Source organism: Kitasatospora sp. NPDC088134, assembly GCF_044741705.1.
Classification (GTDB): domain Bacteria; phylum Actinomycetota; class Actinomycetes; order Streptomycetales; family Streptomycetaceae; genus Kitasatospora.
On sequence record NZ_JBIUTD010000038.1, the window covers coordinates 1 to 54737 of the forward strand.

Here is a 54737-nt window from a genome sequence, read left to right on the forward strand (position 1 = left end):
ACACGGACCCGGTCGCCACGAGATCCTGGAATCGAGTCCGTGCCGCAGCGATCAAATCCGGACAGTTGGGGGGAATCCCCTATCGAACGCCCTCTGAGAGGCTCCGCCACCCCCTCCGGCAGCGTACCGACCCCATTCTGCCTGCTGGGAGGGCTGTTCCGGTAGGACCGGACGCACATCCGATCGCCCTTGTCGGGGTGGCCCGCCGGGGCGCAGACTCGTCCGCATTCCCCCTTGGACGAGTCGACAGGAGCCGTGTGTCCACACACGTTGATCATGAACTGGCTTTGCGGGCACGGGTGTTGCTGGCGGGCAGCGAGGCGCCCGGCCCGTGGGAGACCTATCGGGCGCACCGGCTGCTGGCCCGGGTCGCCCCGGCGGTGCACCTGCCGCGCCTGGCGCTGGCCGCGGTCGAGATGACCGTCCACCCGCCGGTGGCGCCCCATCGGGATCTCCAACTCGGCCTGATGGCAGAGGCGTTGGCGGCGTTCGCGGCGATCGACCCGGCGGACCCGTTCCGCCCCCGGGCGCTGGCGGTGTTCCGGGAGAAGTACCGCGAACGGGCCGAGCTGCTCGGGATCGACCCGGAGGTCCCGTTCCCCTGACCGCCCGCCGGACGGTCCGTCAGAGCGCGGCGTCGCGGGCCAGCAGGGCGGCCTGCACCCGGTTGCCGCAGTCCAGTTTGGCGAGGATGCGGCTGACGTAGGTCTTCACCGTGGCCTCGCTCATGTGCAGGCGGGCGCCGGTGTCGGCGTTCGACAGGCCCTCCCCCAGCAGGTCCACCACCTCGCGTTCGCGCGCGGTGAGCACCGCCAGCCGTCGCCTGGCCTGCTCGCCGCGCGCGGCGGCGGTTCCGTCGGCGAGGCTGTCGACGATGTGCCGGGTGGCGGCCGGGGAGAGGAAGGCGTGTCCGGTGGCGGCGGCCCGGACCGCCTGGATCAGTTCGGCGGGGGCGGTGTCCTTGAGCAGGAACCCGGCGCCGCCCGCGCCGATCGCGCGCAGCACGTTCTCCCGCTCGCCGAAGGTGGTCAGCACGATCGCCCGGGTGCCGGGCGCCGCGCGGGGCAGTTCGGCGAGCGCGCCCAGCCCGTCCAGCACCGGCATCCGGATGTCCAGCAGCAGCACGTCGGCGGCGAGTTCGCGGGCCAGCCGGAGCGCCTGCGCGCCGTCCGCGGCCTCGCCGACCACCTCGATGTCCTCGGCGGAGCCGAGGATCATCCGGATGCCGGCCCGGATCAGCGGCTCGTCGTCGGCCACCAGCACACGGATCACCGCACGGACTCCCTCTCGCGCTCCGCCCGGCCCGGCGGCCGGGGCGGCTACACCTTCCCACGGAAGTGCTGCTTCTCCACCAGCGCGCCGTCCTTGAAGCAGAACCGGACCACGTCCTGGCCGCCGGCCGAGTCGCCGTCGAGGTCGCCGGCGAACCAGCGGCAGTGCGCGCCCTCCGGGACCGGCGGGCCGACCTTGCGGAAGTCGTGGGTGAGGAAGTCGCTGCCGGACGGCAGCCGGTCGTTGACGCTCTGCTCGGACTGGCCGACCTGGAACGCGTCGTACAGCCCGGTGTCCACGGTGGCCTCGCGCAGCGAGTTGACGAACAGGATCACCCCGACCACGCCGACCAGCGCGACCACCCCCAGCACCCCGAACGCGCCCAGCGCGCAGCCCACCAGCGGGCTCCGGCGGCGCTTCTCCGGGCCGACCAACTGGCCTGCCAGCGCGGCGAGTTCCTCGTCCTCCAGCTCGGCGGAGAGCATCGCGGCCGCACCGTCGGGGGCGTACGGCAGCAGGCCGGCCAGCCGGAAGCCGCCGTCCGGCGCGGGCCCCGCGTGCACGATCCCGCCGAGCAGCCGGGCCCGTTCGCGCAGCCCCGTCAGGCCCTGGCCGCCGGAGACCGCCGCCGCCGCGTCCCCGCCGGGACCGTTGGCCACCTCCACCACCAGGGTGTCCGGCTCGTAGCGGACCGTCAGCGCGATCCGCCCGCCGGGGGCGTGCTTGTGGGCGTTGGTCAGGCCCTCCTGGGCGATCCGGTACGCGGCGTGGCCGGTCGGCGCGGACACCTCGCGCGGCGTGCCCTCCCGGCGCAGCTCGACCTCGGTGCCGGCCGTCCGGGACGCCTCGGCCAGCGCGCCGATCGCGTCCACCCCGCCGGGCACGGTGGCGCTGTCGTCCTTCAACAGGCCGACCACCTCGCGCAGTTCGCGCATCGCCCCGGTCGCGGCCTGCCGCAGCACACCGACCGCCTCGCGCTGGCGCTCGCCCAGGGTGCGGTCCACCTCCAGCGCGCCGGTGTGCACGGCGATCAGGGCCAGCTGGTGGCCGAGGCTGTCGTGCATGTCCTGGGCGATCCGGTGGCGCTCGCGCAGCCGGGCCTGGTGGGCGATCATCACCCGTTCCCGGACCAGCTGCTCGTTGCGCTGGCGCAGGCTGTCCAGCAGTTGGGTGCGCTGCGCCCGGTACCGGCCGAAGACCGCGGGCAGCACGCCGACCAGCAGGAACCCGACCGTGCAGACGCCGATCAGGCCGATCACCGGGAAGGGCTCGTACCCGTGCTGGAGCACGGCGGTGCCGATCATGCCGAGGAAGCCGAGGCCGAACACCAGCGGCGCCTGCCAGGGGCGGGTGATCCGGCGGCCCGCCGAGTGACCGGCGGCGGCCAGCACCGGCAGGAAGCCGGAGGCGCCGCCGGAGGCGATCGAGGCGAGCACCAGCACCGGGCCGGGCAGCCCGCGCCGCAGCGCGAACAGCAGCACGGCCGCCGCCGTCACCGGGACGGGCGGCCAGCCGACGCTGTCGCCCAGCTGGAACAGCCAGGCCAGGGCGCCGACCAGCAGCCCGACCAGCACCTCACGGACCACCGGCCGCCACGTCCACGGCCCCGGGAACGCCTTCCCCACCCACGTGCGCATCACCCTGCGACCCTAGCGAGTGCCCGCCCCGCCCCGCTGTCGCCGAAAGCCGCACCCCGCCCGCGACCATCGTCGTACCCCGGAGCGGCGCGCTCTCAGCCTGCCAGCCGGGCGATCAGCAGCGCCACGTCGTCGGCCCGGTGGTCGCGGTGGCGGGCCTGGCCGAGCAGGGTGTCGGCGAGCGGTTCGAGGGTGTCGGCGGCGGCGTGCGCGAGGGTGCTGCGCAGCCGGTCGATGCCCTCGGTGAGCGGGGCGGCGGCGGACTCGACCAGCCCGTCGGTGTACAGCACCAGGGTGGCGCCGGGCGGCAGCACGGTCGCGGTGACGGGGAAGTCCAGGTCCGGGTCGATGCCGAGCAGCGGGCCGCCGGCCAGGTCGAGCAGGGTGGTGCGGCCGCCCGGGTCGCGCAGCAGCGGCGGGAGGTGCCCGGCCCGGACGCCGTGCAGCAGGCGGGTCGCGGGGTCGAGGCGGAGCAGGCAGCAGGAGGCGAGCAGCCCGGCGTCCAGGTCGGCCAGCAACCGGTTGGTGCGCCGGGCGACGTCCGCCAGGGGTTCCCCGCCGCTGGCGAACGCCCTCACCGCGCTGCGGAGTTGGCCCATCAGCGCGGCGGCCTTGACGCTGTGGCCCTCGACGTCGCCGATGACCAGGACGACGCCCGCGCGGCCGGGCAGCACGTCGTACCAGTCGCCGCCGATCTCCATGCCGCGGGTGCCGGGGAGGTAGCGGGCGGCGGTCTCCAGCCCGGGGACGGTCGGCAGCCGGTGCGGCAGCAGGGCCTGCTGCAGGCCGCGGGCGACGGCGGACTCGGCGTCGTAGAGCCGGGCCCGTTCCAGGGCCTGGGCGATCAGGCCGCCGAGGGCGCCGAGCACCGAGCGGTCCTCGACGGTGAAGGAGCGGGGCCGGTCGAAGCCCAGGATCAGGCTGCCGACGGGGTGGCCGGAGGCGATCAGCGGGAGGAACGCCCAGGCCCGCATCTCGTCGCGGGCGATGCCCGGGTAGGCGGCGGCCAGTTCCCGCTCGGACTCGAAGAAGACCGGCGCGCCGGTGGTGAACACCTCGGTGCCGGGCAGCCGGGTGCGGATCGGGGTGCCCTCGAAGGGTTCGAGGAAACCCGGCGGGTAACCGCTTTCCGTCACCAGGTGCATCCGCCCGTCGCGGGCCAGGTAGAGGGCGGTCTCCTGGCCGCCGAACCCGGGCAGGATCTGCTCGACGACGGCCGCGGCGACGTCCTGGACGGTGACCGCCTCGGCCAGCGCGGCAGCCAGCTGCAGCAGGTGGTAGACGGTGCCGACGGAGGCGGTGGTGGCCGGCGGGGCCTCCGGCAGGGTGGTGTCGGTGCTGGGCGCGGCGGCCACGATCCGGCCGGTCAGGCCGTGCCCGTCCGGGTAGAGCGAGAACGCCAGCCAGTGGCCGGGCGGGCGGCGGGCCAGGAACGCGGTGGGCTGCTGGGAGAGCATCGCGGAGCGGTAGCGGTCCTCGTAGGCCGGGTCGGCCAGCCAGGGCAGCACCTCCCAGGGGCGGCGCCCGAGCAGTTCGGCGCGGGTGGCGTGCAGCAGCAGCTCGGCGCTCCGGTTGACGTGGCCGACCCGCCCGTCGGGGTCGAGCGCGAACACCCCGTCGCGGAGTCGTTCGACCGCGGCGGTGGCGGCCGCGGCCGCGGTGGCGTCGACCACCGCGACCACCAGCCGTCCCGCCCCCGCCACCGGGTGCCCGTGCAGTTCGAGCGGACGCAGCCCCCCGCCGGCCTCGCGCAGCCGCACCCGCTCGGTGAACGGGCGCCCCTGCTCAGCGGCCCTGCGGACGGTGCGGCGCAGCCGGGCGGCGTCCTCGGGGACGAGACGCTCCAGCAGGTCGGGGCCGTCCGCGCCACGCTCTTCACCGTGGTTCGCACCGTGCTCCTTGCCGTGCTCTTCGTCGGCCCCTTTGCCGGAGCCGGGCGGGCCGTGGCCGTGGTCGAGCAGGCCGCTGCCCGGGTCGAGGAGGTCGCGCAGGGCGGCGTCGGGGACGAGCAGGCCGGTGGCCGGGTCGCGGTCGAGGAAGCCGAGCCGGACGCCGTCGCCGCCGGGCCCGGGCAGCGGCACCACGGTAGGCGGGCCGTCGGCGCGGACCAGGTCCCCGTACGGGAGCAGGCCGGTGGCGAGGCGGTTGCCGGCGCCGCGCAACTGTCGGCGGGCGGCGGCGGGCGGGCGGGTGCCGTCGGACGGCCAGAAGACGGCGAGGGCGCCGAAGTCCTGGTCCCCGGCGGTGACGGGGGTGGTGGCGGAGGCGTGCGCGTAGGGCAGTCCGACGGCCAGCCGGGGGTAGCGGCGCGCGGTGTCGTCGGCGTCGGCGAGGACGATGGTGCGACCGCCCCGGTAGGAGTCGGCGACGGGCAGCGGCGCGGCGACGGCGATCCGGTGGAACGGTTCGAGCAGCCGCGGCGGGATCCCGACCACGGCGGCGGCCACCAGCGAGCGGCGGTCGGCGGAACGCAGGTAGAGCACCCCGCCGTACGCGGCCGTGGCGCGGACGGCCCGCAGCAGGCCGTCGGCGAGCAGGGGCTCGGCCGCGCTCCACGGCGGCCGGGCGCCGTCCGCGGTCCGGTCGGGGCGCGTCGCCGGGTCGGTCTGCGGGGGCGAGGCCGGTTCGAGGGGCTCCGCCGGGACACCCTGGCCCATGTTCTTCTCTGTACGCCGCACCCGGGAGCGCGTCAAACGGGGGACGGCGGTGGGCCGTCCGGGTGGCGGGGCGCAGGCCGACGGTAGGGCAAGTACGACAAGGGGATCATCGGCCGGTATGCCGACCCCTGCCGCCCCACCCGAACCCGCCGAACCCACCGGCTCCACCACGCCGGCCGACCTCGCCGGTCCTGCTGACTCCGCTGCACCTACCGCACTCACCGGCCCCACTGGCTCCGCCGCATCCCCCGGCTCCGCCCAACCCGCCGCCCCGGCCGAACCCACCGGCTCCGCCACGCCGACCGACCTCGCGGGCCCCGCCGAACCCACCGGTTCCACCCAACCCGCCGCCCCTGCCGGCTCCACCGTGCCAGCCGACTCCACCGGCTTCCCCGGCTTCTCGGGGTCCACGCAATCCGTCGAGTCCCGCCGCCTCCGCCACGCGGATCGTCCCCGCCGCCCGGGCCGGGCCCGTCGGCGCGGGCTGGCCGCTCTCACCGCGCTCGCCGCCCTCGCCGTCGGCTGCTCCGCGCGGCCCGCCCAGGACCCGCCCCCGCAGGCCGCCGACCGGCCCACCCGGGCCGCACCGCCCGCCGCCGGGGCCCCGGCCGCTCCCGCCGCACCGGCTGCTCCCGCCGCGCCCGCGATGCTTCCGCAGGCTGCCGGCCGACAGGAAATGAACAGCCGACTCTCCTCCGTCGAGCGCGAGTCGACGCTCGAACAGGCCGCCGCGACGGCCCGCCGCTGGGGGCTGGCGGCACTCCCGTTGAAGGCGCCCGCCCCGCCGGCCGTCAAACCCGCGCTCGCCGACGGCCCCGGCGTCAAGCGCTCTGCCGGCCTGCCGCCCGTGGTGTACCGCGTCCCGACCAGTGACAAGGTGGTCTTCCTCACCGTCGACGACGGCGCCGAGAAGGACCCCCGGTTCGCCGCGATGGCCGCCGAGTTGGGCGTGCCGCTGTCCGCGTTCCTCTCCGACTACCTGGCCCGCTCCGACTACGGCTACTTCCGCGCCATGCGCGAGCACGGGACGGCCCTGAACAACCACACCGTCAACCACCCGGACCTGCGCCGCCTCGGCCCCGACGCGCTGCGGCGCGAGATCTGCGGCCAGCAGGACCGCCTGGAGCAGGAGACCGGCACCCGGCCCCGCCTGTTCCGGCCCCCGTACGGCGAGTACACCGAGGCCGCGCTGCGCACCGCCGCGTCCTGCGGGATCGAGGCCGTCCCGCTGTGGAACGAGGAGGCGTTCCCCGACCGCGTCGAGTACCGCTACGCCGACCAGAAGCTGCACCCGGGCGACATTGTGCTGACCCACTTCCGGGCCCCGTCCGCCGACTGGAAGGGCGACATGTCCGACATGCTGCGCCGGGTGGTCGACACCGCCACCGCCCAGGGTTTCGCCGTCGCCCGCCTGGAGGACTACCTCTGACCGGGAGTGCGGCCGGATCGGCGGGCGGAGGTAGCCTTCCCGAATGATCACGTCACCCCGTCTGGAGAAGATCACCGCCGCGAACCTGGACGCGGCGCTCGCCGTGCAGGTCCGCCCCGACCAGGCCCACCTGGTCTCCCCGGTGGTCCACTCGCTGGCCGAGGCGTACGTCTACCCCGGGGTCGCCTGGCCCCGGCTGATCATGGACGGGGAGCGGATCGTCGGCTTCCTGATGGCCTTCTTCGACATCGACTTCCGCAACGACGGCACCGACCACCGCTCCGGCCTGTGGCGGCTGAACATCGTCGCCGGGGAGCAGGGCCGCGGCTACGGCCGCTACGCCGTCCAGCAGGTCGCCGCCGAGATCCGCCGCCGCGGCGGCACCCGCCTCACCACCACCTGGCACCCCGGCCCGGACGGCCCCGAAGCCTTCTACCTCGGCCTCGGCTTCCGCCCCACCGGCGAGACCAGCGGCGACCAGACCGTCGGCGAACTCGACCTCGCCTGACCCCGCCCCGCCCCGGCCCGGCGCGACCGGGCGGCCGGGGAGGCACCCGGTCACCCGGCCCTCCTTCGCGCCCCGGGGTCGGCCAGGACCCTTGACAGTCAGGTGGTCCAGACCACCAATATGGGTCCGGTCCAGAGTGCTTCAGGTCTCCGAAGTCCCCACCTTCGAAGGGAGCGCGGTCCATGGCCGGACCCGTTCGCACACCACTCCGAACCCTGCTCGCCGCAGCCGCCGCCCTCGCCGGCGTGGCCCTCACCGGCCCCGGCGCTGCCGCCGTCCCCTCCCCCTCGAGCTCCCCGTCGCCCTCGGCGTCGAGCGTCCAGGTGCCCGCCGTCCAGGTGCAGGTCAGCCCGTCCTCGGGCGCGGTGACCGCCGGCTCCTCGACCACCGCGACCGTGCACACGGCCCTCGTCAACAACGGCTCGAACACGTCCGTCGCGATGACGGTCAGCGGCGTTCCTGCGGGGGTCAGTGCCTCGGTCAGCCCGTCCTCGGTCAACGGGGGCTCCAGCGCCGCCCTGTCCGTGTCGACCGTGTCCACGGTCGTCCCCGGCACCTACACGCTGACGGTCGAGGGCACGCTGACCGGCACCTCGGCCACGTCCTCCGCGACCTACACGCTCACCGTGACCGGCACCGCCACCCCTCCGGCGTGCCCCGCCGCCCCCTGGGTCGGCACACAGGTCTACACCGCCGGCAACACCGTCTCGTGGCAGGGCCACCGGTGGGGCGCCAAGTGGTGGACGCTGGGCGAGGAGCCCGGCACCACCGGTCGGTGGGGCGTCTGGCAGGACCTCGGTACCTGCTGATCCGGAGGATCCGGCCCGGGAAGGCGGGCGGCCTTCCCGGGCCGGGCCGCGGAGGCGCAGCGCACGGCGGTGGTGGTGCCGACGGGTCGCCGACGGCGGGTCAGGACCGCGGGCGCTCCCGCAGGTCGAACCGGTCCAGGTCCATCACCTGCGTCCAGGCGGCGGCGAAGTCCTCGACGAACTTCGCCGCGCCGTCGGCGGAGGCGTAGACCTCGGCGAGGGCGCGGAGTTCGGCGTTGGAGCCGAACACCAGGTCCGCGCGGCCGGCGTGCCAGCGGACGGTGCCGGTGGCGCGGTCGCGGCCTTCGTAGAGCGAGGGGTCGTGCGCGGCGGGGGTCCACGCGGTGGTCCGGTCGAGGAGGTTGACGAACCAGTCGTTGGTCAGCACACCGGGGGTGGCGGTCAGCACGCCCGTCGTGCTGCTCTGGTAGGTCGCGCCGAGGGTGCGCAGGCCGCCGACCAGGGCGGTGAGGTGCTGGGCGCTCAGGGCGAGCAGGTCGGCGCGGTCGACGAGGCGGTACTCGGCGGGGACGGCGTCCTTGCCCGGGTAGTTGCGGAACCCGTCGGAGGCGGGCTCCAGGTAGGAGAAGCCGTCGATGTCGGTGTGCTCCTGGGTCGCGTCGACCCGGCCGGGGGTGAAGGCGACCTTGACGTCGTGCCCGGCGTCCGCGGCGGCCTTCTCGACGGCGGCGGTGCCGGCCAGCACGATCAGGTCGGCCGTGGAGACGCCGTGGCCCTCGGGGCGGGCGGCGGCGAAGTCCGCGCGGATGTCCTCCAACTGCCGCAGCAGCCCGGCCAGGCGGTGGGGCTCGTTGACGGCCCAGCCGTTCTGCGGCTCCAGCCGGATGCGGGCGCCGTTGGCGCCGCCGCGCTTGTCGCTGCGGCGGAACGTCGACGCGGAGGACCAGGCGAGCCACACCAGGTCGGCGGTCGGGATGCCGGCGGCCAGGACCCGGGACTTGAGCTGTTCGACGGCGCCGGGGTCGAGCGGCGCCTCGGTGGGGGCGGGCAGCGGGTCCTGCCAGATCAGCTGCTCCGCGGCGACCTCGGGCCCCAGGTAGCGGGTGATCGGCCCCATGTCGCGGTGGGTGAGTTTGTACCAGGCCCGGGCGAAGGCGTCGGCGAACTCCTCGGGGTGGTCGAGGAAGCGGCGGCAGATCCGCGCGTAGTCCGGGTCGACCCGCATCGCCACGTCGGTGGTCAGCATGGCGGGGGTGCGCCGGGCGGCGGGATCGTGCGGGTCGGGGACGGTGTCCTTGCCCGCTCCGTCCTTGGGCCGCCACTGGTGCGCGCCGCCCGGGCTCTTCGTCAGCTCCCACTCGTAGCCGAGCAGGATCTCGAAGTAGCGGTTGTCCCACCGGGTGGGGGTGTCGGTCCAGATGACCTCCAGGCCGCTGGTGACGGTGTCGTTGCCCTTGCCCGTTCCGTGGGTGCCCTTCCAGCCCAGCCCCTGCTCCTCCAACGGAGCGGCCTCCGGCTCGGGGCCCAGGGTGTCGGAGGGCGCGGCGCCGTGGGTCTTGCCGAAGGTGTGGCCGCCCGCGCACAGGGCGACGGTCTCCTCGTCGTTCATCGCCATCCGGGCGAAGGTCTCGCGGATGTCGGTGGCCGCGGCCATCGGGTCCGGACGGCCGTCGGGGCCTTCGGGGTTGACGTAGATCAGGCCCATCATGGACGCGGCCAGCGGCGCCCGGAGCTCGCCGTCCTCCTGGTGCCGGTGGTCGGTGAGCCACACCGCCTCGGGGCCCCAGTACACGGCCTCGTCCGGGCCCCACACCTCTTCCCGGCCGCCGCCGAAGCCGAAGGTCGTGAAGCCCATCGACTCCAGGGCCACGTTGCCCGCCAGCACCATCAGGTCGGCCCACGACAGGGCCCGCCCGTAGGTCTGCTTCACCGGCCACAGCAGCCGCCGGGCCTTGTCGAGGTTGACGTTGTCGGGCCAGGAGTTGACCGGGGCGAAACGCTGGAGCCCGGCGCCGTTGCCGCCCCGGCCGTCGGTGACCCGGTACGTGCCCGACAGGTGCCAGGCCATCCGGATGATGAACGGGCCGTAGTGCCCGAAGTCCGCGGGCCACCAGTCCTGGGAGGTGGTCAGCACCCGCTCGATGTCCCGTTTCACCGCCGCCAGGTCGAGCGCGTCGAACGCGGCGGCGTAGTCGAAGCCGTCCCCGTTCGGATCGGCGCCCCCGGCGTAGCGGCGCAGCACGCCGAGGTCGAGGCGCTCGGGCCACCACTGCTGGATGCCGTCCCCCTTGAGCGGGCCGGGCTGCCCGCCGGTGAACGGGCAGCCGCCGGCGGTTGCCGATCCGGTGTTGTCGGGCAGCGCGTTGGTCTGGGCCTGCTCGCGGTTGTCGGGCACGTCGCGGTTGTCGGGCACGGGCTCGCCTTTCGACGGGGGCGGGAACGACCGGGCGGACCCGCCAGGAGGGGCCCGACCCGGATGCGCGCGCACCCCCGGAGCCGGCGGCGCGGACGGCACAGCCCGATCGTGTGACCGGCCCGGCCCACCGGCAACCGCTGCACCGGGCGACGGCCACCCTCCGTGTTCGACCCGGTGCCCGACCGGGCGCGGGAGCCCGGGCCCCGACGCCTTCCGTCGCCCGGAGCGCCGGTCCGGGCACCGTCGGTATCGTCGAGGTATGGCGAAGACAACACCGCTGGGAGCCGTGGCTCGCGGGGCACTCGCCGGCGCCGCCGGCACGCTCGCGATGGATGCGCTGCTGTACCTGCGCTACCGGCGCACCGGCGGCGAGGAACGGTTCGCCCCCTGGGAATCGTCGGCCTCCCTCCGGGGCTGGGAGCACGCCCCGGCCCCCGCACAGGTCGGCCGCCGACTGGTGGAGGGCCTGTTCCAGCGCAAGCTGCCCAACCGGTGGGCCCGGACGGCCAACAACGCCACCCACTGGGCCTACGGCTCACTCGGAGGTGTGCAGTACGGCCTGCTGGCCGGGTCGCTGCGCAGGCCTCGGATCGGCTACGGCCTCCCGTTCGGCGCGGGAGTGTGGGCGACGGGCTATCTCGTCCTGCCGGCGACCGGCCTCTACCGGCCGATCACCGACTACGACCGGAGCACCCTGGCCAAGGACCTGACCGCGCACCTGGTGTACGGACTGGCCACCGCCGCCTGCTTCGCCGTCCTGCAGCCCGCAGGCCGCGACGCGTAGGCCGTCCCTTCCGGTTCATCGCGTCATCGCGTCATCGTGTCATCGTGCCGACCGGACGACGGCGGCGATGCGTCGGAGCATGCGGGGCGGCCGTGCGTTCACCCCTCCCGGCCGCCCGCGACGGTGACCCTGGGGAGGGCGTGCGGGTGGTGTTCGCGCAGGTGGGCGACCAGGTGTTCGCGGAGTTCGCAGCGGAGGGCGAAGGCGTCGTCGGCGTTGGCGGCGGTGGCCAGGGCGCGGACCACCAGGGTGCTCGGGGTGGTGTCGACGACCTGGAGGGCGCTGCCCTCGCCGTCCCAGCGCGGGTTCTTGGCGAGGAAGTCCTCGAACTCGATCCGCAGCAGGTCGACGGGAGTGCTGTGGTCGAGGTGCAGCAGCGCGGTGCCGGTGATCCGGGAGGTGCGGCGGGACCAGTTCTCGAACGGGCGGCCCGCGAAGTAGGACATCGGCATCACGATCCGGCGCTGGTCCCAGGTGGCGATCACCACGGCGGTCAGGGTGATCTCCTCGACGGTGCCCCACTCGCCGCCGACCACCACCACGTCCCCGATCCGGGCCAGGTCGCCGAAGGCCATCTGGATGCCCGCGAACAGGTTCGACAGGGTGCTCTGCGCGGCGATGCCGGCCACCACGCCGACCAGTCCGGCGGAGGCGAGCAGGCTGGTGCCGAGCACCCGCACCGCGGGGAAGGTCATCAGCATCGCGGCCAGCGCCAGCAGCGCGATCGCCGCCTGCAGGATCCGGCCGAGCAGCCCGGCCTGGGTGCGGGCCCGGCCGACCCAGCCCGGGTCGCGCCGCCGCACGGCGAGCCGCACCGCGCCGTCCAGCAGCAGGACGGCGGCCCGGCCGGCCAGCCATCCGCAGGAGCCGATGGTGGCCAGCGTCAGCAGGTGCGCGACGCCGGCGGGCGCCCGGACCCACGGCTGGGCGGCGAGCATCAGCAGGCAGGCCGCGACGGCCAGCATCGGCCGCCGGCAGCCGCGCAGCAGCTCCGGCACCGCCCCCGACCGGGTGGACCGGGCGGCCAGCCGGACCGCGACCGCCTCGACGAGCCGGTCGAGCCCGTACAGCAGCACCCCCACCGCCGCCCCGGCCGCCACCAGCCGCACCGCGCTCCACCACACGTTCCCGCCTCCTCGCGCCGACGTCCGTCCCCGAACGGTCCGCCGGGGAACGGGTGCCGCCTTTCCGCCGCGCCCGGATTCACACCCCGCCGACGCCCCCTCCGCGGCCCGCCGCCCGTTGCGCACCCCGGCACCGGATTGGCTCCCCGCCGCCGGATTCGCTGCCCTCCGCCAGATTCGCTGCCCGCGGCCGGGCATACGCGGGACGGCAACAGCGGGCCGCGAGCCGGGAGGTGCGGGCAGGTGAACCCGATCGAGCGGGCGCTGCGGGCGGTCGACCGCACCCAGCGCCGGATCAGGCCGGTCGCCGCGACGGTCGGCGTGGTGAAGAAGTACGGCGACGACCGGGGCGGCCTGCTGGCCGCGCTGATCACCTACTACGGCTTCGTGGCGCTGGTGCTGCTGCTCCTGCTGCTGTCGACGGTGCTCGGCTTCGTGCTGCACGGCCGCCCCGGTGCGCAGCGGGCCGTGCTGGACTCCGCGCTCGCCGACTTCCCGATCATCGGCGACCAGCTGCGCGAGAACGTGCACTCGGTGCGGGGCAGCGGCCTGGCGCTGGCGATCGGCGCCGCCGGGCTGCTGTACGGGGCGCTCGGGATCGCCCAGGTGCTGCAGCACGCGATGGCGGAGGTGTGGAACGTGCCGGGGGTGCGGCGGCCGGGGTACTGGCCGCGGCTGGCCCGCAGCCTGCTGCTGTTCGCGGCGCTGGGGACGGGGACGGTCCTGGCGACGGCCTCGGCGGCGCTGGTCGGCACGGCCCCGGCCGGGCCGTTCGCCCGGGTGGGCGGGCTGCTGCTGTCGGCGGTGGTGAACACGGCGCTGTTCGCGCTCTGCCTGCGCATCCTGACGCCCCGTGAGATCGGGACGCGGGCACTGCTGCCTGGCAGCGTCCTCGCCGGGCCGCTGTTCACCCTGCTCCAGGCGTTCGGCGCGGCCCTGGTGGCGCACCAGTTGCGGCACGCCACGGCGGTGTACGGGTTCTTCGCCACCGTGATCGGCCTGCTGTCCTGGCTGTACCTGGCGGCGCAGGTGACGGTGCTGGCCGCCGAGTCGAACGTGGTGCTGGCGCGCCGGCTGTGGCCGCGCTCGCTGCTCCAGCCGCCGCTGACCGGCCCGGACGAGGAGGTGCTGGCCTCGCTGGCCCGGCAGGAGGAGCGCCGCCCGGAGCAGCGGGTCGAGGTGGACTTCACGGACGACGGCAACGCTGCGGACGGGAACGTCGCCGACGACGGGAACGGGAAAGGCTCGGCGGGCCCGCCGGGACGGGGCGGGGGCTGACGGGCCGAGGGGCCGAGGGGTGGTCAGCGGGCCAGGCGGGTGACCAGGTCGCGCCAGGCGGCTTCGAGCTGTTCGGGGCTGCGGCCGCGCCGGGTCAGCTGGTCGTGGATCAGGGCCGGGTCGAGCATGCCGAGCAGGGCGTCGGCGAGGAGTTCCAGGTCGCCGTGGACGCCGGCCGCGCGGAGCAGCAGGACGAGGTGGCGGGTGCGGACCGCGCGGGGGGCGGCGGTGTAGCGGGTGGCGGTGTGCCGGTCGGACTCCAAGTAGACGTTCATGTGGGCGAGTTGGTGGCGCAGCGCGGTCTCGCCGAAGGCGGTCAGCCGGGCCAGTGGGGCGGCGCCGGGGCCGAGCGGCGGCGGGCCGAACATGAAGGCGGCCTGGAACTCGCGCTCGGTGCTGTCGAGCACGGCGTACAGCAGGCCGGTGCGGTCGCCGAAGCGGCGGAAGACCGTCCCCTTCCCGACTCCGGCGGCGGTGGCGACCGCGTCCATGGTGAGATGTTCCGCGCCCCGCTCCCGGATCAGTTCGGCGGCGGCGCCGAGGACCTTGACCCGGTTGCGGGCGGCGTCCGCGCGCTCGGCCGGCTCCTGGTCGTGGAGCGGGAGGAGGGGGCGGTCGGCGGGCGGGGGTGCGACCGGTCCGGTGGGGGTGGCGGGGGAGGTCATGGGCCTCACTCTAACTCCCTCCGGAAGAAAATGGACTGTGGTCCGTTTCCGTGGCAGACTCCATTCGGGCCCCCAACCGGACCACAGTCCGGTAAAGCCGGTCCGCAGTCCGGCAACGCCGGTCCGCCGTTCGTTCCCCGTGGCCCGCGAGGGCCCCGGGCAGATGACGTCTCTCGGGAGTTCCCACATGTCCGTCCGCATCCTCGCCCTCGTCGGCAGCCTCCGCGCCGGCTCGCACAACCGTCAGCTCGCCGAGGCGGCCGTCAAGCTGGCGCCCGAGGGCGCCGAGGTGACCATCGCCGAGGGCCTGGCCGAGATCCCGTTCTACAACGAGGACATCGACGTCGAGGGCAGCGTCCCGGCCGCCGCCGTCGCGCTGCGCGAGGCCGCTGCCGCGGCCGACGCGCTGCTGCTGTTCTCGCCCGAGTACAACGGCACCATCCCCGCCGTGCTGAAGAACGCCATCGACTGGCTGTCCCGCCCGTACGGCGCGGGCGCGCTGACCGGAAAGCCGGTCGCCGTGGTCGGCACCGCCTACGGCCAGTACGGCGGCGTCTGGGCGCAGGACGAGGCCCGCAAGGCCGCGGGCATCGCCGGCGCGAAGGTCCTGGAGGACGTGAAGCTCTCCGTGGCCGGCTCGGTGGTCCGCTTCGCCGAGACCCACCCGTCCGACGACGCCGAGGTCGCCGCCCAGCTGGCCGCCGTCCTGGGCCAGATCGCCGCGGCCGCCTGACCCAGCACCGCCCGCACCACGACGGCCGCGCCCCGGCACCCCTGGGGCGCGGCCGCGCGCGCTCCCGGCGACCCGCCGCCCCGGAGCGTGCCTGCCCGGATGGCCCCGCCAACGTCTCAATGGCGTACGGAAAACGCTTTCCCGTTGGTCCGTCAGTTCGGCTCCGGCGCCCGACCGCACCGCAGTCGCGCCGAAGGCGTACCGCTATCGCACCGTAGGCGTACCGCAGTCGCGCCGAAAGCGAGCCCGGCTCGCGTCCCACCATGCGGAAAGGCCGGTGGTGCGGGGAGCGGCCGTGGTCGACTGGGCGGCACACCCACCCCTGGCCGGAGGAGTTCGCCGTGGCGCCCGTGCTGCCCTCGCTCGACGGACTGGAGTTCGCGCCGGTCGCCCGCGCCGCGCACGGCGAGGTCGACCCCGGGACCCGGTTCGCCTACCGCGAGCGGGACGGCCGGGTCTGGGCCGACTACCGGGGCGGCGAGATCGTGCACGGGCACCTGGTCGGCACCCGCACCGGCGACACCGTCGACTTCCGCTACGTGCAGCTCAACCGGGACGGCGAGACCAACTCCGGCCACTGCGTGAGCCGGCTGACCCGGCTCCCGGACGGGCGGCTGCGGCTGGACGAGACCTGGCGCTGGGAGTCCCGCCCGGGCGCGGGCACCAGCGCCGTCGAGGAGGTCCTGCCACGCCCGGTCGGCCCGCCCGCGCCGCTGTCGGCGGGGCCCGGTAGCGTCCGGCCCATGACTGATCGTGAGACCTACGCCCCTCTGGTGTTCTTCGAGTACGACCACCGGCCCGGCTCCTACTGCCTGATGCTGACGGACGACCGGATGACCGAGGTGGACGAGGTGTTCGAGGCCGCGGGCCAGCCCAACGGCGGCTACGGCTGGGAGGCGGTGGCGCGCTCCGCGGTGCAGAACCGGGCCCCGCACCTGGAGGGGCGGTTCAGCTACGACCCGGAGGCCGGCATGTTCGTGGCCTACGGCGACGACCCGGCGGCGCTGCGCGAGCTCGGCGCCCTGCTCTCCGGCGCGTTCGCGGACCGGCCCGCGCTGCGCGAGCTGATCGACGCCGCCGACCCCGACTGGTTCGACTGAGCCGCCGCCCGGGCACGCGAGAACGCCGACGGCCGCCCCTCCCGACATGAGGGGCGGCCGTCGGCGTCCTGCGAAGTGGCCTACTGGGCCGGGGAGTCGCCTCAGACCGAGAGGACCTGACCCGGGTAGATGACGTCCGGGTTGGCGCCGATGGTCTGCGCGTTGGCGTTGAACAGCGCGTCCACGGTGGTGCCGTTGGCGGCCGCGATCGCACCCAGGGTGTCGCCGTCCTTGACGGTGTAGCTGCCGCCGTTGCCCTTCGAGCCGTTGTCGCTCTTCTTCCAGGACTGGGCCTGGCCCTGACCCTGGCCCTGGTCGGTGGAGCGCTGCGAAGTGCCCTTGTTCGACGAGGAGTTGGTGGACTGGGCGTCGGTCGAGGTGGTGGCCGGCTTCGAGGACTTGGTGGAGCTGCTGGAGTTGCTGGAGCTGCCCGCGGAGGTGTCGACCTGGGCGGCGGCGCCGCCCTTGGTCAGACCGGCCTGGATCGAGCACACCGGCCAGGCGCCGGGGCCCTGGGAGGCCAGCACCTTCTCGGCGACGGCGATCTGCTGCGCCTTGCTGGCCTGGTCGGCCTGCGGGGCGTAGGCGGTGCCGCCGAAAGCGGCCCAGGTGGAGGAGGTGAACTGCAGGCCGCCGTAGAAGCCGTTGCCGGTGTTGATGGACCAGTTGCCGGTCGACTCGCACTGCGCGACCTTGTCCCAGGTGGACACGTCCGCGGCCGAGGCCGAGGTCGCCGCCACGAGGCCGGCCACCGGGAGGACGGCCACCGCGGAGCCCGCCACGACGGCGGCGCGGACGCGGTTGCGGGTACGGCTGCCCTTCTCGGCGGTGGTGGCGGTCGTGGCGGCGGCGGTCTCGTTACGGAAGATCATGCGGTTCCTTTCGGATGCCCCGGGCAGGCAAGGCGGAACCAGGGCCCCGATGGGCCCGCGGTCTCTCGCGCTTGTGGATCGGACGGGGCCGGTCGCTGATCGACCGGCGCTCGTCGCGGTCACCCTGCCCGTACGGGCGGCTGGTCTGCCGCGCCGGGGCTTCGATTCGGGTGATCCCGGGTAGTGCGCCCTGCACTGGTTACGAAGCTACGGGCGTTCCGACCGAACGCCAAGCATTCGAAGGTCTGCCCAGCTCAGCGGCCTGTTACCGCCGGTACAGCGGCTGCCGCGGGCCGACCGGACCGCGATTTTCCGGGCCCGGACGCCGCGCGGTGTGACCGGGCTCACCGGTTTTGGGCCCCGATCGCCGGGGAACGGCGCACAGCGCGTGACGGGGCGCTGACCGGCTGCCGACCGTCCAGCGCCCGGGCTATGGGGCGGGCCACAGCCGCCACCGACCGTCCATCCGCCGCTCACCCAGCGTGGCCGAACTGCCGCCTCAGGAAAGGGCAGTGAGCACCCGCGGCCCGTCCTCGGTGATCGCCACGGTGTGTTCGGCGTGCGCGCCGCGCGAGCCGTCCGCCGAGCGCAGCGTCCAGCCGTCCGGGTCGGTCTTCAGCTTGGCGGTGCCCGCGCACCACCACGGCTCCAGCGCCAGGGTGAGGCCGGGGCGCAGCTCCAGCCCGCGTCCGGGGCGGCCGACGTTGGCGACGTGCGGGTCCTCGTGCATGGTGCGGCCCAGGCCGTGGCCGCCGAAGTCGGTGTTGATCCGGTAGCCCGCGCCCTGGCCGACGGCGGCGATGGCGGCCGAGATGTCGCCGATCCGGTTGCCGGGCACCGCGGCGGCGATCGCCGCGTCCAGCGCCGCCCGGGTCGAGTCGACCAGCCGGACGTCCTGCTCGGCGGGCGTGCCGAGGATGACGGTGACCGCCGAGTCGGCCACCCAGCCGTCGATCGACACCGCGAAGTCCAGGCTCAGCACGTCCCCGTCGCGCAGCACGTACGGGTGCGGCTGCCCGTGCAGCACGGCGTCGTTCACCGACAGGCAGATCACGTTGCGGAACGGGCCGCGGCCGAAGGACGGCGCGTAGTCCCAGTAGCAGGACTGCGCGCCGCGCCGCTCGATCAGCTCGCGGGCCCGCAGCTCCAGGTCCATCACGTCCCGCCCGACCTCGGCGAGCGCGGACAGCTCGGCCAGCGTCTCGGCGACGAACCGGCCGGTGACGGCCATCTTCTCGATCGACTGCGGGTTCTTGAACTCGATCACGGCGCGACTCCCGGGACGGCCCGGCCGCCCGCTCGAAGGGGCCGCCGGCCTTCGCGGACCGGCGGCGGACAGCGCCACGCTAGCAGGCGAACGGTATTCAAATACCGCCGCCCTCCACCGTCCGGGCCGGGCGTCGGCTGCGGCTGCGGCTGCGGCTGCTGGTTTGCGAGTGGCGGTCCGGGCGTCGAATCGATCGTCCGCCCACAACCGTTGTCGAGGCGCCCTCCCCGTGCCTCACCGGGGGAAGCACACCCGCGGCTCCCGGAAAGACAACGGCTTCTCGGCCTGGTCTTTCACCGCGCACGGCGAGGTGGGCCTGGAGCATCTGCACCGCGCCGGTGAGCTCGAAGGGCGCGTCCGCGCGCGTGCACAGGCACTCGCAGAAGTCCGTCCGAAAGCGGGACAGCACGTCCCGCTGCTCGACGGCGGGCAACTGTGCCCGACAGCCCGGCAGGCCGGCCTGGAAGCCCTGTTCCCGGCCTCCGAGCAATCGGACACGTCGAGCAGGCCCTGTACGACGCCGGCGGTTGTCACTCCGGGGGACCGGGCCGGTGGACCCTGCGGTTGCGGTACAGCGTTCGCCGCTTGGCCGACGTTCGGGTGGGGTCGTAGTCGAACGCTGCGGCCGTCACCCCGTGATCCGGGGGGAGCGTGGCGTTGATCCGCACGACGTGCGGGTAGGCGAACCGGTCCACGAGCGGGACGCGCAGCCACGCGCGCAGCCAGAGTGGATAGTCATGGGTCCGCAACGGCAGGCCATGTCGGCCGTCGAGATGGTTCCAGCCGGGAATCCGCATCGATGAGGCTCCTTCGCGTGCGGGCCGGGGGGTTCTCGCCACCACGGTACGGGGTGCGGCGGGGCCTGGCGGTGCAGGCCCCGCAGCCGGCTGACTCCGGGTCAGGTTCCGCAGGTGAAGCGGCCGCTCGCGCTGCGGAGCAACGGGCCGTCCGTGGAAGTCACCGTGTCGGCGGGCGCGGCCACGGTGCCGGGCACGGGATGCCGCACGACGTGCACGGGCCGGATCGCGGTCGAGCCCCCGTTCAGCGAGCGGGAGGTCGCCCACCTGCGGAAGTTCGCCGGCACCCGGCGGACGGGCCGCGAGCGCGGCCGCGTTCCGTTCAGTGTCCGGCGGCGGAGAGCAGGGTCTCGACGGCGGTGCGGGCGCGGGCGGCGGGGGTCGGGTCGCCGGTGATGGCGGCGGTGACGATGGCGCCCTCGGCCAGCAGTTGGACCGGCGCCGGGTCGGTCAGGCCGGCCGCCCGGCACCAGGTGGCGAGGTCCCGGTGGAACGCCTCCTTGTGGGCGCGGACCTCGGCCAGCACGGCCGGGGAGGACGGGCCCAGCTCGCCGAAGGCGTTGATCCAGGCGCACCCCCGGTAGCCCGGCTCGCCGAACCACCGCTCCAGCCAGTCGAACACCGCCAGCAGCCGCTCCCGGGGCTCGGCCCGCTCCGCCACGGCCGCCGCCAGCCGCCCGCGCCAGCGCGCGTCCCGCCTGCGCAGCACCGCCACCACCAGGTCGTCCTTGGTCGGGTGCAGCCGGTAGATCCGCTTCAGCGGCAGCCCCGACGCGGCGCGCACCTCGTCCATCCCGACGGCCCGGACGCCCTTCTCGTAGAACAGCGCCTCGGCGGCGTCGAGCAGTGCCGCGCCGTCCTGGCGGACCTGGTCCTCGGTGAGTGGGGCGGGCACGGCGGCTCCTCGGGCGGTCGGATCCGGATTGACCTGGAGAACGGTCGTTCCCTACTCTAGGTCCGAGACTCTGGAGAACGCTCGTTCTCCATCTGCCGGAGGAGGCCGCCATGTCCGAGGACCGCCCGCCCCGCCCGCCGTTCACCCGCGAGAGCGCGCTCGCCAAGGTCCAGGCCGCCGAGGACGGCTGGAACTCCCGCGACCCGCGCCGGGTCGCCCTCGCCTACACCCCCGACTCGGTCTGGCGGAACCGCGACGCCTTCGTCACCGGCCGGGAGGAGATCACCGCCTTCCTCACCGCCAAGTGGCAGCGCGAGCACCAGTACGCCCTGCGCAAGAGCCTGTGGGCCTTCGAGGACGACCGGATCGCCGTCCGCTTCCAGTACGAGTGGCACGACGCCGACGGCCAGTGGTGGCGCAGCTACGGCAACGAGCTCTGGGAGTTCGACGCGCACGGCCTGATGTCCCGCCGCGAGGCCAGCATCAACGACACCCCCATCGACGCCGCCGACCGCCGGATCTTCGGCCCCCGGCCCGCCGAGGAGCGCGACGGCGCGGAGCGGCTGCCGCTGCGCTGAGGCCGCCGGACGGGAGGGTTTGGGCGTCCGGGCGCCTCGTTCAGTAGCGTGTCGGCATGGTCCGAGTCCCCCTCACCCCCGAGCAGATCGAGGCCGGCCGCCGCCTGGGCGCGCTGTTCCGCGAGACCCGGGCCGGCCGCGACCCAGCGACGATCGCGCACAGCGCCGGGATCTCCCCCGAAACCCTCCGCAAGATCGAGATGGGCCGCCTCCCCAGCCCCGGCTTCGGCACCGTCGTCGGCCTCTGCGCCGCGCTCGGCCTTCCCCTGGACACGGCGGCGCGGACCTGGCTGCAGGCCGAATGACAGCCGAATGACAAGGGCCTTCGGCCCGGAACGGGGTGGCGCCCAGCGGCCTCTCGGACACCAGCCCCTCGGCGCCGCCGTTCCCCGGGCCCCTGGAGCTTCGCTCCCCGGGCCCCTGGATGCCCGAGCGTGTGCCTAGCGGATGCGGCGCAGTTCGCGGTCGACGGCCCACGGGTCGGCGACCGGGCCGAGGTGGGCGAGCTTGTCCGGGTTGATGACGGTGCGGACGGTGCGGACCCGGCCGTCGAGGACCTCCAGGGACATCACGCGCAGGACCAGGCCGTCGCGGTCGCGGAACAGCGCCCCGGGTTCCCCGTTGACCTCGCACGGCTCGCAGCTGATCCCGGTCTCCGTCATCAGCGGGTGGACGGTGGCGAGCAGTCGGGCCACCTTCTCCGCGCCGGCCACGGCGCGGGCCAGCTGGGGGGCCTTGCCGCCGCCGTCGCCGACGAGTTCGACGTCCGCGGACAGCACGCGTCGCAGCCCGGCGAGGTCTCCCCGGGAGAGCGCCGCGAAGAACCGTCCGGCCAGTTCCTCGCGTTCCCGGCGGTCGGCGGCGAACCGGGGGCGGCCCTCGCTCATGTGGCGGCGGGCCCGGACGAGCAGTTGCCGGCAGGCGGGTTCGGTGCGGCCGACCGTCGCGCCGATCTCGTCGAAGCCGAAGCCGAAGACGTCCCGCAGCACGAACACCGCCCGCTCCAGCGGGCTGAGCCGTTCCAGGAGCAGCAGGGCCGCCATCGACACCGAGTCGGCGAGTTCCGCCGCCCGGGCCGGGTCCTGGTAGGGGTCGTCGAGCAGCGGTTCGGGCAGCCACGTCCCGACGTACGCCTCGCGCCGCACCCGGGCGGAGCGCAGCACGTCGAGGGCGATCCGGGTGACGGTGGTCGACAGGAAGGCCCGGGGCGAGTCCGGCCGGGTCGGCGAGGCGTCGTAGCGGAGCCAGCTCTCCTGGACGGCGTCCTCCGCCTCGCTCACGCTGCCCAGCATCCGGTACGCGATCGAGAACAGCAGCGGCCGCAGCTCCTCGAACTCCTCGACCTTGCCCACGCGACTCTCCCCCTGCGGTGCGTGCCGTCCGGGGGTGCCGGACGGGCCCGATACGGAGCCGGGGCGGCCCGCGCTCCCGCGGACCGTCCGGCTCGTCGTGATCTTGGCACTTCCGCCCCCGCCGGGGAACCCCGGCTCAGTGGAACTGCCCCGCCTGGTAACCGCCGCCGGGCTGCCGGGTGATGGCGTTCAGCCGGTTCACCATGTTCATGAACGACACCAGCATGACGAGGGCCGTCAGCTGCTCCCCGTCGTAGTGCCGGGCGGCCCGCTCCCAGGTCGCGTCGTCGACCCCGGCCGCCCCGTCGGCGATCCGGGTGCCCTGCTCGGCGAGCGCGAGCGCGGCGCGCTCGGCCTCGGTGAAGACCGTCGCCTCGCGCCAGACCGCGACCATGCCCAGCCGCAGCGCGCTCTCGCCGGCCGCCGCGGCCTCCTTCAGGTGCATGTCGACGCAGGCCGAGCAGCCGTTGATCTGGCTCACCCGGAGCGCCACCAGCTCCCGCGTCGCGGCGGGCAGCGACGACTCCTGCAGGGTCCGACCCGCCGCCATGACGTGCTTGAGCGCCCGGCCGGCGATCGGGGCGGCGAAGTAGTCCAGTCGTGCGTCCATCGTGTGCTCCTCCGGATCGGTCCGTGCTTGCACCCCATGGACGGGGCGGCCCCCGCCGTTGTGACACGAACCGGTGTGACGCACGTCTCCCCGACGGGATGTCACGGGCCGGGCCGCTGCCCCGTCCAGGGTGCGGGCGCCCTCCCCCGGGGGGCGGCCGCCACCTCGTTCCGGCGCTGGAGAAAGACCACCGACATGCAGATCCTTCGGTACGTGTTCCTCGTCTTCCACCTGTTCGGCTTCGCCGCGCTGCTGGGCGGCGTCTTCTACCAGGTGCGCGGAAAGGACCCGGTCGCGGGCGGCTACATGGTGACCAGCGCGATCGTCCAGCTCGTCACCGGCGCCGGCCTGGTCTGGACCCGCCTCTCCCTCGACCTCCCCGTCCTGCACGCGAAGACCGGCGTGAAACTCGCCCTGGACGCCCTGATCGCCGCCGTCGCCCTGCTGGGCATGCGCACCAAGCAGCCCTGGGCCTTCTACACCGTGGCCACCGCGACGGCCGCCGCAGCCGTCGTCGCCGTCGCCTGGACGTAGGGAGTGCGGTTCCCAGGAAATGCCTTCAGGGGCCCGGGGAACGGCGGGGCCGAGGGGCGGGTGGCCGACGGGCCGCGGGGCGCCACGCCGTTTCGGGCCGAAGGTCGGAAGGTCGGAAGGTCAGAGCGCGAGCCGCAGTGCCAGCAGGCCGACCAGTCCGTAGCCGACCGCGTAGGTCGTGCGGCGCAGGCGCGGCCCCAACCGGGCCCCCGCGAAGGCGCCCGCCGCGGCGAGGAGGTGCTGCCACAGGAGCGAGGCGAGGAAGACGCCCGTGACGAAGGCCGTGGCTCCGGCGTGGGCGCCCGTGCCGCGGGCGGCGATCAGGGCGGTGAAGTAGAGGGCGGTGGTGGGGTTGACCGCCGTGAGGAGGGCGAAGCGCAGGAACGCCCGGCCGGCGCCGCGCGCGGACGGGGCGGGGACGGGTTCGGCGGCGCCCCGCAGACCGAGCAGGCCGTGCACGGCGATCGCGCCGAGCAGCAGCGCGGAGACGGCCCGCACCGCGCCCTCGTGCCCGGCGAGCAGCGCGGCGACCCGCGGGCCGGCCAGCACCGCGACCGTCGCGTACGCGCCGTCGACCGCGGCGACAGCCGTCGCCCCACCCGCGGCGGGTGCCCAGCCGCGGCGGCCCTCCTGGAGCAGCAGGACCCCGACCGCGCCCAGTGGCACCGCCACGCCGAGTCCCGCCACCGCGCCTTCGAGGGCCGCACTTGTCATGGGGCAACGATGGCGGTCCACGCCGCCCCGGCGCACCGCATTTTCAGCGGGCGGCCACCGCCGGTCCGGCCCCGCGCCGTTTCCGGGCCGCCCTGACGGCGAGCACGGAGCGGTAGGAGAGGACGGCGAGCACGGACTCCGCGGAGAGCACGGAGCCGGCGCTGCGCCAGGAGCCGACGGAGAGCACCGACAGCGCGGAGCCGAGGCCGCCGAGCGACAGCACCGAACCGACCGAGCCGACGGACAGCACCGAGTAGGCGCAGCCGATCGACAGGAAGGAGCCGGTCGAGCCGACCGAGAACCCGGTCGCCGCCGCCTTCCGCAGCCACTGCGCGTTCCGCTGGACGGACATGTCGCCTCCCGTGGGTCCGGTGCTCGCTGCCGGTCAGCCTGCCGTCCCCGCTCCCCCGGCGCAAAGGGGCTGGTCGGCGGGTGTTTGGATGGAACCTTTGCGCGCGGGCAGGAGAGGGCCGGAGGTGGCGGGGATGGGTGCGGAAGCGCTGGCGCTGGTGCTGCTGGCCGTGGTGCTGGTGTGCGCGGTGCGGCGGCCGTTCGGCTGGCCGGAGGCGGTGACCGCGGTGCCGGCGGCGGGCCTGCTGGTGGCGGTGGGGGCGGTGTCGCCGTCGGCGGCGTGGGCCGAGATCGGACGGCTGGCGCCGGTGGTCGGGTTCCTGGCGGCGGTGCTGGTGCTGGCCCGGCTGTGCGACGAGGAGGGCCTGTTCGGGGCGCTGGGCCAGTGGATGGCGGGCGCGTCCGGCGGGCGGCCGGTGCCGCTGCTGCGGCAGGTGTTCGCGGTGGCGGCCGTGGTGACGGCGGTGCTCAGCCTGGACGCGACCGTGGTCCTGCTGACGCCGGTGGTGCTGGCCACCACCGGCGTGCTCGGGGTCCGGGCCCGCCCGCACCTGTACGCGTGCGCGCACCTGGCGAACTCGGCCTCGCTGCTGCTGCCGGTGTCGAACCTGACGAACCTGCTGGCGTTCACCGCGAGCGGCCTGGGCTTCGGCCGGTTCACCGCGCTGATGGCGTTGCCCTGGCTGGCCGCCGTCGGCGTCGAGTACCTGGTGCTGCGGCGCTTCTTCGCCGCCGACCTGGCCGTCCCCGCCGAGCACCCCGTCCCCGCCGAACGGCCCCGGCTGCCCCGCTTCCCCCTGTTCACCGTCGCGGGCACGCTGGCCGGGTTCGTGCTGGCCTCCGCGCTGGACCTCTCCCCCGCGTGGGCGGCGACGGCGGGCGCGCTGGTGCTGGCCGTCCGGGCGCTGCGGGACGGGCGGACCACGCCGCGCCGGATCGTGGACGCCGCGGCGGTGCCGTTCCTGGCGTTCGTACTGGCCCTCGGCGTGGTGGTGAAGGCCGTGGTCGACAACGGGCTCTCCGCCCACCTCGCCGCGCTCGTCCCGGCCGGGGACTCGCTGCCGGTGCTGTTCGCCCTCGCCGGGCTGGCCGCGCTGCTCGCCAACCTGGTCAACAACCTGCCCGCGACGCTGCTCCTGGTCCCGCTCGCCGCGACCTCCGGGCCGGGCCCGGTGCTGGCCGTCCTGCTGGGCGTCAACCTCGGGCCGAACCTCACCTACGCGGGTTCCCTCGCCATCCTGCTGTGGCGCCGCCTCACCCCCGCGAGCAGCGCCGCCACCTTCACCCGCCTGGGCCTGCTCACCGTCCCGACCACCCTCGCGGCCTCGGTCCTGGCCCTGTGGGCCTCGCTGCAGATCTTCTGAGGCAGGACGGGAGAAATCAGGGGCCCGGGGAACGGCGGGGCCGAGGGGCGTGGGGCCGGAACACAGTGGGGCGCTACGGGGCGTCGGCCAAAAGACCTTCGGCCCGAAACGGGGCAGCGCCCAGCGGCCCGTCGGACACCAGCCCCTCGGCCCCGCCGTTCCCCGGGCCCCTGACGGGGCTCCCTGATCACCCAGCGTGTGCCGAGAAGTTCCCCGGCGGGGGCTCTCGCTTATGCTTCGCGTCGGCCCAGGAGTTTCTCCCGAGATTTGTGTTATCAGCTGTTGGTCGGTGGATCTCCCAAGGTGTGAGGGCAGGCAGCGAGAGCACGAGGGCGGTCCGGGCTGTGGAGAGTGGGCGGGTGACGGCGCTGGTCGAGCGCGCGCAGCGCGGCGACCGGCAGGCGGTGGCGGAGCTGGTGGGCGGGCATCTGCCGCTGGTGTACAACGTGGTGGGCCGGGCGCTGGCCGGGCATCCGGACACCGACGACGTGGTGCAGGAGACCATGCTGCGGGCGGTGGACGGGCTGCCGGGGCTGCGGGAGCCGGAGGGCTTCCGGAGCTGGCTGGTGGCCATCGCGGTGAACCAGGTCCGCCGCCGGTTCCGCGACAGCGGGCCGGACGCGGTGCCGGACCCGGCCGCCGTCGCCGATCCGGCGGGGGACTTCGTGGGCCTGACGATCGTCCGGCTGGGGCTGTCCGAGCAGCGCCGCGAGGTCGCGGAGGCGACCCGCTGGCTGGACGAGGGCGACCGAGACCTGCTGGCGCTGTGGTGGCTGGAGGCGGCGGGCGAGCTGAGCCGCCCCGAGCTGGCGGCCGCGCTGGAGGTGACGCCGCAGCACGCGGCGGTGCGGGTGCAGCGGATGAAGGGGCAGCTGGACGCGGCCCGGCTGGTGGTGCGGGCGCTGGCGGCGGTGCCGCCGTGCCCGTGGCTGGCCGAGCTGACGGCGTCCTGGGACGGGGTGCCGAGCACGCTGTGGCGCAAGCGGATGGGCCGGCACGTCCGGGAGTGCGCGCGCTGCTCGGAGCAGCGGCAGGGGCTGTTCCCGGCGGAGGGGCTGCTGGCGGGGCTGGCGATGGTGCCGCTGCCGGACGGGCGGCTGCTGGACGCGGTGCTGACCCGCTCGGGGGCCGGGCCGGCAGCGCGTCCGGCGGGGTCGCACCGGCGGGGGCCGCAGGGCGGTTCGCGCCGGGCGGGGGCGCGTCGGGGTCACCGGGGGGCGCGGCGGCGCGGTCCGGCGCGGGTGCTGGTCGGCGGCGGGGTGGTGGCGGTGGCCGTCGGCCTGCTGGCGGTGCTCGGTCTGGAGGACCCGCCGGACGCGACGGGCGAGGCCGAACAGGCGCCGACCGCGGTGGCGCTGGTGGACCCGGCCCAGGGCACGGCCCCGGCCGCCGCGGAGAGTGCCTCGGCCGCACCGTCCGCGTCGCCCCCGGCCAAGCCCTCCCCGAGCGCTTCCCCGTCCCCGACCCCGTCCGCGTCCGTCAAGGCCCAGGCCCCCGCGCCGCCCGCGCCCGCCGCCAGTAGTACGGCGGCGACCGCCGCGAAGCGGTCCGCGGATCTCGGCCAGCAGGTGCTGGACCTGGTCAACTCCCAGCGGGCGCAGGCGGGTTGCGGCCCGGTGCGGGCGAACGGGCAGCTGGCGACGGCGGCGCAGCGGCACTCGGACGACATGGCGGCGCGCAACTTCTTCGACCACACGAACCCGGACGGGGCCGGACCGCAGCAGCGGATCGACGCCGCCGGGTACCGGTGGAGCGGCTGGGGCGAGAACATCGCGCGCGGGCAGAAGGACCCGGCGGCGGTGATGGACAGTTGGATGAACAGCCCCGGCCACCGGGCGAACATCCTGAACTGCAAGTTCACCGAACTCGGCGTGGGCATCCACCTGGGCGCGGGCGGCCCGTGGTGGACCCAGGACTTCGGAACTCCCGCCTGAGGCACGGGTGTTGACGGGCCGTCGCCGTTGACGGTCCGTCAGGTTCCGCTGCCGGGCGCTCAGTCGGCGGCCACGGGGCTGCCCTCGCGCTGGCGCGGGACGACCTCGACGGCGTCCGGCTCGTCGGCCTCCTCGGGCAGCGCGTTCTCGGGCAGCGCACCCTCGGGCGGCGTGCCCTTCGCGGGGACGGCCCCCCGGAGGTCGGCGAGGGCGTCCTCGACGGAGTCGTGCGCGTCGAAGATCCGCTCGATGCCGAAGAGTTGGAGGATCTTGCGGGTGTGGGTCTCGGGCCCCGGCAGGACCAGCCGCAGCAGGCCGGACCGGGAGGCCAGCATGCGGCGGGTGGCGACCAGGACCGCGAAGCCGGTGGAGTCGCAGAAGTCGACGCGGCTGATGTCGACCACCATCCGCAGGCAGCCGTCGGTGATCAGCCGCTGGAGGCGCTCGCGGAGTGCGGCCACTCCGCTGATGTCCACCTCGCCGGCCACCTGGACCACGGTCCAGCCGTATCGCTCCCCGTAGCTCACGCTCAGTGCCACTCTGGTGCCTTTCTCCGGGATCGCTGGGGGTATGCGGCCTGTGCCCGATTCCGGCCGCGGCAATCCTGCCGGAGGTGATGATTTCGCGGTCAAGGGGAGGAATTTCCGCGAAATGTCATGGCCCGGCTCCGCTTGACGGAGGAATTCGCTGGTCGACCCGACGATCTGCACAGGATTTCCTCCGGTTGGCGGTACCGGATTCCGGGCCGGCCCGTCCGTTCCCCGGAGCACGGTGGGTGACGACGCGCGTGGTTCACCCGGACGGCCCACGCAGGTTCCTGACGGTTCGTCAGCTCAGGCCGGGCAGCGACTCCTGCCCCCGGTCCCGTTCCTCGCCCGCCGCCCGGGCCGCGCGCAACCGCCGCGCGGTGGCGTCGGGGGCGATCAGCGGGGCGGGGTAGTCGGCCGGGCGGTGCCGGAGCTGCCAGGGGCGGTGGATCGAACGGCCCGGCAGGTCGGCGAGTTCGGGGACCCAGCGGCGGACGTAGGCGCCGTCGGGGTCGTAACGGTCGGCCTGGGTCAGCGGGTTGAGGACCCGGTTGGGGCGGGTGTCGGTGCCGGTGCCCGCCACCCACTGCCAGTTGAGCTGGTTGTTGGCGAGGTCGCCGTCCACCAGGTGGTGCAGGAAGTGCCGGGCGCCGAGCCGCCAGTCCAGGTACAGGCTCTTGGCCAGGAAGCTCGCCGTCAGCAGTCGGGCCCGGTTGTGCATCCAGCCGGTCTCGGCGAGCTGGCGCAGGCCCGCGTCGACGATCGGGAACCCGGTCCGGCCGGTCCGCCAGGCTTCGAACTCCTCCGGGTCGGTGCGCCAACTGCCTTCCCTGACACGGTAGTCGGCGTGCGCGGCGGCGGGCCGGGCGGCCAGCACCTGGTGGTGGAAGTCCCGCCAGACCAGCTGCCGGACGAACGCCTCCGCGCCCGGCCCGCCGCGCCGCTCGGCGAGGTGGACCAGCTCGTTCGCGGACAGGCAGCCGAAGTGCAGGTAGGGCGACAGGTGCGAGGTGCCGTCGGCGGCGAGGTCGTCGTGCAGGTCGGCGTAGGAATCGGTGTGCCAGTGCTGCCAGTTGCGGCGGGCCGCGCTCTCGCCGGGCGTCGGCAGGACCCGCGCGGTGGGCGTCGCGGTGGGGATCGGGGCGCCGCGCAGACCCTCGGGGGTGTGCAGGGTGCGGGGCGCGGGCAGCGGGGCGCGGCGGCGGACCTCCTGCCAGGCCCGGTGGTACGGCGTGAACACCGCGTAGTGGTCGCGCCCGGCCGGGGTGACGGCACCCGGCGGCACCGCCGTCAGCGAGCCCTCGTGGACGTGCAGCCGCTCCCCCAGCGCCCGGCGCAGCCGCTGTTCGCGCCGCCGCGCGTAGCCGCTGACCCCGGCGGCGACGTGCACGGCCGCCGCGCCGAGTTCGGCGGCGAGCTTCGCGGTCTGCTCGGCGGTGTCGCCCTCGCGCACCAGCAGGCGGCCGCCGATCCGGCGCAGCCCCGCGTCCAGGTCGGCCAGGCAGCCGGCCAGGAAGGCGACCCGGTTGGGGGCGTCGAAGCCGGCCCGGGCGACCGCCGGGTCGCCGACGAACAGCGGCACCACCTGGTCGGCGCCAGCCCGGGCGGCGTGCAGGGCGGGGTTGTCGTGCAGGCGCAGGTCCTGGGTGAACAGGACGACGGCGAGAGTCATGGCGGTGCGCGCCTCTGTGCTCGGGCCCGGCGGCGCGTCGATCCGACGAGGTCGCCCCACCGGGCGGGGCGGTACGGGGACCAGGCGTCCCCACCCGTCCTTCGGAGCCCGGGCCGGAACGGATGGGAGCCGGCCCGGCGGGACGAGCGGGTACTCTCGGCCCCGTCCGTCCCACCGTCCGTCCCGCCGTCAGGCCCTCCCGCCATCAGGCCCTCCCGCCGTCCCGCCGTCGATCCTCCGGAGCGTTGCCGTGCAGCTGCTGCCCGTCCCCGTGCTCACCCCCGCCGATGTCGCGGCGGCCGCCGACCGGATCGCCGGGCGGGTCCGGCCCGTCGCGGTGACCCCGGACGGGGGTGGCGGCGGGGTCCGGCTGGCCCTCGAACTGCTGCAGCACACCGGGTCGTTCAAGGCTCGGGGCGCGCAGAACTTCGTCCGGGCGCACCGGGAGGCGGGGACGCTGCCGGCGGCGGGGGTGACGATCGCCTCGGGCGGCAACGCGGGGCTGGCGTGCGCGTGGGCGGCGCGGGAGGCGGGGGTGCGGGCGACGGTGTTCCTGCCCGTGAACGCCCCGGCGGTGAAGGTGGCGCGGCTGCGCGGCTACGGCGCGGAGGTCCGGTTGGCGGGCGGCGAGTACGCGGAGGCGCTGGCGGCGTGCGAGGAGTTCGCGGCGAACAGCGGCGCGCTGGCCTCGCACGCGTACGACCATCCGCTGATCGCGGCGGGCGCGGGCACGCTGCTGGCGGAGATCCGCCGCCAAGTGCCCGGCCTGGACACGGTGGTGGTGTCGGTGGGCGGCGGCGGCCTGTTCGCGGGGGTGGCGACGGCGGCGCGGGAGCACGGGGTGCGGACCGTCGCGGTCGAGCCGGAGCACTGCCGGGCGCTGAACGCGGCCATCGAGGCCGGCCACCCGGTGGACGTGCCCGTGGACTCGGTGGCCGCCGACTCGCTGGGCGCCCGCCGGGCCTCGATGACCGCCCTGCACGCGGCCCGGGAGGGCGACGTGCACTCCGTCCTGGTCCCCGACGAGGCGATCGTCCGGGCCCGCCGCGCCCTCTGGGACACCCACCGCCTCGCCGTCGAACACGCCGCCGCGACCGCCTTCGCCGCCCTCACCACCGCCTACCGCCCGGCCCCGGACGAAACCGTCTGCGTGATCCTGTGCGGCGCCAACACCGACCCGGCCACCCTGGCCGACTGAGCGCCCGGACGGGCGGCGGGTACGGTGGCGGTCGTGGAGAACTGGATCGCGGACACCAGGAGTTCCTACGACACGGTGGCGGCGGACTACGCCGGGCTGATCCGCGGGGTGCTGGCCGGGGCGCCGTACCTGCGGGCGGCGCTGGCGCTGTTCGCCGGGCTGGTGCGGGACGCGGGCGGGGGGCCGGTGGTGGACGTGGGGTGCGGGCCCGGGCACGTCACCGCGCACCTGCACGGGCTGGGGGTGGACGCGTTCGGTGTCGACCTCTCGCCCGGGATGGTCGAGGTGGCCCGGCGCGACCATCCCGGGCTGCGGTTCGAGGTCGGGACGATGACGGCGCTCGACCTCCCGGACGGGTCGGTCGCGGGCCTGCTCGCCTTCTGGTCGCTGATCCACCTCCCGGACGCCGAACTCCCGGGCGTGCTGGGGCAGTTCCGGCGGGTGCTGCGACCGGGCGGGCCGCTGCTGCTCGGGTTCCACGTCGGCGACGGCTCCCGGCTGAAGACCGAGGGCTACGGCGGCCACCCGATGAAGGTGCACGTCCACCGCCGCCGCCCCGAGCAGATGGCGGCGCTGCTCCGCGCGGCCGGGTTCGCCGTCGAGGCCCACCTGCTGACCGACCCCGACGGGAGCGCCCCGGGCGCGCTCCTGTTCGCCTGCCCGTCCCGGTCCGGAAACCCGGGGGTGCACTGACCTTCCGCACCGGGCCGCTGGGCGGCAGAGTGTCCGGTGTGATCTTCGAAGTGCTGGTGCCGATCGTGCCGTCGGTCTGCTGGCTGCTCACCGCGCCGCCCGGCCGGGTCCGCCCCGTGGTGGCGGCCGTGCTCGCGGCGGCGGCCGCGGTGGCGTACGGGTCCGAGCTGGGCGTGCTGCCGGACGGGGTCCACTGGACGGCCCTGGTCGCGGCGGGCGGCACCGCCGTGGTGACGCTGCTGCTGGGGCTGGTGCTGGTGTGGCCGGTGCACCGGGGCGAGCACGGCGAACGGCGGCTGACCGGCGCGGCCCTGTCGATCACCTGCGTCCTGGTGCTGGGCGTGGTGACCCTGTTCGGCGGCGGCCTGCTGTCCGCGTTCGGGGCGCCGCTGCGCGTCCCGGCCGCCGCCGAGGTGGCGCCGCTGCCGGACGGGCTGCGGATCACCGCCGACCGGGACACCGGGTGCGGCGGCGGCTCCACCACCTACTGCATCCGCGAACTCACCGTCGACGGCCCCCCGGACACCGCGGACCGGCTCCGCACCCACCTGACCGCCACCGGCTGGCCGCTCACCCAGGACTCCGGCGGCTGGAACGCCTGCCGCCGCACCGGCGCCCTGCTCGACGTCCGCACCGTCTGCCTCGACCTGGCCACCACCGCCTCCGGCACCGCCGTCACGCTCACCCTGTCCAGCGACGACCACTCCTGACCGACCGACCGCCGGCCTCGCTCCCGCCTGGAGCTCCGGCCGGGTCGAAAGGAACGCGAACCGGGCCGGAGCACCCGAAGGAGCCAGGTGCGGCCGGGCCCCGTTCCGGCTCCTCGGCATTCGGATCCCGACCCGGTCGCCACCAGGCTCCGGCGTGGTCAGTGCGGTCCTCTATGGTCCGGGCCATGACCAACTCCGCAGCGTGGACCGACGACGAGATCATCGCCAAGGTCCGCGGGTTCGCCGAGGCCAACGAGCTCCCTCCGCCCGTTCCGGTCGAGGCCGCCGACGAGTTCGAGGCCGCTGTCGGCCACCCCCTGCCGCGGCTGCTGCGGAGGATCTACTGCGAGGTCGCCAACGGCGGCTTCGGCGTCCGGGGCGACGTGGTGCCGCTGGTGGAAACCGGAACGTCGCACCGTTTCAGTGACGCGGATTCCCTCACCCGGCTCCATCGCGAGTGGTCGTCCGCATACGAGGGGGTCCATCCGACCCACGTGGTCCCGCTCGTCACCATGGGATGCGGCATCTGGTGGTGCATCGACCTCAGCACACCGCAGGGCGACATGTGGGGCATCGACCCGAACGGGCTCTGCGACCGCCACTTCCTGTTCCCGGAGAAGTACACCCTGGCGGAGTGGCTGACCGACTGGCTGGAAGGGAACGACACCTTCCCCGACGCCCCGGTGCGCGACTGCACCCAGTGCTGACCGGCCGTCACGGACACGCTGTGGAGGCCACGGAGCTCCGGCCAGCGCCCTGACATCGGTTCGGGAACGCATTCCGTGAAGCCGATCGCGCTGCTGTGCACCGGCAGACGCGCTGTCATTTTCTGGTGGACACCTGATGCTGTCGCAGCGCGGTGAGCGCGCGGCCGGCTGTCTCGTCGGGCGTGCCGACAGCGTCGACCGTGACGAGGAGCCCTTGCCCTGCGTAGTGCCGGACGACGGGCTGCACCCTCGCTTCGTCGCTGCTGAACCGACTGCGGACGTTCTCCTCCCTGTCGTCCTCCCGCTGATAGAGCTCACCGCCGCAGACGTGGCAGGCGTCATCGGTGTCGAGGGTGTCCACCGCCGGCTCGTGGACGTGGGCCGGGTGGTGACGGCAGAGGCGACGGGCGGACCGGTGGCGGACGCGCCGCTCCACCTCCGGCTCGGGAAGGTGCAGGCGCAGCACGCTGTCCAGGGGCATGTCGAGTTCGTGGAGCAGCGCGTCCAGGGCGAGCGCCTGGGCGGCGTTGAGCGGGTACCGGTCGAGGAGGAAGGCCGTGAGGGCCCTGCGGCACAGATGGTCGCGGACGATCTCGTTGATGATCTCGTCCGGGAGCCGCCTGTCGGAGTTCATGATCTCGGCGGACCGGATTCCCAGGTCGGTGCCCCGGCGGAGGTGAGCGCGCACGAGCTCGCCGAGGTGGATGCGCGGCACTGCCAGTGCCCGAGCCAGCGAATCGCCCGGTGACTCCCGCGGCCACGCCGGTGGTTGCAGGACGACGATGCGCATCGGGCCCGTCGCCATCAGCGGCCCGTCCAGGAGCTGTCGCGGAGCGGGTGCTTGTCCTGCTCGCCGGTCGAGCAGATCACCGCGGCACCGCCGTTCCCGCAGGAGAGCCGGTCGCCCGGCGCGACGAACCCCCGTCCGTCCCGGTCGACCTGGAAGTCGGTGTGGAGCAGGAACTCGCCGGGCAGGAGCATCCGCGGCAACGGGGTCAGCCCGTCGGTCTTCAGGCGCACGACCCGAGCATCCCGCAGGGGCCGGTGCCACCGCGACCGGTTTCGGCCGGCCGGCGGCGCGAGGACCTTCCCCTGCGGGAAGGGCTCGGCCGGCCTCGGCGGTCCGGGCCGTCTCCGGCGCGGGCTCGACCGGTACAGGTTCAGGGGCTGGCGGGTCTCGCAGTCGACCAGGACGCCCCGCCCGGCGCACGGCACGTCCACCAGGCGCCGGCCGTACCGGCTGTGCACCCGCTCGGACGGAATCCGGCGGCCCGGGCACGGCTTTGGAGCGCGTTCCGGTGTCGACGCCTCGATTCCCACGCGGTCGGCATCCCAACGAACATGACGGAGTGTCACCAGCGCACGGCAGCGCGATCGGCTTCGCGAACTTCGTGCCTGCACCCGGAAACGTGACCGCCGGTGCCGCTGTCGGCCATGAGGGCCAGAATCGTCGGCATGCCGCTGTGCGACTACTTCTCTGCCGCCGACGACCAGGCCGCTGTCGCTGTCCTCCGGACGCCGGGAGGACCGGGGCCGGCGGCCCTCGACGTGGTCTTCCTCAAGAACATCGACCCCGTCGTCGCGATCACCCGACTCGAAGCCATCATGACGAACTGCAGCTACGAGGAAGCGACCGGACGTCCGCGGTCCGGGCAACTGCTGTCCGACCCGGAGGACGACGGGGCCTTCGTGGTCAGCCTGACCGACACCCTGATGGCTGCCCTCGCCTCGGCAGCGCAGGACGACCTCGTGCGCTTCGCCGAGCCGTGGTCGAGGACCGACGAGCTCCGACAGTTGGGGATCGACGTCGAGGGCGCGGTCGGCGTCCTGGAGTCCTTGGCCGGCCTGGCTCGGCGAGCCCGGGCTTCCCGGCAGCGGCTGTACTGCTGGTGGGCGCTGTGACCCGCCGACGCCCGGCGCCGTTGTCCTTCTCGCCCCGACAAGGTGAACGACCAGGCCAACGCCCGCTACTTCGGAGTCGCCTCCCGCTCCGGACTGCTGCTCCACCGCGCCGGGCCCCGGCAGGACGACTACGACGGCTACGGCTTCGAGGTGACCGGCTACCCGGCGGGCTGGTCGGTCGCCGCGGCCCGGGCCACGATCACCGCCGACGCCGCCTCCTGCTGCCCCTGCTGCCCCTGCTGCACGGCCCTGTCCCGGCGACCCGGATCCGTGCCGCCCACGCCCTGGCCACCGCCACCGCCACCGACCTCGACGGCACGGTCCGCACCGCCCTCCGTGCCCGGTTCGCTGCCGAGCCGGCCCCGGACGTCTGTGCCGCGCTGCTCCTCGCCATCGCCGACATCGCCCGTGCCCGCCCCGACCCGCCGACCACCGGCCTGCTGCGCGCGTACTGGCAGGACCACGCCCGGGCCCCCGAGGTCCGGCCGGCCACTGCGATCGGATGGCTCTGCCTCACCGACGGAACCGCTCCCGACGACCTGCGCGCAGCCGTCGACCGCCTCGCCACCGACGAGCGCGCCCGTACCATGGACGGCCTGCCCTGGACGGCCGCCGCCGGCGGATCCGGCGGGACGGGGCTGCGGCGCTGCCTGCGTACGATGCTCCACCCCGAGCAGCCCGACCCGAGGGGGTACGACGACCCGTGGGCCCCGCGGTCCTGACGGCGAGAGCAGATCCTCACCCACGTTGGGCGTCGAGCAAGCGGACCCGGTGATCACTCGTCCAGGTGCCTCCGGGACGTGGGCACAGCCTTCACGTGATCCTGAACTCGGCTCAAGGGAGAGGTGACTTGACGCGAAGGCCGCAGTGAGGAGCGCGGTGCAGCAGGGTGTGCGGGGCGAGCCGTTCGCGGAACTGTCACGTCTCCGGGGGTCTTCTACAGCTGCCTGGCCGTGCGGCGCGACGCGCTGTGCGAGCTGACGGACGCGGTGCCGTGCAGCGACGGGCCGGTGAAGACCCTGGTCGGTCCGGCGCTCGCACCCGAGCACCGGCATGGGCACGGTGGCCCTGTACGGTGCGCCGGACCGGGGCCGGGTGGACGTCTCGCCGTGGTCGGGGCGGGACGCGCAGACATGCCGGGACCGCTCGTTCGGCCCCCTTCGGCCGCGGCGACGCCGAGCACCGGATGGTCCCGGGCCGGCCGTACTCGTCCGTGGTCGCGCCGGAGACCGGGCGAACGTCGTGGACGGCGGTGCCGGACGCGGTGCGGCTGGAGCCCGGCGCCGATGTCGCGGTCATCACCGCCGCCCAACTCCGCGACGTGGTGGCCCGGTTGATCGGCGCGGGGCAGTGGACGGCGACCCCGTCACCTGGGCGAGGAACGGGTGGCCATCAGCACCGCGCCCCGCTGCTACGACAGCGCCACCGTCCGGCGCGACCCTGCGGTGTCCGGTGCGGTGAGAGGGCGGGCCGGGTGCTGGGGGGCAGGTGGGGGTTCGACGACGGGCTCTACGTCCGGCGCAGCGGCGGCCGCTCCAGTACCTCGACGTACACGATCCGTCCGTCCAGCACGTCCAGCGCCAGCATGCCCCGTTCGGGCAGCAGCGGCACGCACCGGTGGCCGGGGCCGCAGGGGGTGCCGGGCGGGTGGGGGGCCGTGGCGAAGCTCTGGCAGAAGTCGTCGCCGCAGCCGCACTCCGCGACCAGGCGGAGGGCGGGCAGTTGTTCGGCCAGGGCGGTTTCGTCCTCCGCCGTCAGCAGGGCGGCCAGTTCGGCGACCAGTTCGGGAAACTCCTCGCCCACCAGGGGGTGTTCAGTGCTCACGGGCCGGACGGTAGCGCCCCGGGCCGCCCGCGTTCGAACGGTTTTCGCCCGGGCGGGCCGAGCAGGGGTCCGCGCACAGGGGGCGCGGGGCGGAGCCGTTCACGCGGATGGCGCAACCATCCGATGAGCCGCTCGTTGATCCGGCCGACATGCAGGGCAGTCCGAGCCGTGGTTTGGAGCGGTCGATGGATCTCCGTACGCTGCCCCGGCCGCGGCTCGCCGCGCCGGGCCCCGGGAAGCGGCCAGGGAAGGGTCAACTGGGCTTTGCGGAAGCCGCGTTGGTGCGGCACTACCGGCGGCTGGTGTGCCTGGCGTACCTGACCCTGCCGGCCGACCGGGGGCGGCACGCCCGGGTGACGGCCGCGCACGCGGCGGTGCAGCGCTCGCTGCCGCTGCTCGGGGGCGGCGGTCCGACCGGGGCGGCGGAACCGACGGAGCCGGCGGACGACGGGTACCCGGCGGCCCGAGTCCGGGTGCTGCGGGCCGCGCTGCGGCGGCCCCGGTTCGGCGGGCCGGCGCTGCCCCGGGTCTGGGGGCTGCGCCTGTTCACGCCCCCGGGCGACCCGGATGCCGAACTGGACGCCCGGCTGGCCGAGTTGACCGCCGAGGCGCGGGCCGGTTTCGCCGTGCAGGCCCTGGACGGGCTGGACGCCCCGGCCGCCGCCGAGGTGCTGGCCTGGGCGGGGGCCGAGACCCCGGTCGCCTCGGCCCGGGCCGGGGCCGAACTCCTCGCCCTGATCGGCGGGTTGGACCACGTCGCGGGCGACCTGCCGCCCGGCTACGACGCCTGCTCGGTGCACCTGCGCCCCGGCGACCTGCTGCGCCGCCGTCGCCGGACCGTCCTGCTGGTGGCCGCCACCCTGGCCGCCGCCCTCACCGCCACGGTCGTTCCGGCGCTCAACCCACCGGACACACAAGGGAGTTCCGCACTCGCCACGACCGCCGCCCCGCCCGAGCGCCGCGCCGACGACCTGTGGCGGCAGACCGCCCGGCTCGGCCTGGGCGTCTGGCCGGCCCGCGGCGACCGGCTGGACGACGCGCCACTGCTGGAGCGCGCCGCGGCGGCCTGGCGGCGGGCCGCACCCGGCACCCCGGGCGTCTCGGCGGAGCCGGGCAGCACCGCCACCGGACCCGCCGGATCGACCCAACTCCTTTACGCGGGAAGGGTGGACGGCGCGAGCACGGTGCTGCTGACGGACGGGCGGAGCCTGGCCCGGTACACCGAGGACGGCGGCGCCCCGGCACTCGCACTCGGCCCGGCGGAGGACAGCGACGTGACGGCGGGCGCGGCGGTGGCGCTGCACCGCGGCCCGGGTGGTACGCGGTACCTGCTGGCACCGTGGGTCGCGGCGGCGGCGACCCGGCAGTTGGACCGTCCGGACAATGCGGAGCGGCCGCTCGGCGTCGTGGCGGGGGTGACCGACCCGGTGCCGGGCGCGCCGACGGCGGGGTGCGCGGGGCCGGTGCTGCAGTTGCGGTCCGATCCGGTGGTGGCGGAGCAGCACGCCTTCCTGCTGGCCGACCTGGGCGGTCTGACGCCCGCGCACCTGACCTGGACGCCGCCGCCGGACCCTGCGGCGCCCGCCCGGCCGCCGCGCGAGGCGGTGGGGACGCAGGCGCTGCGGCGGTGGGCGGCGGGGGCCTGCGAGGTGCCCGAAGCGCGGCCGGGTGTACGGCAGTTGAACCTGTGGGAGTTCGCCGACCAGGCACTGCCGCAGAACGCGGGCGAGCTGGCCTGGGTCTGCCTGCGGGCCGACCACTGGGACGGTTCGGGGAGCGCGGCCGCGGTGGCGCTGCCGCCGGGCGGGGCCCGGACGGTGCGGCTGGGCCGGGCGGAGGGGCGGGCGTGCAGCCGCTACGCGCAGGACACCGTGGCCCAGTACCGCTGGCGGGCGCCGAACGGTACCGAGTTCCTGCTGGTGGCGGCGAGCCGCCGGATCGCCCGCCTCACCGTCACCACCGCCGGGCGCCGGGTCGACCAGCCCGCCCCGGCCACCCGCACCCTGGCGCTGGACAATCCGGGCCCGGGCCCGGCCACCGTCGAGGCGACCACCGCGACGGGCGCCCGGCTGCGTCCGATCGGCTGAACCGACCTGCTGACTAAGGGAGTTCGAGCACCAGCTTGCCGGTGTTGGCGCCGCTGAACAGCATCTGCAGGGTCTCGGGGAAGGTCTCGATGCCGCCGCGCACCAGGTGCTCGCGGGCGGTGAGCCGGCCCTCGGCGATCCAGCCCGCCATCTCCTTCGCGGCCTCCCGGTAGCGGGCGGCGTGGTCGAACACCACGAAGCCCTCCATCCGGGCCCGACGGACCAGCAGGGACAGGTAGTTGGCGGGGCCCTGCACGGACTGCTCGTTGTTGTACTGGCTGATCGCGCCGCAGATCACCACCCGGGCGTGCATGGCGAGCCTGGTCAGCGCGGCGTCCAGGATCTCGCCGCCGACGTTGTCGAAGTAGACGTCGATGCCGTCGGGGGCGTGGGTGCGCAGCGCCCGGCGGACGTCCTCGGTGCGGTAGTCGACGGCCGCGTCGAAGCCCAACTCCCCGGTCAGCCAGGCGCACTTGTCGGGTCCGCCGGCGATGCCGACCACCCGGCAGCCCTTGAGCTTGGCGATCTGGCCGACCAGGCTGCCGACCGCCCCGGCCGCGCCGGAGACCACCACGGTCTCGCCCTCGCGGAGCGCGCCGACCTCCAGCAGGCCGAAGTAGGCGGTCATGCCGGGCATGCCGAGCGCGCCGAGGTAGGTGGGCAGCGGGGCGAGCGCCGGGTCGACCTTGTGGGTGCCGCGGCCGTCGGAGACCGCGTACTCCTGGACGCCGAAGGTGCCGGTGACGAACTCGCCGACCTGGAAGCCGGGGTGGGCGGACTCGACCACCTCGACCACCGAGCCGGCCCGCATCACCTCGCCGAGGCCGACCGGCGGCAGGTAGGAGGGGCGGTCGTCGAGCCAGCCGCGCATCGCCGGGTCCAACGACAGGAAGCGGGTCCGGCCGAGGAAGGAGCCCTCCGGCAGCGCGCCGACCGGCTCCTCGACGAGGGACCAGTCCTCCGGCCGGACGGGGCCGACGGGGCGACGGGCGAGGCGGATCTGACGGTTCGTGGCCTGCATGGGGCTTCTCCTGCGGGACGGCGTTCACCAGGGCTGCGGTGCGGGCCGCCCGTGCTCGGGGGACCGGCGGCCCGGTCCGACCCGACCGAGTCTAAGCAAGCGCTCAGTCAGCTGGCTAGGCCGGAGCTCTCCCCCGCCCGATTCCCGCGACGCTCAGCAGGTGGTGTCCTCGGCGGCCAGCCGCCGACGTCCACAGCGCGCGCCCGGCCCCGAGGTGCGACCGGAGTCCTGCGCCCCGTCATCCACCGGTGGTCCCGCCGCGCAGCAGGGCGACGGCGCGGGCCGCCGCGGTGCCGATGGCGCGGTTGATCGCCGCGTCGTCGGAGCCCGGGCGGGAGCGGGTGAACACGGCGGCCGCGTACCGCCGCCCGTCGGGGTGGGTGACGACGCCGACCTCGTTGCGGACCACGCCGACCAGGCTGCCGCTCTTGGCGGCGACCCGTACCGGCGGGCGGAACCCGGCGGCGAGGCGGTGCCTGGTCAGCTGCCGGCCCATCAGGGTCCGCACCCGGGCGCAGGCGGCGGGCGGACCGGCCCGGTCGGTCCAGATCGCGTCCAGCAGTTCGGCCATGTCGCGGGCGGTGGTGCGGGTGGAGCACAGCGGGTCCAGTGCCCGGCCGGTGAACAGGCTGTCGTCGGCGGCGGCGAGCTCGTCCGCGCTCGCGGTGGCGGTCCAGGCCAGCGCGTCGGACCAGTCGGCGCGGCCGAGGTCCCGGCCGAGGGTGTCGAGCAGGGACTGCAGGTCCCCGGCAAGGTGGGTGCCGGTCAGGCCGAGCCGAGCGGCGGTGGCGTTCACCGCGTCGACGCCGACCCGGCGCAGCAGGGCGTCGGTGGTGGCGTTGTCGCTGATCGTCAGCATCAGTACCGCGGCGTCGCGCAGCGAGAGTTCGGTGTCGTCCTCGAACAGCGACAGCCCGACCGGGCCCGGGGTCCGCTCCCCCGCCCGGAGCAGCAGCCGCTCGCGCGGGTCCAGCCGGCCGTCCGCGAAAGCGCTTTCCACCTCCAGTGCGACCTGTACCTTCAGCACCGAGGCGGGCGCCATCGCCGCCTCCGCGCGCACCGCCACCTCGGCGCCGCGCTCCGCCCCGTCCAGTGCGCGGACGCACAACGCGCCTTCGCAGCCCGCCGATTCGAAGATCTCGTGGAATTCGTTCGTCATGGGAGGAGTCTCCCGGACGGCTCCGGGGAGCGGCCTCCCCGGTCCTCACATCCGGGCCCGCAGGGCGTCGACCTCGCAGCCCGGGGCGTGGGGGTCGAAGCCGTGGGTGATCAGCCAGCGGATCGCGAGCAGGCTGCGCAGCGACCACCAGGCGTGGATCACGTCGAGGTCGACGTCGACGCCTGGGCCGTAGCCGGCCAGGAGGTCGTCGAGGTGGTCCTCGTGGCCGAGGGTGAAGGTGGCGAGGTCGTACAGCGGGTCGCCGCGGCCCGCCTCGGACCAGTCGATGATGCCGGTGACCCGGTCGCCGTCCAGGAAGATGTGGGCGATCTGCAGGTCGCCGTGGGTGAAGGCGGGCGTCCAGGGGCGGAACGCGGCCTCGGCGACCTGGCGGTTGCGGGTGACCAGGTCGGCGGGCAGGATGCCCTCGGCCACCAACGCGGCGCACTCGGCGTCGAGTTCGGCGGCCACTTCGGCGGCGCTCCGTCCGGCCCGGCCGGTCCGGGGCGGCAGCGGCGCGTCGTGGAGTTGCCGGATGGCGGCGCCCGCCGCGGCCCAGGCCGTCGGCGATCCGGTGGCGGGGCCGCCGAGTCGGCCGAGCGTGCTGCCCGGGAGCGCGGCCAGCGCCAGCACGGGTGGCTGGTGCCACAGGACGCGCGGGGTCGGCACCGGCGCGAGGGCCATCGCCTCGACCTCGGCGGCCGCCCGGGCCCGGTCGGCGTCCACCTTCAGGAACACGTCCCCGACCCGCAGCGTGGCGCGTTCGGCGTGGGCGACGACGACTTCGACCTCATCCATGGCCGACCATTATCCCGGGGCGGGCCCGCCGCGTCGCCGGGTTTGTCACCTGCGGTGACGGCGCCGCAACCGACCGGTCGTCGAGCCGGGCCGGTCGACGGCAGGGTGGACGGGCCACCGCCCGGCCGGGGCCGGGTGGCGGTCGCGGGAGGGGAAGGCGTCCGGGCCGGAGCCCCCGGCGCGGTTCAGGGCGCTCCGGTCCGTCGCCCCGACTCGGCACCGGCCGCCGCCGCCTGACGGCAGCTCCGGCGCCGCACCGGATCGGCCGGCGCGCCCCGGGCGTCGAGCGCCCCGTCCGACCCGCCGGCCCCGGACGCCCCGTCGGCTCCGTCGACCCCGTCGGCTCCGTCCGCGCCCTCGGCAGCATTCGTCCGGCGAGTGCACGAGCCGCCCCCGAGTCGGCCGGCCCACCGTGGAGCGGCGCGATGCGCGGTGGTGCGAACGAGCCGCCCGGGGTCGCTCTTGCGCCACACCGGCCGATTGCCCGCCATGAGTTTCTACACCTCTGTAGAGTGAGCCTGTTCGCCCCCCGCCGACCGGACTCGAAGGAGGCCCGCAGTGCTCTCTCCGCTGCCGCAGACCGACGCCGCCTGGTGCCCCCCGGAGGACGACGTCCGCCCCGCCTACCAGCCGGTCGAAGTCCTCCTGGAGGCGCCCGACACCTGGGCCGTGGGCCGGATCAACGCCTGGTGGCACGACCCCGAGGGCCGGCTCTGGTGCCGCCTGCGCCTGCTCGGCGCCACCACCGGCTCCCGCTGGCACCGCTACGACCCGGAGCAGATCCTGCTCCTCCCCACCGTCGGCACCTGAGCTTCCCCGGTCGGTCCCGCCCGGCCCTGGTGCGGCCCGCCGCAGGCAAACCCTTTCCACCCTGCGGCGATCCGCGTGCGAAGATCTTCCGCCATGGAGAACACCTCGAACACCCCGAACACCGCGAATGCCTCGGACGCCCCGGACGCCCCGGACGCCGGGCCGGCGGAGTGGGACGGCCTGAGCCTCGCCGAGCAGGTGCTGGTGCGGCGGGCCGTGAGCGGGTACCGGCCGGGCGGGGTGCCGCAGCACCTGGCGGCGGTGCTGCGCTGGTCGGGGTCGTCGGAGGTGCCGGCGCTGCGCAGTGTGACGGCCGCCGAACAGGGGCGGTGGGTGCCGGAGTTGGGGGTGGCGCTGCTGCGGCTGGTCGGGACCGGGTGGCTGACGGTGCGGCGGGTCGGCGGGGGCTTCCCGTGCGAGGGCGACCCAGAGGTGGCCGGGCCGGAGCTGGCGCGGCTGGCGGCCGATCCGGCGACCTGGCTGTGGTCGCCGACGGGCGGGGCGGACGTGACGCTGCGGGCCACCGGGGCCGGGCGGCGGCGCTGGGAGGCCCGGGCGTACCCGCCGGACGGGCCGCCGTCCTTCCTGGAGCTGGAGCTCGCGGACGAGGAGGAGCGGCAGATCCGGGTCTGCGCGCTGGAGGCGAGCGGCTGGCTGACCGGCCCGTTCGGCCACTACCCGGACCTGCCGCCGGAGTTGGCGGGCGAGGAGCTGCGGGCGCACGTGGCGGCCGAGACCGCCGTCCTGGCGCGGTTCGCCCGCGCGGGGCTGGTCGAGGTCCAGCACTTCGCGGCGCCGGAGTGCGAGGACTTCACCGTGGTCCCGCCGGACGGCCTGGTCGAGGCGTTCGGCGACCGGGCGCTGCGCTGCGACGACCGCGAGGAGTGGGGCGTCGGCTTCACCTGCCTGCTGGTCCAGGACCGGGCGTACGCGCTGCGCTGAGACCCGGCGGACCGGGGCCTGGGCCGGGGACGTCGGGGCGGTGGACGGCGGCGCCGTCGAGGCCGGCCGTGGTGCGCCGCGAGGTGACCAGGACCAGGCAGCGCGGACCGGTCGGATCGCCCCGGCCGAACCTCCCCCGGCCGAATCCCCCGGCCGAGCCGTTCCCGAGCCGGCGGCCGTCCCGCGTCGGGCCGTGCGCCCGGCACTCGCATCCTACGAGCGGGGCGCACGGACCCGGACCGGGGACGGGGCGTCAGCGCCTGGTGCCGCAGGAGGGGCAGAAGGCGGAGTTCGCGGGCACCTCGGCGTGGCAGGAGGTGCACTGCGGGGGCTGGGCGAGGCGGTAGCCGCAGCCGGGGCAGAACGGGGTGCCGTGGGTCTCGGCGTTGCACTGCGGGCAGACCAGTTGGCGCGGGGTGGTGACGTCGAAGGTCTGCGCCTGGTTCTGGCCGTGGTTGTAGGCGTTCTGGGTGACGGCGTCGTTGAGGCCGCGCTGCTGGGCGGCCTGCGCCTCGGCGGCGGTGTCGGGGGCGCAGCCGAGGCAGAGGCCCTGGGCGGCGTTCCAGCAGCGGGCGCAGACGTAGTGGGTGCAGCGGGCGCAGCGGTGGAAGTGCTGCTGGGCGTTGCCGATGGCGCGCTGGAAGGCGGCGTCGCGGCCGCTGCCCCAACTGGCGCCGGCCAGGCCGTCGGCGGCGTTGCTGATGCCGTTGGTGGCGCTGCCGCCGAGCAGGCTCCAGGCGGCGTTGACGCCCTTGTTGATCCAGCTCGCGGCCTGGCCGGTGCGGAAGGGTTCGAACTCGGAGCGCCAGGTGTCGTAGCAGCGCGAGCAGGAGAACTCGAACTGGAAGCCCGCGCCGGTGCCGTGCTGCTCGCACAGGTCCCGGTAGTTGTTGCTGAAGTAGATCTCGTTCACGCTGCCCGAACCCCCACTGGATCTCTGCGGTCTCGCCACACAGGCTGCCACACGCCTGTAGTAGCCCGGTACGGGGGCCGGGCAGTTTTCCGCCCGCCGCCCGGACGGTGTACGGAGGGTCGGCCGCCGGCGCGGTGGGCGGGGTCAGCCGCCGAACAGGACCGGTCCCAGTACCGAGGGACGGAACAGCGCGGTGGGCGGTTCCACCATCGCGGCGACCCGCTGGAACGCCCCGGCGACCCGCCCGTCGGTGGTGGCGCGGGCCAGCACCCGGTCCAGGAAGCGGTGCTGGACCCGGACCAGGGCGCCGGAGGGGCCGCCGGTGGTGGCGGGGAAGCGGACGTCCTCGGCGGCGGCCATCGTCCAGGGGGTGCGGGTGGCGGCGGCGACGGCCTGCCGGCAGGCCCGGACGGCGGCGGGGCCGAGGTCGCCGTGCTGCCGGACGGCGTCGCGCAGGGCGCGGGCGCCGAGCGCGGCGACGGTCAGGCCCTGCCCGTAGACCGGGTTGAAGGTGCAGGAGGCGTCGCCGAGGGCGAGGAAGCCGGCGGGGGCGGAGCGCTCGTAGTGCCGCCACACGCCGGGGCCGGGGAGGAAGCCGCGGGCCGGGCCGACGGGGACGGCGCCGTCCAGCGCCGCGGCGAGCGCCGGGTCCCGGAGCAGGCCGAGCTGCTGCTCGAACTCCTCGCCGTGCAGCGCGGGTTCGAAGCCGCGCATGCCGCCGACGCTGAGCAGCCAGCGGTCGTCCTCGACGGGCAGCACGACGGCGAAGCGGCCGTGCTCGGGGGCCCGGGTCTGGACGTAGAGGGCGAGCGGGCGGCCCGGGTGCCCGGCGGGGCGGCGGTAGAAGCGGGAGGCGTAGGCGACGCCGGCGTCGACCCGTTCGGTAGGGACGGCAGGGGCGCCCAGTTCCTCGAACCAGCGCTCGGCCCGGGTGCCGCGCCCGGTGGCGTCGACGACCAGGTCGGCGGGCAGTTCGCGGACCTCGGCGTCGGCGCTGCCGCGGTCGCGGACCCGGACGCCGGTGACGGCGGGCCGGCCGCCGAGCAGGCCGACGGCCTCCGTCCCCTCAAGGACCTCGATGGCGGGTTCGCCGCGGACCCGGCGCAGCACCAGGTGGTCGAGCACCGTGCGGGTGCAGCTGAGGAACGCCAGGTCGCTCGGGCAGGCGGCGAGCCGGCCGGCGGCGGTGACCCAGTCCAGCGCGTCGCCGGTCGGGACCCGGGTGGCGCCGGCGGCGAGGAGTTCGTCCCGGGTGCCGGGCATCAGCTCCTCCAGGACGCGGTGCCCGGCCTCCAGCAGCAGGTGCCCGTGCCGGGCCTGCGGGACGCCGGGCCGGAAGTCGGGCCGCTCCGGGTACCGGTCGCGTTCGACCAGCACGATCCTGCTCGCCGTGCCGCGCAGCGCCCAGGCCGCCAGGCAGCCCGCGATCCCGCCGCCGATCACCACAGCCGTCCCGCGGTCGCCGACCGCCCTCCCCGGAGAAGTCATGGCCCGAACGGTAACCGATCCGCCGCGCAGCGTCACCGGAACGCCGCGGTCCGCCGGACGCCCGCCCGGCGCTCCAGCAGCACGGCGGGGGCGCGCCCGGCACGGAAGGGGAGCACGCGGCGAGGGGTGGGCCGTCCGGGGGACCCGGCGGGCGCGTGGCGGACCGGGCGCCGGGTTCCCGTCATGGGATGGGCGCATGACCTCTGAGCAGATCCTGATCGGGGCCGGGCTGACCGTGGTGCTGGCGGTCGCCTCCCAACTGCTGGCCGCCCGGGTGCGCGTCCCCGCGATCATCGTGCTGCTGCCGGTGGGCTTCGCGGCGGGCGCGGTCACCGACGACATCCGTCCCGACCGGCTGATCGGCCCGTCCTTCCCGCCGCTGGTCTCGCTCGCCGTCGCGGTCATCCTGTACGACGCCGGGCTGGGCCTGGACCTGCGCCGGCTGACCGGCGCCACCCGGCGGACGGTGGTCCGGCTGGTGTGGATCGGCACCGTGCTGACCGCGCCGGCGGCCGGGTTCGCGGCCGCGCCGCTGCTCGGCATGTCGGGGGCGGCGGCGGCGATGCTCGGCACGATCCTGGTGGTGTCGGGGCCGACCGTGGTCGGGCCGCTGCTGAACTTCGTCCGGCCCACCGAGCGGGTGCAGCGGGTGCTGGTCTGGGAGGGCTCGCTGATCGACGCGGTCGGCGGCATCCTCGGCGCGCTGGTGTTCCACGCGCTGGTCGAGGAACGGCACCGGCAGTTCGGCCTCGGCCTGCTGGAGTTCGCGGCCAGCGTCGCCGTCGGGCTGGCCGGCGGGGCGCTCGGGGCGCTGCTCCTGTGGTGGCTGCTGGTGCGGGTGCGGCTCGGCGAAGTGCTGGCCACCAGCGCCCAGTTGGCGGCCGTGGTGGGGGTCGCGGCGGTCTGCGACGCGGTCCGCGACGACACCGGGCTGATCGCCGCGATCGTGATGGGCGTGGTGGTCGCCACCGTCCCCGCCTTCGACCTGCCGGCCCGCCGCACCTTCTTCGAGACGCTGGTCTCGCTGATCGTCGGCGTGCTGTTCGTGTCGATCTCCTCCACCGTCACCTGGGCCTCGGTGCGGCCGGTGCTGCTGCCCGCGCTGGGGCTGGTCGCCGTGCTGGTGCTGGTGGTGCGGCCGGTGGTGGCGGCGCTGTCCACCGTCCGCACCGGCCTGTCCGAGGGCGAGCGGGCCTTCCTGGGCTGGATGGCGCCGCGCGGGATCGTCGCCGCGTCCACCGCCGCGACCTTCTCGGCGGGGCTGGCCGAGGCGGGCTTCGAGGGCGCCGACAAGATCCTGCCCGCGACCTTCCTGGTGATCGTCGCCACCGTCACCCTGTACGGCCTGACCGCCGTCCCCGTCGCCCGGCTGCTGAAGGTGACCCGCCCGGCCCGGTCCCGCCCGCTGCTGGTCGGCGGCGAGCCCTGGACGGTCGAACTCGCCGGGGTGCTCCGCTCGGCCGGCCTGGACGTGCTGCTCTGGGCGGGCCGGGACGAGCAGCGCGAGCGGATCGCCGCCGCCGGGCTCGAACTCGCCGACGGCGAACTGCTCGCCACCGCGCTCGGCGAGGGCGCCGAGCAGGAGGGCATCACCGCGGTCTACCTGCTCACCGCCGAGGACGAGTTCAACGCGCTGGCCGCGGCCGTCCTGCACGACGAGTCCGGCATCCCCGTGTACCGGCTGCCCGCCGCCGCGCCCGGCCCTGGCGTGACCGGCGCTACCCCCGCGACCGCCTTGCTGCCCGCCGGCCTCACCGGCCCCGAACTCGCCCGCCGCCACGCCGCGGGCGCCCCCCTCCTGCGCCGCCCCGCCGACGGCGACCTCCCGCCCGGCCACGACCTCCTGTTCACCCTCGACCGCGCCGGACACCTCCGCCCCGCCACCACCCACGGCACCCCCGCCGACACCACCGAACGCATCGTCCTCGGCCCGGCCCCGTCCTGACGGAGCATCAGCTCCCCCGAGCCCGGCGGGGTGGCGGTCACAGGCCGTCGTAGGAGGAGAGGACGCCGCCGAGGGCGACCAGGCCGGCGGTCAGGCCGAGCGGTACGGCCAGCCAGGCCGCCGTGCGGCTGCTGCCGGTGCGGTGGGCGTGGCGGACGGCGGCGAGGGAGAGGCCCAGGGCGAGCAGGGCGAAGGGGAGGGCGATCACCCGGAGCCAGCCGTTCCGGAGCAGGCCGGCGAGCAGGAGGCCCGCGCCGAGGGCCAGGGCCGGGAGCGTCCACGGGTTCGGTTCGCGGCGGGTGCGCTCGAAGTCCATCCGGGCATTCAAGCGCAAGGCTCGTACGTATCGCAACCATTTTGATCGGGCGTCAGTCGGCGAGCAGGATCGGGTTGCCGAGCGCGGCGACCCGGCCGTCCGGGTGGCGGAGTTCGACGCGGACGAAGGCGCTCTCGCGGGCGTCCGTGGTCCAGCGGACCGTGCCGTCCGCCCCGGCGGGGGCGGTGTGGGCGCGGCCGCGCACGGTGTGGAAGCGGACCAGCGGATCGGCGACACCGGAGACCCGGACGGCCACCTCGACGGGGCGCCCGGCGGTGGCCAGCCGGTCGCCGGCCAGGGCGGTGCGGTCGGCCGCCGTGGCGGTGAACTCCAGTTCCACGGTGGCGGATTCGGCGATCCAGCTGCGCCCGGCCCGGACGGCGGCGAGGATCGCGGCGGCGCTCCGCTCCGGCGCCCGGACCACCAGCTGCGGGGTGCCGAGCTGCCCGGCCAGGTGCGCGTCACTGCTCCCGACGGCGGGCTGCCAGCGGCCGGTGTCCCTGTGGCCCGCGCCCGTGCGGCCCGCGCCCGCGCGGACGGCGGTGCCGAGGCGGCGGCCCCACTCGGCGAGCGCGGCCCCGTTGTCGGTGCTCCACGGAAACTCCGCGCCCCACGGCCCGTTCCACACCTCGACCGCGTCGAACGACTCCAGCGGGAACATCAACTCCCCACCGGGGTAGGGCGCGTGGGGATGTGCGGCAACACAGAGCCCACCCGCCGCCCGGACCTCTCCCAGCGCCCGGTCGACGGACTCCGCCCCGAACGGGCCGACCCGGTCGGCAGCGTCCCCGAGCGCCAGCCAGTGGCCGGTGCGGGTCACCACCTCCTGCCCGGGGACGATCAGCAGATCGCCGGTGTCGCGCCAACTCCCGGCGTCGAAGGGCTGGTTGTGCTCGGTGACGGCGAGGAAGTCCAGCCCGGCGGCCCGCGCCTCCGCCACCAGCTGCTCCGGCGTCAGCTCCCCGCCGCCGGAGCGCACCGTGTGCGCGTGCAGGTCGCCCCGGTACCAGCGCTCCACCACCCGCCACCACCTCCCGAACCGTCGACGGGTTTCCTCGACCGGTTCGTCAACGGCCGGGCGGGACGCGGCCGTTCCGGCCGGGCGTCAGCCGAGGGCGAACCAGGGGGACGGGGTGTCGGCGAGCGCCTTCTCCAGCAGCAGGGCGTCGTTGGCGGAGAGCGGCGGCAGCGCGTCCAGCGGCCACCAGGCGACGTCCAGCGACTCATCGTCGTTGACGCGCGCCTCGCCACCGAGCGGGCGGCAGCGGAAGGCGATGTTCAGGTACTGCGCCCGGTCCCCGTTGGCGCATACCATGGGCGGCAGGGTGACCATGCTGGTGATCCGCTCGGGCCGGACCCGGACGCCCGTCTCCTCCTCCACCTCGCGCGCCACCGCGTCCGCGGGCTGCTCCCCGGGCTCCAGCACCCCGTGCAGCAGCGCCCAACGCCCGCTGTCGGAGCGGCGGTTGAGCAGCAGACGGCTATCCTCGACCACCACCGCAGTGACGCCGGAGAGCCAGAGCGGATCGTGGCCGACGTACTCGCGCAGGTCCAGGATGAATTGCGGCGTGGGCATAGCGCGCAGCCTAGTGCTCGGGCGGCGGATCACGGCGCCGACCGGGCCGTGCACGGCCCGTACGGGGGTTCAGCTCCCGGCCCGGCCCACGAACGAGGTACCGCCCAGCACAAGGATTCGCATGGCGCCCGACCCTAGCGGTCCCCGGGCCGGGGCGGACACGGCAGCGGGACGCCGCCGCGGGCATCCCCCGGAGGGGTCCCGCGACGGCGTCCCGTCGGTCCGTCGGCGGACGGTGCGTCAGGCCAGCGTGGCGATCGCGTCGTTGAGGGTCTTCGACGGGCGCATCACGGCGGCGGCCTTGGCCGGGTCGGGCTGGTAGTAGCCGCCGAGGTCGGCGGGCCGGCCCTGGACGGCGATCAGCTCGTCGACGATGGTCTGCTCCTGCTCGGCCAGGGTCGCGGCGAGCGGGGCGAACGCGGCGGCGAGCGCGGCGTCCTCGGTCTGGGCGGCCAGCTCCTGGGCCCAGTACAGGGCCAGGTAGAGGTGGCTGCCGCGGTTGTCGATGCCGCCGAGGCGGCGCGAGGGCGACTTGTCCTCGTTGAGGAAGGTGCCGGTGGCGCGGTCCAGGGTGTCGGCGAGGACCTGGGCGCTCGCGTTGCCGGTGGTGGCGGCCAGGTGCTCGAAGGAGGCGGCCAGCGCGAAGAACTCGCCGAGCGAGTCCCAGCGCAGGTAGTTCTCCTTGACCAGCTGCTGGACGTGCTTCGGGGCGGAGCCGCCGGCGCCGGTCTCGAACAGGCCGCCGCCCGCCATCAGCGGGACGACCGACAGCATCTTGGCGCTGGTGCCCAGCTCCAGGATCGGGAACAGGTCGGTCAGGTAGTCGCGCAGCACGTTGCCGGTGACCGAGATGGTGTTCTCGCCGCGGCGGATCCGCTCCAGCGAGAGCTTGGTGGCCTCGACCGGGGACAGGATCTGGATGTCCAGGCCCTCGGTGTCGTGCTCGGGCAGGTACTTGTTGACCTTCTCGATCAGCACGGCGTCGTGGGCGCGGTTCTCGTCCAGCCAGAACACGGCCGGGTCACCGGTGGCGCGGGCGCGGGTGACGGCCAGCTTGACCCAGTCCTGGATCGGCAGGTCCTTGGTCTGGCAGGCGCGGAAGATGTCGCCGGCGGCGACGGCCTGCTCCAGGACGGTCTCGCCGTTGGCGTCGACCAGGCGGACGGTGCCGGCGGCGGGGATCTCGAAGGTCTTGTCGTGGCTGCCGTACTCCTCGGCGGCCTGGGCCATCAGGCCGACGTTCGGGACCGAGCCGATGGTGGCCGGGTCGAGGGCGCCGTTGGTACGGCAGTCGTCGATGGTGGCCTGGTAGACGCCCGCGTAGGAGCTGTCCGGGATGACGGCGAGGGTGTCGGCCTCGTTGCCGTCCGGGCCCCACATGTGGCCGGAGGTGCGGATCATGGCCGGCATCGAGGCGTCGACGATGACGTCGCTGGGGACGTGCAGGTTGGTGATGCCCTTGTCGGAGTCGACCATGGCGAGGGCCGGGCCGTCGGCGAGCTCGGCGTCGAAGGACGCCTTGATCTCGGCGCCGTTGGGGAGCTTGTCCAGGCCGGCCAGGATGCCGCCGAGGCCGTTGTTCGGGTTCAGACCGGCGGCGGCCAGGTCGGCGCCGAACGCGGCGAAGGTCTTCGGGAAGAAGGCGCGGACCACGTGGCCGAACAGGATCGGGTCGGAGACCTTCATCATGGTGGCCTTGAGGTGCACCGAGAACAGCACGCCCTCGGCCTTGGCGCGGGCGACCTGCGCGGCCAGGAACTCGTTCAGGGCGGCGGCGCGCATCACCGAGGCGTCGACCACCTCGCCGGCCAGCACCGGGACCTTCTCGCGCAGCACGGTGACGGTGCCGTCCTCGGCGACCAGCTCGATGCGCAGCGCGCCGTCCTGGGCGATGACGGTGGACTTCTCGGTGGACGCGAAGTCGTTGGCGCCCATGGTGGCGACGTTGGTCTTCGAGTCGGCCGTCCAGGCGCCCATCCGGTGCGGGTGGGTCTTGGCGTAGTTCTTCACCGACAGCGGGGCGCGGCGGTCGGAGTTGCCCTCGCGCAGCACCGGGTTGACGGCGGAGCCCTTGACCTTGTCGTAGCGGGCGCGGACGTCGCGCTCCTCGTCGGTCTGCGGGTCGTCCGGGTACTCGGGCAGCGCGTAGCCCTGGGCCTGCAGCTCGGCGATGGCAGCCTTGAGCTGCGGGACGGAGGCCGAGATGTTCGGCAGCTTGATGATGTTGGCGCCGGGGGTCTTGGCCAGCTCGCCCAGCTCGGCGAGGGCGTCCGCGATGCGCTGGTCCTCCTGGAGGTACTCCGGGAAGACGGCGATGATCCGACCGGCCAGCGAGATGTCCCGGGTCTCCACGCGCACACCGGCGGTCGAGGCGTAGGCCTGGACGACCGGCAGGAACGAGTACGTGGCGAGGGCCGGGGCCTCGTCCGTGTGGGTGTAGATGATGGTCGAGTCAGTCACCGTAGCTCCAGCTTCCACGTCTGCAACGTCTTGACGTCAAGATATCTCGTTCCGGGGGCATCTCCGCAACCAACCCCCCGCGCGCCGTCCGCCGAACGGGCCGCGACCGGCTCCGGGCGCCCCGCGAAAGCGCTGCGGGTGCCCTGCGCATGCTCGGCGGGCGCGCGGCGAATGCGCGGCGGGCGCCCGGTGGACACGCCTCGGGCGCTCCGCGGGCGCCCCGGCGGAGCGACAATTGTCTTATACACGCCCAGAAGCTAGCCTGCTCCGACGCCCGCCGAGCTGCGGGCCCCGCGGCCGGGACGCCCAATCCCGTCCACCCGGCAGCGGCACACCGAGACACGAAGCGGACGGGAGCGGGGGAACCAGGTCAGTACGCCTCGGCCCCCGCACACCCGCGGACGGCCGCGGCTCGGGGTGAAGCCGTCCCACGGACGGCCGGGCCACTCGCGCGGCCCGAACCCGACAGCTCACCTCGCAGGCGTCGCCGAGGAACACCACCATGCGCCTTTCCGCCTCCCCTGCCAGGGTGGCCGCCGCGACCGCCGCGACCGGCCTCGCCGTCGCCGCGTTCGCCCTGGCCGGCCCCGACACCGCCGACGCCGCCGGGCAGCACCGCCCGGCCAAGCACCGCAGCTGGGCCACCGCCGCGCCGACCACCGGCACACCGACCACCGCCGTACCGACGCCGACCGGCCCGTCCGCCCCGTCCCCGAACCCGACGGCCGCCACGACCTCGGCGCCGGCCCAGTCGCCGGCTCCGTCCGCGGACCCGACGACGCCGCTGCCGAGCCGGTCGCCGTTCGCCACGCCGACGGCCTCCGCTCCGGCCACTCCCTCCGCCCCCTCCGCCCCGTCCGCGACCGCCACGCCCCGGCCGACCGCGTCCACGACGCCGACGGCGGGCGGCACCGTTCCGGGCGTGCCGACCTGGCAGGACGACTTCACCGCCGCCTCGGTGCCGCTCGGCGGCTGGACCGGCTGCAGCGCCAACGGGCCGCTGCAGACCAGCCACTGCACGGGGCTGCCGGCCGCGGTGGACGCCAAGTGGTGGGCGTACCCGTCCGGGTGGAAGGACACCTCGAAGAACGGCACGTACGACCCGGCCAGGACGCTGTCCATCGCCGACGGGCAGCTGAACATCCACCTCAACCGGGACGGCGCCGGGACCTGGGTCGCCGCCCCCACCCCGAAGCTGCCGCAGAACACCACCTACGGCACCTACGAGGTCACCTGGAAGGCGACCTGCGCGACCGGCTACAAGGTGGCGTGGCTGCTCTGGCCGGACTCCTACACCTGGCCGCGCGACGGTGAGATCGACTTCCCCGAGGGCGACCTGTGCGGCAACGTCGGCGCCTTCATGCACCGCCAGGGCGCGACGGCCGGCAGCGACCAGGACGCCTACAACGCCGGTACTCCGGTGGCCGGCGCCTGGCACGTCAGCCGGATCGAGTGGCAGGCCAACGACCTGAAGTTCTACCTGGACGGCAAGCTGATCGGCCACTCCACCTCGCGGGTCCCGAACACCCCGATGCACTGGGTCCTGCAGTCCGAGACCGCCCTCGGCGGCACCACCCCGGCGGTCGGCTCCTCCGCCGACATCACCATCGACTCGGTCCGCTTCTGGAAGGCCGGCTGACCCCGCATTCCCTCCGACCTCGCCGCCCGACCGACACCGGCGGCGGGGCCGGCCCGGGCCCATAGGCGACGCTCCTAGACGGCGAAGCCCGGGGTGCCGTCCTTGAGCCACTTCATCACCAGGTCGTACTTCGCACCGCAGAGGTTGACCTGCGCCGTCGAGAGGATCGCCAGCGCCTGCCGGGTGGTGTACCCCTGGCCGACGATCCACTGGGCGCTGTCGGCCAGCGCGGCACCGGGGGCCACCCGCCCGCACCAGCCGTCGCCGACCGCCAGCAGTTGCTGGTCGGAGCGGCCCTGGAACTCGTGCTGCTCCGGGTCGGAGGCACGCACCACGGCCAGGTAGGTCTCCTCGTCGCGCTTCGGCACCGTGGTCGACTTCGGCTCCGGCGACGGGAGCGCCGGGTCGGCGACCGAGGGCGCGACGGGCAGCACCTGCTTGGGCGAGTCGGCGGCCGTCCCGGGCGTGGCGGGGGCCGAGGTGCAGCCGACGGCGAGGGCGGCCAGCAGGACGGTGAGCGGGAGGACGAGCAGGCCGGTTCTGGCCACGGTGGGGTTCTCCTGGGACGGTCGTACAAGATCGGACGCCGGATTCTGTCAGCCCGGGAGGACAACGGGAAAGCGCATTCCGACCGGCCGCGGAGCGGAACAGCCCGGCACCGCGCTCAGGCGTCGCGCTCAGGCGTCGCGCTCCGCGCGGGCCGCTATGT

At 75.2% G+C, this 54737-nt stretch carries 54 protein-coding genes, 1 pseudogene and 1 riboswitch (1 of these 56 running past the window's edge); of the genes and pseudogenes, 25 read left to right on the forward strand and 30 right to left on the reverse strand.

The annotated features are described in order from the left end of the window. Window positions 1-287: 287 nt before the first annotated feature. Window positions 288-605 carry a hypothetical protein gene (locus ACIOHG_RS35085; protein WP_400956986.1) on the forward strand — a complete coding sequence of 106 codons (318 nt, stop codon included), beginning with the start codon at window positions 288-290 and terminating at the stop codon, window positions 603-605. Window positions 606-624: 19 nt separating this feature from the next. Here the strand turns inward: ACIOHG_RS35085 and ACIOHG_RS35090 are convergent, their stop codons facing one another. The 3 genes from ACIOHG_RS35090 to ACIOHG_RS35100 all read right to left on the reverse strand — a co-directional run bounded on the left by ACIOHG_RS35090 (window position 625) and on the right by ACIOHG_RS35100 (window position 5566). Then, window positions 625-1272, reverse strand: coding sequence for a response regulator (locus ACIOHG_RS35090; RefSeq protein ID WP_400956989.1), 648 nt, complete (start codon window positions 1270-1272; stop codon window positions 625-627). 47 nt (window positions 1273-1319) lie between these two features. Beyond that, the gene (locus tag ACIOHG_RS35095) at window positions 1320-2909 is read right to left on the reverse strand and encodes a histidine kinase (protein ID WP_400957149.1); all 1590 of its coding nucleotides are present in this window, start codon (window positions 2907-2909) and stop codon (window positions 1320-1322) included. A 95-nt stretch (window positions 2910-3004) separates the two neighbouring features. Continuing rightward, a complete protein-coding gene (locus tag ACIOHG_RS35100; RefSeq protein ID WP_400956992.1) occupies window positions 3005-5566 on the reverse strand; it encodes a SpoIIE family protein phosphatase in 2562 nt (853 codons plus the stop codon). 118 nt (window positions 5567-5684) lie between these two features. Between ACIOHG_RS35100 and ACIOHG_RS35105 the strand changes: the two genes are divergently transcribed. The 3 genes from ACIOHG_RS35105 to ACIOHG_RS35115 all read left to right on the forward strand — a co-directional run bounded on the left by ACIOHG_RS35105 (window position 5685) and on the right by ACIOHG_RS35115 (window position 8312). Continuing rightward, a complete protein-coding gene (locus ACIOHG_RS35105; protein ID WP_400956995.1) occupies window positions 5685-6995 on the forward strand; it encodes a polysaccharide deacetylase family protein in 1311 nt (436 codons plus the stop codon). Window positions 6996-7038: 43 nt separating this feature from the next. Beyond that, a complete protein-coding gene (locus tag ACIOHG_RS35110; RefSeq protein ID WP_400956997.1) occupies window positions 7039-7503 on the forward strand; it encodes a GNAT family N-acetyltransferase in 465 nt (154 codons plus the stop codon). 182 nt (window positions 7504-7685) lie between these two features. Then, window positions 7686-8312 carry a hypothetical protein gene (locus tag ACIOHG_RS35115; RefSeq protein WP_400957000.1) on the forward strand — a complete coding sequence of 209 codons (627 nt, stop codon included), beginning with the start codon at window positions 7686-7688 and terminating at the stop codon, window positions 8310-8312. Window positions 8313-8412: 100 nt separating this feature from the next. On the opposite strand, the gene katG is transcribed toward ACIOHG_RS35115, so the two are convergent. Beyond that, window positions 8413-10632: a catalase/peroxidase HPI gene (gene katG, locus ACIOHG_RS35120; RefSeq protein ID WP_400957152.1), complete on the reverse strand. Its 2220-nt coding sequence runs from the start codon at window positions 10630-10632 to the stop codon at window positions 8413-8415. Window positions 10633-10948: 316 nt separating this feature from the next. Between katG and ACIOHG_RS35125 the strand changes: the two genes are divergently transcribed. Next, window positions 10949-11473 (forward strand): hypothetical protein, encoded by a 525-nt coding sequence (locus ACIOHG_RS35125; RefSeq protein WP_400957003.1) that lies wholly within the window; start codon window positions 10949-10951, stop codon window positions 11471-11473. Between the two features lie 98 nt (window positions 11474-11571). Here ACIOHG_RS35125 and ACIOHG_RS35130 read toward each other — a convergent pair whose 3' ends face one another. Then, window positions 11572-12597, reverse strand: a complete 1026-nt coding sequence (locus ACIOHG_RS35130; protein WP_400957006.1) for a mechanosensitive ion channel family protein — start codon at window positions 12595-12597, stop codon at window positions 11572-11574. A gap of 243 nt (window positions 12598-12840) precedes the next feature. Between ACIOHG_RS35130 and ACIOHG_RS35135 the strand changes: the two genes are divergently transcribed. Then, entirely contained in the window at window positions 12841-13875 is a 1035-nt protein-coding gene (locus ACIOHG_RS35135; protein ID WP_400957009.1) for a YihY/virulence factor BrkB family protein, read from the forward strand. Between the two features lie 23 nt (window positions 13876-13898). Here ACIOHG_RS35135 and ACIOHG_RS35140 read toward each other — a convergent pair whose 3' ends face one another. Beyond that, the gene (locus ACIOHG_RS35140) at window positions 13899-14540 is read right to left on the reverse strand and encodes a TetR/AcrR family transcriptional regulator (RefSeq protein ID WP_400957012.1); all 642 of its coding nucleotides are present in this window, start codon (window positions 14538-14540) and stop codon (window positions 13899-13901) included. 187 nt (window positions 14541-14727) lie between these two features. Between ACIOHG_RS35140 and ACIOHG_RS35145 the strand changes: the two genes are divergently transcribed. The 3 genes and pseudogenes from ACIOHG_RS35145 to ACIOHG_RS35155 all read left to right on the forward strand — a co-directional run bounded on the left by ACIOHG_RS35145 (window position 14728) and on the right by ACIOHG_RS35155 (window position 16373). Beyond that, window positions 14728-15273, forward strand: coding sequence for an NAD(P)H-dependent oxidoreductase (locus ACIOHG_RS35145; protein WP_400957015.1), 546 nt, complete (start codon window positions 14728-14730; stop codon window positions 15271-15273). Between the two features lie 350 nt (window positions 15274-15623). After that, window positions 15624-15956 (forward strand): annotated as a pseudogene (locus tag ACIOHG_RS35150) (hypothetical protein); the annotation flags it as partial. 60 nt (window positions 15957-16016) lie between these two features. Continuing rightward, window positions 16017-16373, forward strand: a complete 357-nt coding sequence (locus ACIOHG_RS35155; RefSeq protein WP_400957154.1) for an immunity 51 family protein — start codon at window positions 16017-16019, stop codon at window positions 16371-16373. Window positions 16374-16474: 101 nt separating this feature from the next. Here the strand turns inward: ACIOHG_RS35155 and ACIOHG_RS35160 are convergent, their stop codons facing one another. From ACIOHG_RS35160 to ACIOHG_RS35175, 4 genes are all read right to left on the reverse strand, one after another. Beyond that, window positions 16475-17245: a transglycosylase family protein gene (locus ACIOHG_RS35160; protein ID WP_400957018.1), complete on the reverse strand. Its 771-nt coding sequence runs from the start codon at window positions 17243-17245 to the stop codon at window positions 16475-16477. 499 nt (window positions 17246-17744) lie between these two features. Next, window positions 17745-18512: a type I methionyl aminopeptidase gene (map, locus tag ACIOHG_RS35165; protein ID WP_400957020.1), complete on the reverse strand. Its 768-nt coding sequence runs from the start codon at window positions 18510-18512 to the stop codon at window positions 17745-17747. Between the two features lie 530 nt (window positions 18513-19042). Then, complete coding sequence (locus ACIOHG_RS35170; protein ID WP_400957023.1) at window positions 19043-19309, reverse strand: hypothetical protein; 267 nt, start codon at window positions 19307-19309, stop codon at window positions 19043-19045. Window positions 19310-19631: 322 nt separating this feature from the next. Then, window positions 19632-20204: a TetR/AcrR family transcriptional regulator gene (locus tag ACIOHG_RS35175; RefSeq protein ID WP_400957026.1), complete on the reverse strand. Its 573-nt coding sequence runs from the start codon at window positions 20202-20204 to the stop codon at window positions 19632-19634. Between the two features lie 110 nt (window positions 20205-20314). On the opposite strand from ACIOHG_RS35175, the gene ACIOHG_RS35180 reads away from it, so the two are divergent. Beyond that, entirely contained in the window at window positions 20315-20782 is a 468-nt protein-coding gene (locus ACIOHG_RS35180; RefSeq protein WP_400957029.1) for a nuclear transport factor 2 family protein, read from the forward strand. Between the two features lie 56 nt (window positions 20783-20838). Beyond that, a complete protein-coding gene (locus ACIOHG_RS35185; protein ID WP_400957031.1) occupies window positions 20839-21087 on the forward strand; it encodes a helix-turn-helix domain-containing protein in 249 nt (82 codons plus the stop codon). A 135-nt stretch (window positions 21088-21222) separates the two neighbouring features. Here the strand turns inward: ACIOHG_RS35185 and ACIOHG_RS35190 are convergent, their stop codons facing one another. Both ACIOHG_RS35190 and ACIOHG_RS35195 read right to left on the reverse strand, forming a co-directional pair. Next, window positions 21223-22134 carry an RNA polymerase sigma-70 factor gene (locus ACIOHG_RS35190; RefSeq protein ID WP_400957034.1) on the reverse strand — a complete coding sequence of 304 codons (912 nt, stop codon included), beginning with the start codon at window positions 22132-22134 and terminating at the stop codon, window positions 21223-21225. A gap of 136 nt (window positions 22135-22270) precedes the next feature. Further along, entirely contained in the window at window positions 22271-22744 is a 474-nt protein-coding gene (locus ACIOHG_RS35195) for a carboxymuconolactone decarboxylase family protein (RefSeq protein ID WP_400957037.1), read from the reverse strand. A gap of 195 nt (window positions 22745-22939) precedes the next feature. Between ACIOHG_RS35195 and ACIOHG_RS35200 the strand changes: the two genes are divergently transcribed. Then, entirely contained in the window at window positions 22940-23278 is a 339-nt protein-coding gene (locus tag ACIOHG_RS35200) for a hypothetical protein (RefSeq protein WP_400957040.1), read from the forward strand. Between the two features lie 120 nt (window positions 23279-23398). On the opposite strand, the gene ACIOHG_RS35205 is transcribed toward ACIOHG_RS35200, so the two are convergent. Together ACIOHG_RS35205 and ACIOHG_RS35210 are read right to left on the reverse strand one after the other, a co-directional pair. Further along, window positions 23399-23992: a LysE family transporter gene (locus ACIOHG_RS35205; protein ID WP_400957042.1), complete on the reverse strand. Its 594-nt coding sequence runs from the start codon at window positions 23990-23992 to the stop codon at window positions 23399-23401. Between the two features lie 43 nt (window positions 23993-24035). Beyond that, window positions 24036-24344: a hypothetical protein gene (locus tag ACIOHG_RS35210; protein WP_400957045.1), complete on the reverse strand. Its 309-nt coding sequence runs from the start codon at window positions 24342-24344 to the stop codon at window positions 24036-24038. Between the two features lie 133 nt (window positions 24345-24477). Here ACIOHG_RS35210 and ACIOHG_RS35215 point away from each other — a divergent pair, with 133 nt between their 5' ends. Together ACIOHG_RS35215 and ACIOHG_RS35220 are read left to right on the forward strand one after the other, a co-directional pair. Beyond that, window positions 24478-25707 carry an SLC13 family permease gene (locus ACIOHG_RS35215; RefSeq protein WP_400957048.1) on the forward strand — a complete coding sequence of 410 codons (1230 nt, stop codon included), beginning with the start codon at window positions 24478-24480 and terminating at the stop codon, window positions 25705-25707. A gap of 359 nt (window positions 25708-26066) precedes the next feature. Beyond that, window positions 26067-27641: a sigma-70 family RNA polymerase sigma factor gene (locus ACIOHG_RS35220; protein ID WP_400957050.1), complete on the forward strand. Its 1575-nt coding sequence runs from the start codon at window positions 26067-26069 to the stop codon at window positions 27639-27641. A 59-nt stretch (window positions 27642-27700) separates the two neighbouring features. Here the strand turns inward: ACIOHG_RS35220 and ACIOHG_RS35225 are convergent, their stop codons facing one another. Beyond that, entirely contained in the window at window positions 27701-28180 is a 480-nt protein-coding gene (locus ACIOHG_RS35225) for an STAS domain-containing protein (RefSeq protein WP_400957053.1), read from the reverse strand. A 289-nt stretch (window positions 28181-28469) separates the two neighbouring features. Further along, the gene (locus ACIOHG_RS35230; RefSeq protein WP_400957055.1) at window positions 28470-29840 is read right to left on the reverse strand and encodes a cryptochrome/photolyase family protein; all 1371 of its coding nucleotides are present in this window, start codon (window positions 29838-29840) and stop codon (window positions 28470-28472) included. A 250-nt stretch (window positions 29841-30090) separates the two neighbouring features. Between ACIOHG_RS35230 and ACIOHG_RS35235 the strand changes: the two genes are divergently transcribed. The 4 genes from ACIOHG_RS35235 to ACIOHG_RS35250 all read left to right on the forward strand — a co-directional run bounded on the left by ACIOHG_RS35235 (window position 30091) and on the right by ACIOHG_RS35250 (window position 33148). Continuing rightward, window positions 30091-31038 carry a serine/threonine dehydratase gene (locus tag ACIOHG_RS35235; protein ID WP_400957058.1) on the forward strand — a complete coding sequence of 316 codons (948 nt, stop codon included), beginning with the start codon at window positions 30091-30093 and terminating at the stop codon, window positions 31036-31038. Between the two features lie 33 nt (window positions 31039-31071). Further along, the gene (locus ACIOHG_RS35240) at window positions 31072-31731 is read left to right on the forward strand and encodes a class I SAM-dependent DNA methyltransferase (protein WP_400957060.1); all 660 of its coding nucleotides are present in this window, start codon (window positions 31072-31074) and stop codon (window positions 31729-31731) included. 38 nt (window positions 31732-31769) lie between these two features. Continuing rightward, entirely contained in the window at window positions 31770-32441 is a 672-nt protein-coding gene (locus ACIOHG_RS35245; RefSeq protein ID WP_400957063.1) for a hypothetical protein, read from the forward strand. A gap of 185 nt (window positions 32442-32626) precedes the next feature. Further along, on the forward strand, window positions 32627-33148 hold the full coding sequence (locus tag ACIOHG_RS35250; RefSeq protein ID WP_400957066.1) for a hypothetical protein: 522 nt from the start codon (window positions 32627-32629) through the stop codon (window positions 33146-33148). 115 nt (window positions 33149-33263) lie between these two features. Here ACIOHG_RS35250 and ACIOHG_RS35255 read toward each other — a convergent pair whose 3' ends face one another. Together ACIOHG_RS35255 and ACIOHG_RS35260 are read right to left on the reverse strand one after the other, a co-directional pair. Continuing rightward, the gene (locus ACIOHG_RS35255; RefSeq protein WP_400957069.1) at window positions 33264-33938 is read right to left on the reverse strand and encodes an adenylate kinase family protein; all 675 of its coding nucleotides are present in this window, start codon (window positions 33936-33938) and stop codon (window positions 33264-33266) included. 14 nt (window positions 33939-33952) lie between these two features. Next, on the reverse strand, window positions 33953-34168 hold the full coding sequence (locus tag ACIOHG_RS35260) for a hypothetical protein (protein WP_400957072.1): 216 nt from the start codon (window positions 34166-34168) through the stop codon (window positions 33953-33955). Window positions 34169-34582: 414 nt separating this feature from the next. On the opposite strand from ACIOHG_RS35260, the gene ACIOHG_RS35265 reads away from it, so the two are divergent. Together ACIOHG_RS35265 and ACIOHG_RS35270 are read left to right on the forward strand one after the other, a co-directional pair. Then, a complete protein-coding gene (locus ACIOHG_RS35265) occupies window positions 34583-35050 on the forward strand; it encodes a hypothetical protein (RefSeq protein WP_400957075.1) in 468 nt (155 codons plus the stop codon). Continuing rightward, entirely contained in the window at window positions 35047-35772 is a 726-nt protein-coding gene (locus tag ACIOHG_RS35270) for a hypothetical protein (protein WP_400957078.1), read from the forward strand. Before ACIOHG_RS35265 ends, ACIOHG_RS35270 begins: the two co-directional genes overlap by 4 nt. A gap of 787 nt (window positions 35773-36559) precedes the next feature. On the opposite strand, the gene ACIOHG_RS35275 is transcribed toward ACIOHG_RS35270, so the two are convergent. Beyond that, window positions 36560-36874 carry a hypothetical protein gene (locus ACIOHG_RS35275; RefSeq protein WP_400957080.1) on the reverse strand — a complete coding sequence of 105 codons (315 nt, stop codon included), beginning with the start codon at window positions 36872-36874 and terminating at the stop codon, window positions 36560-36562. A gap of 281 nt (window positions 36875-37155) precedes the next feature. Here ACIOHG_RS35275 and ACIOHG_RS35280 point away from each other — a divergent pair, with 281 nt between their 5' ends. After that, complete coding sequence (locus ACIOHG_RS35280; protein ID WP_400957082.1) at window positions 37156-38961, forward strand: hypothetical protein; 1806 nt, start codon at window positions 37156-37158, stop codon at window positions 38959-38961. A 13-nt stretch (window positions 38962-38974) separates the two neighbouring features. Here the strand turns inward: ACIOHG_RS35280 and ACIOHG_RS35285 are convergent, their stop codons facing one another. From ACIOHG_RS35285 to ACIOHG_RS35295, 3 genes are all read right to left on the reverse strand, one after another. Then, a complete protein-coding gene (locus ACIOHG_RS35285; RefSeq protein ID WP_400957085.1) occupies window positions 38975-39982 on the reverse strand; it encodes an NADP-dependent oxidoreductase in 1008 nt (335 codons plus the stop codon). A gap of 238 nt (window positions 39983-40220) precedes the next feature. Next, entirely contained in the window at window positions 40221-41141 is a 921-nt protein-coding gene (locus ACIOHG_RS35290; protein WP_400957088.1) for a serine hydrolase, read from the reverse strand. Window positions 41142-41186: 45 nt separating this feature from the next. Beyond that, the gene (locus ACIOHG_RS35295; RefSeq protein ID WP_400957091.1) at window positions 41187-41939 is read right to left on the reverse strand and encodes a phosphotransferase; all 753 of its coding nucleotides are present in this window, start codon (window positions 41937-41939) and stop codon (window positions 41187-41189) included. Window positions 41940-42497: 558 nt separating this feature from the next. Here ACIOHG_RS35295 and ACIOHG_RS35300 point away from each other — a divergent pair. Together ACIOHG_RS35300 and ACIOHG_RS35305 are read left to right on the forward strand one after the other, a co-directional pair. Further along, a complete protein-coding gene (locus ACIOHG_RS35300; RefSeq protein WP_400957094.1) occupies window positions 42498-42749 on the forward strand; it encodes a hypothetical protein in 252 nt (83 codons plus the stop codon). A gap of 93 nt (window positions 42750-42842) precedes the next feature. Next, entirely contained in the window at window positions 42843-43691 is an 849-nt protein-coding gene (locus tag ACIOHG_RS35305) for a hypothetical protein (RefSeq protein ID WP_400957096.1), read from the forward strand. Window positions 43692-43944: 253 nt separating this feature from the next. Here ACIOHG_RS35305 and ACIOHG_RS35310 read toward each other — a convergent pair whose 3' ends face one another. Continuing rightward, window positions 43945-44604: a zinc ribbon domain-containing protein gene (locus ACIOHG_RS35310; protein ID WP_400957099.1), complete on the reverse strand. Its 660-nt coding sequence runs from the start codon at window positions 44602-44604 to the stop codon at window positions 43945-43947. Window positions 44605-44748: 144 nt separating this feature from the next. Then, window positions 44749-46092 carry an NAD(P)/FAD-dependent oxidoreductase gene (locus tag ACIOHG_RS35315; RefSeq protein ID WP_400957102.1) on the reverse strand — a complete coding sequence of 448 codons (1344 nt, stop codon included), beginning with the start codon at window positions 46090-46092 and terminating at the stop codon, window positions 44749-44751. Window positions 46093-46288: 196 nt separating this feature from the next. Here ACIOHG_RS35315 and ACIOHG_RS35320 point away from each other — a divergent pair, with 196 nt between their 5' ends. Further along, entirely contained in the window at window positions 46289-48037 is a 1749-nt protein-coding gene (locus ACIOHG_RS35320; protein WP_400957105.1) for a sodium:proton exchanger, read from the forward strand. 37 nt (window positions 48038-48074) lie between these two features. On the opposite strand, the gene ACIOHG_RS35325 is transcribed toward ACIOHG_RS35320, so the two are convergent. The 4 genes from ACIOHG_RS35325 to ACIOHG_RS35340 form a co-directional block, all read right to left on the reverse strand. Continuing rightward, on the reverse strand, window positions 48075-48353 hold the full coding sequence (locus tag ACIOHG_RS35325; RefSeq protein ID WP_400957108.1) for a hypothetical protein: 279 nt from the start codon (window positions 48351-48353) through the stop codon (window positions 48075-48077). A gap of 52 nt (window positions 48354-48405) precedes the next feature. Continuing rightward, window positions 48406-49374: a CehA/McbA family metallohydrolase gene (locus ACIOHG_RS35330; RefSeq protein ID WP_400957111.1), complete on the reverse strand. Its 969-nt coding sequence runs from the start codon at window positions 49372-49374 to the stop codon at window positions 48406-48408. Between the two features lie 84 nt (window positions 49375-49458). Further along, entirely contained in the window at window positions 49459-49929 is a 471-nt protein-coding gene (locus ACIOHG_RS35335) for an NUDIX hydrolase (protein WP_400957114.1), read from the reverse strand. A gap of 240 nt (window positions 49930-50169) precedes the next feature. Beyond that, on the reverse strand, window positions 50170-52389 hold the full coding sequence (locus tag ACIOHG_RS35340; protein WP_400957117.1) for an NADP-dependent isocitrate dehydrogenase: 2220 nt from the start codon (window positions 52387-52389) through the stop codon (window positions 50170-50172). A gap of 332 nt (window positions 52390-52721) precedes the next feature. Beyond that, window positions 52722-52874, forward strand: a riboswitch (cyclic di-AMP (ydaO/yuaA leader). Between the two features lie 17 nt (window positions 52875-52891). On the opposite strand from ACIOHG_RS35340, the gene ACIOHG_RS35345 reads away from it, so the two are divergent. Continuing rightward, entirely contained in the window at window positions 52892-54028 is a 1137-nt protein-coding gene (locus ACIOHG_RS35345; protein WP_400957120.1) for a family 16 glycosylhydrolase, read from the forward strand. A 74-nt stretch (window positions 54029-54102) separates the two neighbouring features. Here ACIOHG_RS35345 and ACIOHG_RS35350 read toward each other — a convergent pair whose 3' ends face one another. Together ACIOHG_RS35350 and ACIOHG_RS35355 are read right to left on the reverse strand one after the other, a co-directional pair. Continuing rightward, a complete protein-coding gene (locus ACIOHG_RS35350; protein ID WP_400957123.1) occupies window positions 54103-54576 on the reverse strand; it encodes a DUF732 domain-containing protein in 474 nt (157 codons plus the stop codon). Between the two features lie 129 nt (window positions 54577-54705). After that, window positions 54706-54737 carry the final stretch of an SDR family oxidoreductase gene (locus ACIOHG_RS35355; RefSeq protein ID WP_400957125.1) on the reverse strand. 1441 nt of this gene lie beyond the right edge of the window, so only the last 32 of its 1473 coding nucleotides appear in the window; its start codon lies off the right edge, out of view; the stop codon is at window positions 54706-54708.

Bases quoted from the DNA above. Each gene is read 5' to 3' on its own strand.
- ACIOHG_RS35100 (WP_400956992.1), bottom strand. From the start codon at position 5,566: ATGGGCCAGGGTGTCCCGGCGGAGCCCCTCGAACCGGCCTCGCCCCCG.
- ACIOHG_RS35290 (WP_400957088.1), bottom strand. From the start codon at position 41,141: ATGACGAACGAATTCCACGAGATCTTCGAATCGGCGGGCTGCGAAGGC.
- ACIOHG_RS35315 (WP_400957102.1), bottom strand. From the start codon at position 46,092: ATGACTTCTCCGGGGAGGGCGGTCGGCGACCGCGGGACGGCTGTGGTG.
- ACIOHG_RS35305 (WP_400957096.1), top strand. From the start codon at position 42,843: ATGGAGAACACCTCGAACACCCCGAACACCGCGAATGCCTCGGACGCC.
- ACIOHG_RS35230 (WP_400957055.1), bottom strand. From the start codon at position 29,840: ATGACTCTCGCCGTCGTCCTGTTCACCCAGGACCTGCGCCTGCACGAC.
- ACIOHG_RS35295 (WP_400957091.1), bottom strand. From the start codon at position 41,939: ATGGATGAGGTCGAAGTCGTCGTCGCCCACGCCGAACGCGCCACGCTG.
- ACIOHG_RS35210 (WP_400957045.1), bottom strand. From the start codon at position 24,344: ATGTCCGTCCAGCGGAACGCGCAGTGGCTGCGGAAGGCGGCGGCGACC.
- ACIOHG_RS35200 (WP_400957040.1), top strand. From the start codon at position 22,940: ATGCAGATCCTTCGGTACGTGTTCCTCGTCTTCCACCTGTTCGGCTTC.
- ACIOHG_RS35195 (WP_400957037.1), bottom strand. From the start codon at position 22,744: ATGGACGCACGACTGGACTACTTCGCCGCCCCGATCGCCGGCCGGGCG.
- ACIOHG_RS35115 (WP_400957000.1), top strand. From the start codon at position 7,686: ATGGCCGGACCCGTTCGCACACCACTCCGAACCCTGCTCGCCGCAGCC.
- ACIOHG_RS35215 (WP_400957048.1), top strand. From the start codon at position 24,478: ATGGGTGCGGAAGCGCTGGCGCTGGTGCTGCTGGCCGTGGTGCTGGTG.
- ACIOHG_RS35325 (WP_400957108.1), bottom strand. From the start codon at position 48,353: ATGGACTTCGAGCGCACCCGCCGCGAACCGAACCCGTGGACGCTCCCG.
- ACIOHG_RS35255 (WP_400957069.1), bottom strand. From the start codon at position 33,938: ATGCGCATCGTCGTCCTGCAACCACCGGCGTGGCCGCGGGAGTCACCG.
- ACIOHG_RS35335 (WP_400957114.1), bottom strand. From the start codon at position 49,929: ATGCCCACGCCGCAATTCATCCTGGACCTGCGCGAGTACGTCGGCCAC.
- ACIOHG_RS35250 (WP_400957066.1), top strand. From the start codon at position 32,627: ATGACCAACTCCGCAGCGTGGACCGACGACGAGATCATCGCCAAGGTC.
- ACIOHG_RS35140 (WP_400957012.1), bottom strand. From the start codon at position 14,540: ATGACCTCCCCCGCCACCCCCACCGGACCGGTCGCACCCCCGCCCGCC.
- ACIOHG_RS35185 (WP_400957031.1), top strand. From the start codon at position 20,839: ATGGTCCGAGTCCCCCTCACCCCCGAGCAGATCGAGGCCGGCCGCCGC.
- ACIOHG_RS35320 (WP_400957105.1), top strand. From the start codon at position 46,289: ATGACCTCTGAGCAGATCCTGATCGGGGCCGGGCTGACCGTGGTGCTG.
- ACIOHG_RS35205 (WP_400957042.1), bottom strand. From the start codon at position 23,992: ATGACAAGTGCGGCCCTCGAAGGCGCGGTGGCGGGACTCGGCGTGGCG.
- ACIOHG_RS35095 (WP_400957149.1), bottom strand. From the start codon at position 2,909: ATGCGCACGTGGGTGGGGAAGGCGTTCCCGGGGCCGTGGACGTGGCGG.
- ACIOHG_RS35160 (WP_400957018.1), bottom strand. From the start codon at position 17,245: ATGATCTTCCGTAACGAGACCGCCGCCGCCACGACCGCCACCACCGCC.
- ACIOHG_RS35265 (WP_400957075.1), top strand. From the start codon at position 34,583: ATGAGGGCCAGAATCGTCGGCATGCCGCTGTGCGACTACTTCTCTGCC.
- ACIOHG_RS35170 (WP_400957023.1), bottom strand. From the start codon at position 19,309: ATGCGGATTCCCGGCTGGAACCATCTCGACGGCCGACATGGCCTGCCG.
- ACIOHG_RS35110 (WP_400956997.1), top strand. From the start codon at position 7,039: ATGATCACGTCACCCCGTCTGGAGAAGATCACCGCCGCGAACCTGGAC.
- ACIOHG_RS35125 (WP_400957003.1), top strand. From the start codon at position 10,949: ATGGCGAAGACAACACCGCTGGGAGCCGTGGCTCGCGGGGCACTCGCC.
- ACIOHG_RS35145 (WP_400957015.1), top strand. From the start codon at position 14,728: ATGTCCGTCCGCATCCTCGCCCTCGTCGGCAGCCTCCGCGCCGGCTCG.
- ACIOHG_RS35105 (WP_400956995.1), top strand. From the start codon at position 5,685: ATGCCGACCCCTGCCGCCCCACCCGAACCCGCCGAACCCACCGGCTCC.
- ACIOHG_RS35345 (WP_400957120.1), top strand. From the start codon at position 52,892: ATGCGCCTTTCCGCCTCCCCTGCCAGGGTGGCCGCCGCGACCGCCGCG.
- ACIOHG_RS35285 (WP_400957085.1), bottom strand. From the start codon at position 39,982: ATGCAGGCCACGAACCGTCAGATCCGCCTCGCCCGTCGCCCCGTCGGC.
- ACIOHG_RS35155 (WP_400957154.1), top strand. From the start codon at position 16,017: ATGACTGATCGTGAGACCTACGCCCCTCTGGTGTTCTTCGAGTACGAC.
- ACIOHG_RS35180 (WP_400957029.1), top strand. From the start codon at position 20,315: ATGTCCGAGGACCGCCCGCCCCGCCCGCCGTTCACCCGCGAGAGCGCG.